The organism is Nonomuraea sp. 10N515B, assembly GCF_052245915.1.
Taxonomy (GTDB): Bacteria; Actinomycetota; Actinomycetes; order Streptosporangiales; family Streptosporangiaceae; genus Nonomuraea.
Window position 1 is genome coordinate 1 of the sequence record NZ_JBQQBQ010000070.1, and the last position, 44,974, is coordinate 44,974.

General features: G+C 68.9%; 32 protein-coding genes and 1 pseudogene. 10 read left to right on the forward strand and 23 right to left on the reverse strand.

Translation table 11 applies throughout. The features are described 5' to 3' along the window. Positions 1 to 276: 276 nt before the first annotated feature. Entirely contained in the window at positions 277 to 3,198 is a 2,922-nt protein-coding gene (locus tag ACTWQA_RS50110) for a Tn3 family transposase (RefSeq protein ID WP_443165900.1), read from the forward strand. A gap of 549 nt (positions 3,199 to 3,747) precedes the next feature. Here ACTWQA_RS50110 and ACTWQA_RS50115 read toward each other — a convergent pair. After that, a complete protein-coding gene (locus tag ACTWQA_RS50115) occupies positions 3,748 to 10,035 on the reverse strand; it encodes a DNRLRE domain-containing protein (RefSeq protein ID WP_443165901.1) in 6,288 nt (2,095 codons plus the stop codon). Positions 10,036 to 10,611: 576 nt separating this feature from the next. On the opposite strand from ACTWQA_RS50115, the gene ACTWQA_RS50120 reads away from it, so the two are divergent. Next, on the forward strand, positions 10,612 to 11,247 hold the full coding sequence (locus ACTWQA_RS50120; RefSeq protein WP_443165902.1) for a recombinase family protein: 636 nt from the start codon (positions 10,612 to 10,614) through the stop codon (positions 11,245 to 11,247). A gap of 340 nt (positions 11,248 to 11,587) precedes the next feature. Here ACTWQA_RS50120 and ACTWQA_RS50125 read toward each other — a convergent pair whose 3' ends face one another. Both ACTWQA_RS50125 and ACTWQA_RS50130 read right to left on the reverse strand, forming a co-directional pair. Further along, positions 11,588 to 11,734, reverse strand: a complete 147-nt coding sequence (locus tag ACTWQA_RS50125) for a hypothetical protein (protein ID WP_443165903.1) — start codon at positions 11,732 to 11,734, stop codon at positions 11,588 to 11,590. Between the two features lie 30 nt (positions 11,735 to 11,764). Continuing rightward, entirely contained in the window at positions 11,765 to 12,580 is an 816-nt protein-coding gene (locus ACTWQA_RS50130; protein WP_443165904.1) for a transposase, read from the reverse strand. Between the two features lie 797 nt (positions 12,581 to 13,377). On the opposite strand from ACTWQA_RS50130, the gene ACTWQA_RS50135 reads away from it, so the two are divergent. From ACTWQA_RS50135 to ACTWQA_RS50145, 3 genes are read left to right on the forward strand one after another with little or no spacing between them, the layout of a single operon-like run. Then, a complete protein-coding gene (locus tag ACTWQA_RS50135; protein ID WP_443165905.1) occupies positions 13,378 to 14,079 on the forward strand; it encodes an SDR family oxidoreductase in 702 nt (233 codons plus the stop codon). 30 nt (positions 14,080 to 14,109) lie between these two features. After that, complete coding sequence (locus tag ACTWQA_RS50140) at positions 14,110 to 15,144, forward strand: alpha/beta fold hydrolase (protein ID WP_443165906.1); 1,035 nt, start codon at positions 14,110 to 14,112, stop codon at positions 15,142 to 15,144. A 49-nt stretch (positions 15,145 to 15,193) separates the two neighbouring features. After that, positions 15,194 to 16,168 carry an NmrA family NAD(P)-binding protein gene (locus ACTWQA_RS50145; RefSeq protein ID WP_443165907.1) on the forward strand — a complete coding sequence of 325 codons (975 nt, stop codon included), beginning with the start codon at positions 15,194 to 15,196 and terminating at the stop codon, positions 16,166 to 16,168. Between the two features lie 85 nt (positions 16,169 to 16,253). On the opposite strand, the gene ACTWQA_RS50150 is transcribed toward ACTWQA_RS50145, so the two are convergent. Next, a complete protein-coding gene (locus tag ACTWQA_RS50150) occupies positions 16,254 to 17,525 on the reverse strand; it encodes an aldehyde dehydrogenase family protein (protein ID WP_443165908.1) in 1,272 nt (423 codons plus the stop codon). Between the two features lie 207 nt (positions 17,526 to 17,732). On the opposite strand from ACTWQA_RS50150, the gene ACTWQA_RS50155 reads away from it, so the two are divergent. Next, positions 17,733 to 18,449, forward strand: a complete 717-nt coding sequence (locus ACTWQA_RS50155; RefSeq protein ID WP_443165909.1) for an NADPH-dependent F420 reductase — start codon at positions 17,733 to 17,735, stop codon at positions 18,447 to 18,449. A 65-nt stretch (positions 18,450 to 18,514) separates the two neighbouring features. On the opposite strand, the gene ACTWQA_RS50160 is transcribed toward ACTWQA_RS50155, so the two are convergent. Genes ACTWQA_RS50160 through ACTWQA_RS50175 form a run of 4 tightly spaced genes read right to left on the reverse strand, consistent with a single transcriptional unit; the run spans position 18,515 to position 23,092 of the window. Continuing rightward, entirely contained in the window at positions 18,515 to 19,846 is a 1,332-nt protein-coding gene (locus ACTWQA_RS50160; protein WP_443165910.1) for a serine hydrolase domain-containing protein, read from the reverse strand. A 42-nt stretch (positions 19,847 to 19,888) separates the two neighbouring features. Next, complete coding sequence (locus ACTWQA_RS50165; protein WP_443165911.1) at positions 19,889 to 21,448, reverse strand: hypothetical protein; 1,560 nt, start codon at positions 21,446 to 21,448, stop codon at positions 19,889 to 19,891. A gap of 22 nt (positions 21,449 to 21,470) precedes the next feature. Beyond that, on the reverse strand, positions 21,471 to 22,481 hold the full coding sequence (locus ACTWQA_RS50170) for an alpha/beta hydrolase family esterase (RefSeq protein ID WP_443165912.1): 1,011 nt from the start codon (positions 22,479 to 22,481) through the stop codon (positions 21,471 to 21,473). Between the two features lie 41 nt (positions 22,482 to 22,522). Further along, a complete protein-coding gene (locus ACTWQA_RS50175; RefSeq protein WP_443165913.1) occupies positions 22,523 to 23,092 on the reverse strand; it encodes a dihydrofolate reductase family protein in 570 nt (189 codons plus the stop codon). Between the two features lie 156 nt (positions 23,093 to 23,248). On the opposite strand from ACTWQA_RS50175, the gene ACTWQA_RS50180 reads away from it, so the two are divergent. Continuing rightward, on the forward strand, positions 23,249 to 23,599 hold the full coding sequence (locus ACTWQA_RS50180; RefSeq protein WP_443165914.1) for a VOC family protein: 351 nt from the start codon (positions 23,249 to 23,251) through the stop codon (positions 23,597 to 23,599). A gap of 82 nt (positions 23,600 to 23,681) precedes the next feature. Here ACTWQA_RS50180 and ACTWQA_RS50185 read toward each other — a convergent pair whose 3' ends face one another. Then, complete coding sequence (locus ACTWQA_RS50185; protein ID WP_443165915.1) at positions 23,682 to 24,119, reverse strand: winged helix-turn-helix transcriptional regulator; 438 nt, start codon at positions 24,117 to 24,119, stop codon at positions 23,682 to 23,684. Positions 24,120 to 24,250: 131 nt separating this feature from the next. On the opposite strand from ACTWQA_RS50185, the gene ACTWQA_RS50190 reads away from it, so the two are divergent. Then, entirely contained in the window at positions 24,251 to 25,123 is an 873-nt protein-coding gene (locus ACTWQA_RS50190; RefSeq protein ID WP_443165916.1) for an aldo/keto reductase family oxidoreductase, read from the forward strand. An 84-nt stretch (positions 25,124 to 25,207) separates the two neighbouring features. On the opposite strand, the gene ACTWQA_RS50195 is transcribed toward ACTWQA_RS50190, so the two are convergent. Beyond that, positions 25,208 to 25,933 (reverse strand): carbonic anhydrase, encoded by a 726-nt coding sequence (locus tag ACTWQA_RS50195; RefSeq protein WP_443165917.1) that lies wholly within the window; start codon positions 25,931 to 25,933, stop codon positions 25,208 to 25,210. Positions 25,934 to 27,170: 1,237 nt separating this feature from the next. Here ACTWQA_RS50195 and ACTWQA_RS50200 point away from each other — a divergent pair. Next, complete coding sequence (locus ACTWQA_RS50200) at positions 27,171 to 27,986, forward strand: hypothetical protein (RefSeq protein ID WP_443165918.1); 816 nt, start codon at positions 27,171 to 27,173, stop codon at positions 27,984 to 27,986. A 496-nt stretch (positions 27,987 to 28,482) separates the two neighbouring features. Here ACTWQA_RS50200 and ACTWQA_RS50205 read toward each other — a convergent pair whose 3' ends face one another. From ACTWQA_RS50205 to ACTWQA_RS50250, 10 genes are all read right to left on the reverse strand, one after another. Continuing rightward, positions 28,483 to 28,692: a tyrosine-type recombinase/integrase gene (locus ACTWQA_RS50205; protein ID WP_443165919.1), complete on the reverse strand. Its 210-nt coding sequence runs from the start codon at positions 28,690 to 28,692 to the stop codon at positions 28,483 to 28,485. A gap of 374 nt (positions 28,693 to 29,066) precedes the next feature. After that, positions 29,067 to 29,270: a hypothetical protein gene (locus ACTWQA_RS50210; RefSeq protein WP_443165920.1), complete on the reverse strand. Its 204-nt coding sequence runs from the start codon at positions 29,268 to 29,270 to the stop codon at positions 29,067 to 29,069. Positions 29,271 to 29,500: 230 nt separating this feature from the next. Continuing rightward, the gene (locus ACTWQA_RS50215) at positions 29,501 to 31,696 is read right to left on the reverse strand and encodes a xanthine dehydrogenase family protein molybdopterin-binding subunit (RefSeq protein WP_443165921.1); all 2,196 of its coding nucleotides are present in this window, start codon (positions 31,694 to 31,696) and stop codon (positions 29,501 to 29,503) included. Further along, complete coding sequence (locus ACTWQA_RS50220; RefSeq protein WP_443165922.1) at positions 31,693 to 32,673, reverse strand: FAD binding domain-containing protein; 981 nt, start codon at positions 32,671 to 32,673, stop codon at positions 31,693 to 31,695. Before ACTWQA_RS50220 ends, ACTWQA_RS50215 begins: the two co-directional genes overlap by 4 nt. A 12-nt stretch (positions 32,674 to 32,685) precedes the next feature. Continuing rightward, on the reverse strand, positions 32,686 to 33,291 hold the full coding sequence (locus ACTWQA_RS50225) for a (2Fe-2S)-binding protein (protein WP_443165923.1): 606 nt from the start codon (positions 33,289 to 33,291) through the stop codon (positions 32,686 to 32,688). Positions 33,292 to 33,655: 364 nt separating this feature from the next. Beyond that, the gene (locus ACTWQA_RS50230) at positions 33,656 to 34,366 is read right to left on the reverse strand and encodes an alpha/beta hydrolase (RefSeq protein WP_443165924.1); all 711 of its coding nucleotides are present in this window, start codon (positions 34,364 to 34,366) and stop codon (positions 33,656 to 33,658) included. Between the two features lie 309 nt (positions 34,367 to 34,675). After that, positions 34,676 to 35,536 carry an alpha/beta fold hydrolase gene (locus tag ACTWQA_RS50235; protein WP_443165925.1) on the reverse strand — a complete coding sequence of 287 codons (861 nt, stop codon included), beginning with the start codon at positions 35,534 to 35,536 and terminating at the stop codon, positions 34,676 to 34,678. Between the two features lie 172 nt (positions 35,537 to 35,708). Continuing rightward, the gene (locus ACTWQA_RS50240; RefSeq protein ID WP_443165931.1) at positions 35,709 to 36,164 is read right to left on the reverse strand and encodes a class I SAM-dependent methyltransferase; all 456 of its coding nucleotides are present in this window, start codon (positions 36,162 to 36,164) and stop codon (positions 35,709 to 35,711) included. 147 nt (positions 36,165 to 36,311) lie between these two features. Next, positions 36,312 to 37,685, reverse strand: a complete 1,374-nt coding sequence (locus ACTWQA_RS50245) for an MFS transporter (RefSeq protein ID WP_443165926.1) — start codon at positions 37,683 to 37,685, stop codon at positions 36,312 to 36,314. Between the two features lie 795 nt (positions 37,686 to 38,480). Further along, the gene (locus ACTWQA_RS50250; RefSeq protein WP_443165927.1) at positions 38,481 to 38,849 is read right to left on the reverse strand and encodes a YciI family protein; all 369 of its coding nucleotides are present in this window, start codon (positions 38,847 to 38,849) and stop codon (positions 38,481 to 38,483) included. A gap of 181 nt (positions 38,850 to 39,030) precedes the next feature. On the opposite strand from ACTWQA_RS50250, the pseudogene ACTWQA_RS50255 reads away from it, so the two are divergent. Further along, positions 39,031 to 40,439: pseudogene (locus tag ACTWQA_RS50255) on the forward strand (ISNCY family transposase). A gap of 40 nt (positions 40,440 to 40,479) precedes the next feature. Here the strand turns inward: ACTWQA_RS50255 and ACTWQA_RS50260 are convergent. The 3 genes from ACTWQA_RS50260 to ACTWQA_RS50270 form a co-directional block, all read right to left on the reverse strand. Further along, the gene (locus ACTWQA_RS50260; protein ID WP_443165928.1) at positions 40,480 to 43,227 is read right to left on the reverse strand and encodes a helix-turn-helix transcriptional regulator; all 2,748 of its coding nucleotides are present in this window, start codon (positions 43,225 to 43,227) and stop codon (positions 40,480 to 40,482) included. A 282-nt stretch (positions 43,228 to 43,509) separates the two neighbouring features. After that, positions 43,510 to 44,073 (reverse strand): hypothetical protein, encoded by a 564-nt coding sequence (locus ACTWQA_RS50265; protein WP_443165929.1) that lies wholly within the window; start codon positions 44,071 to 44,073, stop codon positions 43,510 to 43,512. Positions 44,074 to 44,481: 408 nt separating this feature from the next. Then, a complete protein-coding gene (locus ACTWQA_RS50270) occupies positions 44,482 to 44,868 on the reverse strand; it encodes a helix-turn-helix domain-containing protein (protein ID WP_443165930.1) in 387 nt (128 codons plus the stop codon). Between the last annotated feature and the right edge of the window lie 106 nt (positions 44,869 to 44,974).

A 44,974-nucleotide genomic window follows, 5' to 3' on the forward strand; every position in this document is an offset into this window, starting at 1 on the left:
CCCTTCAGCTAACCAGACCGGCACCAACGGTGGGGAGATAAATGGCCGCCGTTGGGGAGACCTTCGTGGCCGCCAGCGGGGAGAACTCCAGGCCGCCTACGGGGAGAACTCAGTGACCGTTGACACTCCCGAAGCTGTCCCTAGCCCCAAAGTAGCTAAGTGAGTGATAACGATTACGGTTCGTGGTCGTTGCGGGTGGGTGAACGGGGCTGGTTGGTCGGGGTTTCTACTTGATCGTGTTCGTGTCGGAGACGGTCGGGTGGAGGGCGGGTTCGGGTGCGTCGGGAGTGGGAGCCGGAAGAGCTGATCGCGGCGTGGACGCTGCTGGACGGGGACTGGGAGCTGGTGGGGAACAAGACGGGCGCGACGCGGCTGGGCTTCGGTCTGTTGCTGAAGTTCTTCGAGCAGGAGGGCCGGTTCCCGCGGCATTCGGGTGAGGTCCCGAAGGCCGCTGTCGACTACGTGGCGGGGCAGGTGAAGGTCGACCCGGTCCTGTTCGCGGAGTACCGGTGGTCGGGGTCGACGATCGAGTATCACCGCAAGCAGGTGCGGGATGCGCTGGGGTTCCGGGAGTCGACGCGGGCGGATGAGGATGTGCTGGCCGAGTGGCTGGCGGACAAGATCTGCCCGATGGTGTTCACGGACGAGGGACTGCGGGCGGCGCTGCTGAGGCGTTGCCGGACGTTGAAGATCGAGCCACCGGGGCGGGTGGATCGGATCGTGGGCGCGGGCCGGGCGCGGTTCGAGCGGGAGTTCTGTCTGCATGTGCTGAACGGGTTGTCGGCGGATTCGGCGCGGTCGCTGTGGGAGCTGGCTACGGGTCAGGACGGGTTCCTGCTGGAACTGAAGTCCGACCCTGGCCGGCTGGGGTTGGAGACGCTGCTGGAAGAGATCGTCAAGCTTCGGCGGGCGAAGGCGCTGGGCCTGCCGGCGGATCTGTTCGGCGGGTACTCCGACCGGCTGGTGGCCTCCTGGCGGGCGCGGGCGATGGCCTCGCACCCGTCGGACTTCGCGGCGAACCAGCCGCCAGTCCGTCTGACGCTGGTGGCAGCGCTGGCGTGGTCGCGGACGACGGAGATCACAGACGCGCTGGTCGATCTGTTCATCGGCCTGGTGTCGAAGATCAACACGCGGGCGGAGCGGAAGGTCGAGAAGGCGATCGAGGCCGAGGCCAAGAAGGTGCACCGCAAGACCGAGAAGCTGTTCTCGATCGCCGAGGCCTCGCTGGCGTCCCCAGAAGGCACGGTCCGGCAGGTGGTGTTCCCTGCGATCCCGGGCGGGGAGAGCACGCTGCAGGCGCTGGTCGCGGAGGCGAAGGCGGATGCCAAGGCCTACAAGGCTCGGGTGCGGACGGTGCTGACCAGCTCGTATTCGAACTACTACCGGCGGATGCTGCCCAAGCTCCTCGCGGCGATCGAGTTCAAGTGCAACAACACCGCCTACCGGCCGGTGATGGACGCCCTGGACCTGCTGCAGCGATACGCCGACATCCCCAACACCACCCGCCACTACGACGCCTCGGAGAACGTCCCGATCCAGGGAGTGGTCCCGGACGGCTGGCTGGAAGCGGTCGTCGACGAGAACGGGATCATCGAGCGCGCCTCGTACGAGTTGTGCGTGATCGTGTCGTTGAAGGACGCGCTGCGTCGCCGCGAGATCTACGTCGCCGGCGCCCGCCGATGGCGGAACCCCGAGGAGGATCTGCCGGCCGACTTCGAGGACAACCGGGACGTCCACTACGAGACCCTGCGCCAGCCGTTGGACGCCAGCGTGTTCATCGAGTCGTTGAAGGAGGCGATGCGGGCGGCGATGGCCGCCTGTGGGGAGGCGGTCAGCAGGAACAAGTCCGGTGGGACGAAGGTGAAGACGCTCCGCGGCGAGCCGCGCTGGCACATCCCTGACCTGGGCAAGCTGAAGGTTCCGGAGAACCTGCGGGCGCTGCATACCGAGGTCGCCGCCCGCTGGGGGATCATCGATCTGCTGGACTTCCTGAAGGAGTCGGACTTCGTCACTGACTTCACCGACGCGTTCACCACGGTCGCGACCCGGGAGGCGACCCCGCGGGAAGTGATTCGCAAACGCCTGCTGCTGGTCCTGTACGCGCTCGGCACGAACGTGGGGATCAAGCGGGTCGCCGACGGCGGCCGGCATGGCGAGACCGAGGCCGCCTTGCGCGCGACCCGGCACCTGTTCGTCAACCGCGACAACCTGCGAGCGGCGATCGCGACCCTGGTCAACGCCACCCTGAGGATGCGGGACCCGCTGTGGTGGGGCAACGGGACGGCGTGCGCGTCGGATTCGAAGAAGTTCGGGTCGTGGTCGTCGAACCTGATGACGGAGTATCACGCCCGGTACGGCGGCCCCGGCGTCATGATCTACTGGCACATCGACCGGAAATCAGTGTGCGTCTACTCCCAGCTTCGGTCTTGTAACGCCTCCGAGGTCGCCGCGATGATGGAGGGCGTGCTGCGGCACTGTACCGACGCCACCATCGACCGCCAGTACACAGATAGTCATGGCCAATCCCTGGTGGGGTTCGCGTTCTCGCATCTGCTGGGGTTCAAGCTGCTGCCGCGGATCAAGCGGATCGCGCATCAGAAGCTCGTGAAGGCCGAGCCCGGCGATACCGTCCCGTCCTGTCTGACCGGCATGGTGGCCGACAAGCCGATCGACTGGGAGATCATCGCCCAGCAGTACGACCAGATGGTCAAGTACGCCACCGCCCTGCGGCTGGGCACGGCCGAGGCCGAGCAGGTGCTGCGACGCTTCACCCGCGGTGGCCCCAAGCACCCCACCTACAAGGCCATCGAGGAACTCGGCAAGGCCGTCAAGAGCATCTTCGTTGCCGAGTACGTCGCCTCCGAGCAGCTGCGCCGCGAGATCCATGAGGGCTTGCAGGTGGTGGAGAACTGGAACTCCGCCAACACCGACCTATTCTATGGCAGCGCAGGCACCATCCCCGGCAGTGACAAGGAGCATCAGGAGGTTTCCATGCTCAGCCTCCACCTGCTCCAGTCCGCGCTGGTGTTCATCAACACCCTGCTCGTCCAGTCCGTCCTCAAGGACCCCGCCTGGCAGAAGCGACTGACCGACGCCGACAAGCGAGGTCTTTCGCCCCTGTTCTGGTCCAACGCCAACCTGTACGGCACGATCGACATCGACATGGGCCGCCGCCTCGACCTCGGCCTCGCTGCCTGACGGGGCATGAACTGGCCGCAGTGGCTGGTTCCAGCCAGTCGGGCCAGATCAGGTCGAGGGCTTGAGAGAGGCTACGAATGGCACACAGCGGCAGGTCGTCGAGGTCGGAAACTTGCTTGAGCTGCTGGAGGCTGTGGTAGGGCAGGTCGGACAGTTCGTGGCCGGTGAGGCCGTGGTCGCGGCTTGTTGGAGGAGCCACGAGCCGAGCGGGAGCTGGTCGGGGGGTGGTCATGTCCACCTCGGCAGGGACACATCGAGGCCGGTGGAGGGCCGGATGAGGTGCCGGGGACGCGTCAGCTTCGCGTCGCCTCGAGCACGATCGCCGCCACCACCAGGATGACGATGCCGACGGCGGCGGCGATGACCGTGGCCTTCCTCAAGGCCCGGTTCACGTGTCGCTTGTGTCGGCGTGCGCGCTGCACCGCCCGGCGCGCTCTCAACCGCGCGATCTCCCTACGATCCATGACTCATGCCTCACTCCATCAGAAGGCCGGCGCGGACAGCGCTCCCGTAGGTGGAGCGCTGTCCCATGACCGTCGCCCAGCTCTTTTAATACGGGCCGGCAGGGAGGACCCAGGCCGAGTAGGAGAAGGAGACCTTCCGCCCGGTCTGCCGCCAGCCCGTGTCGATGACCCGGGTCGCGATGATCTTACCGCCGGACCGCCAGCGGTGAATGGAAACCTTCTTGTGATAGCTGGTCACAATGGTCTCGGTACGCCTCCTGGTTTCGGTGATCTGCTTGGCGACCGGCCGGGTCAGCGGACCTCCGCAACTCGCCCCCGCGCCGGTTATCTTGCCCCGGCATACCCATATGGTGACCTGCCGGCTCTCCCGATATTGGTTCACCTGGGTGTGCGTGCGGTAGTAGTCGTGCACTTCGAGTTCGAAGTCGACGATGATGCACGCGGCCGTGGCCTTGACCACTGCGCAGGTGATTCCGGCGCCGGCTTCGATGATGTTCTCCTCGGTCGTTCCCCTCTCATGGGTGATGTCCGACCAGCCGCCGCGGCCACCGAGGAATTCGTCGGTCCCGTTCAGGTCCAGTTTGTTGACGGGATCGGCGCTGCAGTAGTCGTAGGCGTTGGCGCTGCCGCCCATGACGGGGTCGATCTGCAGGAAACGGCCGGTGGCGGGGTTGTACTGGCGCACGCCCATCTGCACCAGGCCGCCGATGGAGTCGGAGGCCCGCTGGCTCGTGCCCAGCCAGCCGTAGCGGCGGGAGTCGCCGGTGCTCTGCGTGCGGGGTGCCCCGTACTCGGTGTGCTCGGTGTAGCCGGTCACGCCGGTGGTGTCGCCGGTCCTGCTCGTGGCGACGATGTCGCCGTGCATGTTGGCCAGTTGCAGGACGATGGTTCCGTCCTGCTGCTGGACGGCCGCCAGGCCCGCCAAGCCGACGATGTTGCGGGTCCAGGATCCGTCGGCCTCGCTGGTCCAGGCGGGATTGTCCTCCGCTCCGCTGTAGTGGTGCGTGACGGTCCCCGGCTTGGGGCCGCCGGTGCTGGTCATGCTCTTGACCCGGCCGAGCGGGTCCCGGGCGAAGCTCGTGGATTGCGCGCCCTGTTGCAGCGAGGCGACGAGGTCGTTGGCGAAGTAGCCGAGGGAGAGGTCTCCCGTACCGGTCACGTGGGCGGCCGGTACGCGCGTGGTGCGCCCGAAGTCGTCGTAGACGTAGCCGGTGCCTACCAGGCGGTCAGCCTCGTCGTAGTCGTAGGTGTGCTCCTGCGGTGTCGTGGATGTGCTGCACTGGCCGCCCGTGCCGCCTGGGTGGACCGACAGGCCGGTGCGGTTGGTGTTGTCGTCGAAGGCGTAGACCCGGGTGTCGCAGGCGCCCGCGTACCTGTCGGTGACCCGGATCAGCCGGCCGGCCTCGTCGTAGTCGTAGTCCTGGGCGCTGCCGCCCGGGCCCTGCCGGGCGGCCACGCGGCCCTGGTTGTCGGGCAGCGCGGAGAAGTCCAGCCAGGTGGCGTCGTCCTTGGTGTAGGTCAGCGCGACCTGGGTCCCGGTGTTGTCGTAGCGTGCCGTGCCGGTGAGCCCGCCGGGATAGACCTGCCGGCTGAGGCGGCCGTCCTGGTCGTAGGAGCCGGTGAAGGCGCCTGCGCCGCCGGTGTCCACTTTGGTCGGCAGGCCGCGACGTTCCGCCCTGCCGGCGGCGTCCACGCCGTTGTAGGTGAAGGTGATCAGTCCTTTCCCGTCGTGGGTGGTGGCGATCTGGCCGTCGGCGTTGTAGGTGACGGTGGAGACGTTCCCGGTGGCGTCGGTCATGGACATGGCTCGGCCGAAAGCGTCGTACGCGATGCTCACCTTGTCGCCTCCCGTGCTGGAGGTCTCGGCGGGCAGTCCGGTGGCCGGGTCGAAGCCGTAGGTGGTCTCCGGGACCGCCGTGCCGCCCGGGCCTTCGGGAGTGACCCGCACCTGCGACTTGATCACGCGGCCGGCGGCGTCGTGGGTGAAGGTGAGGGTTCGGGTGGTCTGCCCGGAGACGTCCGTACGCACCGCGGTGTCGCCGTAGAAGGAGTACGTGGTCCTCCGGACGGGGAGCGGAGCGCCGGCGGGCTGCACCGCGGGGCCTACCTGGCAGGCCCAGCCCGCCCACTCCGGTCTGCTGCCGCAGGCTTCGATCGCCGGATGTGCTCCGGCCGTGAAGTAGTGGGAGACCGTCGCCCCGGCGTCGCCGCCGCTCGACTTCGGCATGCGGCGCTCGATCTCGCGGCCGGCCGCGTCGAAGCGGACGCGGTTGATGATCGGGTTCCGGTCTCGCATGAGCGTCGTCGTGCTGGTCGCCTTGCGCAGGGTCCAGCCCGAGGCGTCTCCCGACTGGAGGGGGTTGTAGTCCGTCGTGACGCTTTGGACGTCGGCGTCGGCGGGGACGGCCGTTCCGTCGACCACCACCGGGTCGATCGTGGTGGTGGTGACGAGGTGGTAGTCCACCGACGACGACGGCTTGCCTTCGTCGTAGGTGTGACGGGTCCGCTGGCGGGCCGAGACCTGCTTGCCGTTCTCCAGCCGGACCGTTCTCGCCGGTCCTTCGGCGGCGATCAGGTCCTTGTCGGCGGAGTAGGTCGACGTGCTGGCGAGCAGGTTCGCCCGCTCGGCGCTGTCGGCGCGCAGGGCGACGTACAGGTCGGTGTCCTGCGTCGGGCTCAGCGCCTGCGCCCGGTTGCCCGGCGTCAGATCCCAGACGACGTCACCCTTGTCGTCGTACCTGGTCGCGCTGACCTGCCAGGCCCCCGCACCGTACTTGGCGGTGTTGACGGCCCGGCCGTTCACGTCGCTGTAGACGAGTGAGGCGTACTCCCAGTCCTCGGCCATCGGGCCGTAGGTGCCTCCGTCACCACGCGGGGGCACCTTCGACGCGGGGAAGAGCGCCGTTCCCGTGACTGGCAGGTCGACGCTCTGGCCCCACGTGGCCGTCCGCGCGAGCGTGAGGTCGATGGGCGCGCCGACCCCGCCGATCGGGACGCCGTAGGCCACGGCCCACGTGGGATCGGCGTCCCCCTCCTCGCGCTGGACATGCGCCAGCCGGCCCGAGTCGTCGTACTCCATCCGCCACGGCGCCAGCCCGGGCGGCGTCATCTGGGAGACCCGGCCCTGGCCGGTGTAGTAGTAGACCGTGGTGAGGTTTGTCCGCGGGTCGGTGACCTGGCGCAGGTGCCCGGTGGAGTCGTAGGCGTAGGTCGCCAGGGCGGCGGTCTTCATGGCGCCGCCCTCCGGATCGAATGCTGTCACCGACACGCTCTTGATCTGGTCCTTGAAGTCGCCCCAGCCGGAGGCCACGCCTGTGGCGGTCGTCGCCGGGGCGTACGACAGCTCGAGCGCGCGGCAGCCTGGCGTCAGCGTCGTGCCGCACTGGACGCCGGCCGCCGTGGGCGTCAGGATCCGGGTAATCCTGGCCTGGGTGTCGCGGAAGTACGTCACCGCGGATTCTGCCGCCGGTCCCTCTGTGCGGGCTACCACCCACTCTCCGTTGACCTTCACGTAGGTGGTCTTCGCGCCCGCGCGGTCGGTGACGATCAGCTCCTGGTCGGTGACCGAGATGGACGTGCCGTCGGCGGCTTCGCCGACTCCGGTGTAGACCGTGCCGTTCTTGGTGTAGGTGTAGGTGGACCCGTCAGGCCCGATGAGCTGGATCCAGCCCTTCTCGCTGGCGTCCGAGGGCACGTACGACGTCACCCACGAGGGCGCCGCGGGGAAGCCCGCCTGCCAGCCCGGGCCGAAGACCTTGAACTCGTCCGGCACCGACGACTCGAAGCCGGGGCTGAGCGAGCGGTGCGTGCGTGACACCTGCACACCGAACGCGGAGGCGTCGGTGCTCTTCAGGGAGAAGTCCCCGTTGAGATGCGCCACGGTGCCAGGGCCGATCTCGCTGATGGCGTGTTTGTCGCTGACGGCCGACCGGCTGAGCGAGACGGAGATCGGCTCGCTGCACTCCTCCGCCTGCGTGCCGCCGGAGAAGCAGGCACGCAGGCGTACCATCCCTTCGGCCTCCTGGCTCCTGCGCAGGGTCGCGGCGAGGTCCCAGGCCAGGCCGCCGAAGTTCTGCGAGGTGTCGGTGCGGGCCTGGGGCCAGGAGGCAATCGGGGTCGCGCTGCCGAACGGGAAGACGTCCTGAGGCGGGACCTCGCTCCATTCCGCCCATGGCATGGTGCTGGTCGTGTACTCGTAGCTCACTTTGTCCCGCGTGGCCGGAGCGGCGGCGTCGAGCGTGATCGTGCGGTGCGTCTGGGTCTGCTTCTGCGCCGTCACGAGACCACCAGGACCGATGCCCAGCCGGTAGCTCACGACGTCCGACAGGTTGTGCGCCTTGTCCCGGGTGCGCACGTACAGCGTGTGCCAGCCGTCGGTAAGATTCTGCTTGAGCGTCCTGGACTCGCCCAGGGACTCTTCCCAGATGCCCGCTTCTTCGATCTTGGTGGGGATGGGGTTGTCGAAGTCCCAGAGGTATTCCGTGACGTCCTTGGAAGAGGATTCGAGGAAGCACGAGGTTTCCCCGCGAGGGCCCCAGGTGCCTTCACCGGCCGCGTTGGCGCACGACACCGTAGGCGCGGCGGGCCTGGTCGCGTCTATGCTCACCGGCTGCCACGGCGACCAGGCCGATTCGAGATCGCCGTCCACCGCCCGGCTGCGCCAGCGGATCCGCCACCCGTCGTGCAGCGTTCCTTCGGGTACGACGACCTTCGCCACTCCCCCGGCGGCCACGTCGCCAGCGCTGCCGGACCAAATGAGACCGCTGCCCTGGCCGGTGGCAGCGGGGTCGTGCTCGATCTCGAAGTCCGCCCGGAGCGCCGCCCCGGTGCCGCGCACGCCACTGTGCAGCGTGGGCCGCGTGGTGGTGGTGTAGAGGCGTCCGCTGATCTGCGGTTCCTCACCCACGGGCGGCTGCAGCGGGCGGGTGGGGCTGGCCACCGGCACGGTCCGCAGGTGCTCAACCCATGGGGTGGAGCCGTAGGTGACGACCAGCTTGGGCAGGTTGGCCGTGTCGTCGTGGAAGCTGTAGGAGAACGTGGACCTCTGCTTGTCCTCGATGGTCGCCTGGAGCATCAGGCCGCGGCCCGGCGCTCCGCCCGCCCACGCCTGGGCGATGTCGGTGATGTCGAGGCTCCACGGCACGTCGGCGGCCGGCGCCGAGGCCGGGGTGCAGATCGCCGGAGCGGACGAGGTGACCGCGCCCTCGGCCGTCACCGCGGGCTGGTCACCCCAGAAGACGCCGTCGGCGGACCACGCGCCCGTGATGCGCTGGGCCTTCAGCCGCTGGTCGGTCGGGCAGTTCCAAAGGTCGCCGACCAGGTCGAGGCGCGCGTTGACGACCTCCTGATTGGCGAGCGAGCTCGTGTCGAAGTCGAGCAGCGACCGGTAGAAGACCTTGGCCGACCAGTCCGAGGAGCAGACCCAGCTGGTCAGGCTGACCTCGACCCCGATGCTCATCGAGGTGCTGCCGTCGGGGCAGGGGGAATGGATCGAACGCCCCGCCTCCATGGGCAGGGTGATGGCGGGGTCGACCGTGACGGGGTAGGTCGTCGCCGGATCCAGGAGGAAGTCCGGATCGGGACGGAGCACAAGTTCCTGCCGGTCGCCGGTGCCGATGATCCGCACGTCGATGTCGCCGGTCTCGGCCGGTCGCGCGGAGGCGGGATCCTTGCTGCTTCCGGCGGCCTCGGCGCCGAACATGAAGGGCCGCGGCGCTGAGGCGAGCACCTTGTCCTTGCCCGCCGTCAGCCGGAGCGCGCCTTCCTCGGTCTCGGACAGAGACAGGCCCTTGCTTCGTACGGGGAAGCGGAACTCCACGGCACCGCTCGGCCGCTGGCGCAGCACGACATCGTGCTGGACCCCGGCGGGCAGCGCCGTGACGACGAGATCGGCGCCCGGACCGGCGGCGTCGGGGTAGACCGCCTTGTCGCCCTGGAGCACCGGTGTGGGAAGCGCCGCCGGTGCAGAGAGCGCGAACTCCTTGCCCTCGCCGGGCACGAGCTTCACCAGCGGCTTCTGGTCTCCGCCGGCGGACAGTTCCAGCCCGCCGAGCGCCGCGCGCGGCCTGAGCACTCCATCGGCCGCCACCAGGGTGGTGTCGAGCGCCGTCCACGTGTCACCCTGCTTGATCCTGGACGGGCCGCTGGTCGCCTCAAGGGTGATGGTCCCGTCGGGATTGACGTAGGTGCTGGTGCTCTCGGTGAGTTCGTCCGTGACCAGGACGCGGCTGCCCTGGAGCCGCGCGGAGAGCGCGGCCGACACCCGGTCGGGCCGTTCGGCGACGGGCTGGGGCGCGCTCGCCTGAGTGGCCGGGGCGGGCGGTGCCGTGGCGGCTTCGGCCGGGTAAGCGGTGCTGAGGATCAGCGCGATCACGGATCCCGCGGCCACCGCGGCCCGTGGGATCCGCGCCCGGCGGTGCCGAGCCGCGGGGCGGTTCGCCGGTAAGATGCCCGCCGCCGCAGCTACTCGTCCAAAACCTGCCCATGCCAAATACCGGCGCATACGCCATCACGCTCCGAACCACAACGAGGGACGCCCGTGGGCGTCAGACGTCGCTCCACCCCACCCGGCAGGGATTCTGACTCGTGCGGCCCTGGAGCATTGACCAAACGGGCAAAGCGTAACTTTGTCATGATCAGGCAACAAGATCTATTTCTGCTACCAAGTGTGTACGGATTGTCGCCTAACGGACAAATAGCCCAACGGTGGAGCCTGGGATGCCGTTCTCCAGAACGTAGGTGAAGACCCGTCAGGCGTGATGGGGGTCGGATGCCGCCCGTATGGCGTCGTCTGTTGCTGAGTGCAGTCCACTGACGGCTTCATTTAACGATCGTTTTCTGAAGATCTCGAAAACGAGCCGCCGAAGGCCTCCCAAGCCTTCAAAAACTCCTTCAACAACCCTGGCGGCTCAACAACCTCTCAGCACCGTTTATTGAGAGAATGGCGGGCGTGACCGACGCCTTGCGGCTACCAGCCGACCCGCTGGCCGCCTTCCCCGCCCACCGCAGCGAGATCCGCATCGGCTACGCCCGCGTCTCCACAGCCGGCCAGAACCTGGAACGCCAACTCGACGCCCTCCAAGCCGCGGGCTGCCGTCGCGTGTTCGCCGACAAGAAATCCGGCAAAACCGCCGAACGGCCCGAGCTCGCCGCCTGCCATGCCTTCCTGACCGAGGGCGACACGCTAGTCGTCCCGAGCCTGGACCGCTACGGCCGCTCGCTGGCCGACCTCATCACCATGGTCGGCGACCTGCGCAAGCGCGAGATCGGCTTTACCAGCCTGCAGGAGAATCTCGACACCACCACTCCCGGCGGCCGACTCATCTTCCACGTCTTCGCCGCGCTCGCCGAGTTCATCCGCGAACTCATCGTCGCGGGCACCCGCGACGGCCTGGCCGCCGCCAAGGCGCGTGGCCGCACCGGCGGCCGCCCCACCGTCATCACCCCGGAACTCCTGCGGGCCGCCCGCGACATGCTGCCCAACCCGGACAACTCGATCACCTCGATCGCCAAGCTGCTCGGCGTCAGCCCGGGCACGCTGTACAACCACATCCCCGACCTGCAGCAGCTCCGCGCCAGGCCTTAGGGAGCCTGGCGCGGCCCGCTCCGCCGTCCACGTTGCCCTGGCCGACGCCTGCGCGGAGATCGTCCGCAGATACCGCGAGCGGGGCCGCCTGGTCGGTGAGGCACAGCCGAAAGCCAGAACCGACACGATCACGAACCGCAATCGTGCTCTCTCACTCCGGCTACCTGGCGGCTGGGGACGCGTTCGGGAGCGGAGAGCCCGAGCGGAGGGCCGACCAGGACCTACTTTGGGGCTGGGGACAGCTTCGGGAGCGGAGGGCCGATGAGGAAATCGGCGGTCTCGAACGCGTCACCATCCCTGGTCTGCCAGCTGGTGTCCGCCGAGACGGGGCCCAGGAGTTCTATCCCGAACCGGTCACGATGTGCTCGGCGCTGACATAGGCGCTGTCCACGGCGTGGGTATCGGGCAGCACCCCGCGTCGGTCCAGGCTTTCGTGGACCAGCGCGGTGATCTCGTGGTCGTCCACGGGGGCGGGCGTGGTCTGCACGTGCGGGCGGTCCTTGCTCGCACGTCTCGGTCAGGTGCACCTTGTAGCCGGTCCAGCCGCTACCCCGCTTGACCCTGTAGCGGGCGTCGGTGTCGTACGGGTCGGCCAGCCGGTCCCGCCCGGAGGCAGATCCTTCTGCTCGCGCAGCCGTATCCCGGCATGATCGCGGCAGTACTGCTGGATCCAGCACAGCCGCAGAACCTGGACGGCTTCGACCCCGCGCAACCAGCCGGGCGCGTCGGCTCGGTGGACGGCCTCCAGCAGCGCGTATCCATCCCGGCCCACCTCCATCGTGTACTGCTCGCGGGCCTGCTCGCCCTTGGGCAGCCGGTAGGAGTCGGCACGCTGGTCATAGCGCTCACACCATTCGTCGCTGATCAACGGAGCCAGCCAGGACGACGCGGCGACCGCCAGCGCGTTGAGTGTCGCCCGCATCGCCTCAACCACCAACTCCAGCCGGTTCAAGGTCCGGGCGGCCGACAGCACGTGCGTGGAGTCGGTACGCGCCCGCCCACCCGCGCGCAGCAGACGGGCCTGCCAAAGCCGCTCCAGCAGCAGCTCCAAAATCCGTTCCTCGGCTGAGCCGTCGATCACCCGGTCACGGAACTCGCTCAGCACCGAGAAATTGAACCCGGGGTCTTCCAGCTCCAGGGCCAGGGCGTACTTCCAATCGAGCCGCCCGCGAATCGCGTCGGCGGCCTGCCGATCCGATAACCCCTCGGCATACTGCAACACCGCTAGCAGCGCCAGCCGCCCCGGGGATTGAGCCGGCTGCCCATCAGCGGGAAACAGATCGACGAACTCCTCATCGGTGAAGACCGTGCCCAGCGCATCCCGGACGCGCATGCACATGCTCCCCTTAGGGAAGGCCGCCGTGGCTACCCGCCGGGTCGCCTCCGGAATCGCCATGAACGACTCCGGCCGCATCGACACTCCGCCCGACCTCTCCCGCTCCATCCGATCTTGTGGAGACCCTAACCGGAGCGCCACGAAGTGATCAACGAGGAGATTCCAAGTTCGCCAACAGAGTCCTGAAGGCCGAGGCTTTCTGCGGACCTTTGGTAAACGGGTGAGCGGCAATACGAACCCGATCTCGGTCAAACTCGTCGCACGGGCCGCCTTCGTCTTCCGCAACGCCGGCAGCCAACGCGTTCGGCTCGGGACACCTCACCCTGAGGCGGGGCCCCGCGCCCCATGGCTCCCTTCCCGTCCGAGCGGAGGCCCACCACACTGCCCGTGACCGAGCCCCGTCACCGTCGTACCAGGCCAGGCCCGGCCTTTCGCGACGAGGCCCAGCGACATCGCACAGCACTTCGCCGACGTCGCGGGGACGCCCCTGACCCGCGCACCACCCCTGAGAACCAGGACGGGCGTCAGGCATGTTCTGGGATCGTGCTGTCAAGCATCAGATGGGCCTGGACAAGCGCCACGACGCCGCGCCGGCCAGCGCCTCGGCCGGATGACACCAGGTCGGCGCGGGCGTGGATGGGTGCGGCCGCGATAGCGCGAGGGCACCGCGCCTCCTCGCTCGGCTGACCTCCTTGGTTCTGTTCTGTGATGGTTTGGCCCAACTGAATTTGCATGATGAAACCGATCGGTTTACGGTGGAGGAAACCGATCGGTTTCTCGTTGTGGAGGCAGTCATGACAGCAATCAAGGGCGCCAACGTCGTCGTCACCGGAGGCGGCCGGGGCATCGGCAAGGTGCTGGTCGAGGAGCTCTACGCGCGCGGCGCCGCCAAGGTCTACGCCACGGCCCGTGACCCACGCACGGTGACGAACCCCGATGCCGTCCCGCTGGCGCTCGAGGTCACCGACCCGGCATCCGTGGTGACCGCCGCCGAGCAGGCCCAGGACGTCACCATCCTCATCAACAACGCGGGCGCCTCCGTCCGCGCTTCGTACCTCGGCTCCCCGATGGAAGAAGTGCGCCGGGACCTGGACACAAACTTCTACGGGCCGCTGCTGCTCACCCGGGCTTTCGCGCCGATCATCGAGCGCAACGGCGGGGGCCACATCCTCAACGTCCACTCCGCCCTGTCCTGGCTGGCCGACGGCACGCCCTACAGCGCCTCCAAGGCCGCCCTGTGGTCGCAGACCAATTCCCTGCGCCTGGAGTTGCAGCCGCGCGGCATCGCGGTGACCGGGCTCCACGTGGCCTACGTGGACACCGATATGACGTCGGGTATCGACGCGCCCAAGGCCGACCCCCGCGACGTCGCCGTGGCCGCGCTCGACGGCATCGAGGCAGGGGCACACGAGGTGCTGGCCGACGACACCACCCGCTGGATCAAGTCGCAGCTGTCCGCTGACCTGGAAGCCCTGTACGCCCAGCTGAAGAAGTAGCACGTACTCACCGACCTCAAGGAGGTCCTTGTGGAAAGTTCGCTCACCCACCGCTTCGTCGATGTGAACGGGGTCCGGCTGCACATCGCCGAGCAGGGGCAGGGGCCGCTGGTGCTGCTGCTGCACGGCTGGCCGGAGAGCTGGTACTCCTGGCGTCACCAGTTCGGGGCGCTGGCGGCGGCCGGGTACCGCGTCGTCGCCCCTGACCAGCGCGGCTACGCCCGCAGCGAGCAGCCGCCGGACGTGACGTCCTACACCTTGCTCCACCTTGTCGGCGACGTGATCGCCTTGATCGAGGAGCTGGGGGAGGAGCAGGCGGTCGTCGTGGGTCACGACTGGGGCGCGCCGGTGGCCTGGACCGCGGCGATGCTGCGCCCGGACAAGGTCCGCGCGGTGGCCGGGCTCAGCATTCCGCCGATCCTGCCCGGCGGGATGGTCCCGCCCTCGATCACCCGCACCCAGTACGGCGAGGGCTTCTACCAGGTTTACTTCCAGGAGCCGGGAGTCGCTGACGCGGAGTTCGCCAAGGACATCCCGGACGCCTTCCGCCGCCTCCTGGTCGGCGCCTCAGGCGACAACCCGCTCGGCAGGGAGCCCCGCCCGCTGGTCATACCCGACGGTCTGGGCCTGCTGGACATCATGCCGCAGGCGCCCGCTCTCCCGGCCTGGCTGACGGAGGAGGACATCCAGGCCTACGCCGAGGACTTCGCCCTGCACGGCGAGCAGGCCTTCACCGGAGCCTTCAACTGGTATCGCAACATCGAACGCAACAACGAGCTGCTCGCGCCTTTCCGGGGGCGCGGGATCGACGTTCCCGCGCTGTATGTGGTGGGAGACCGTGACATGGTCACCTCGTTGCGTGGCCCGGACGGGGGCAGCTCGCTGAGCGAGCTTTTGCGCGGCCAGGGCGGGCCGGGCAACCCGCTGAGCGCTGTCGCGCCTCACCTGGACAGCCCGGTGGTGCTGCCGGGTTGCGGGCATTGGACGCAGCAGGAGCGTCCCGCCGAGGCCAACGCCGCACTCCTCGACTTCCTCGCCCGCATCGACGGCCAGGCGCCCCGATGACACCACGCAGAACCCGCTGACCCACCCCAACCAGACAGAGGACACATCGATGCCAGAGCGCCATCCCATCCTGATCACCGGAGCCGCCGGCGAAATCGGCGGTGTGAGCAGAACAATGGTCGAGATGCTGCTTGACCAAGGCCACCCGGTGCGCGCGTTCGTGCGACGGGACGACGAACGCGCGCACGCGCTCCGCCAGGCCGGGGCCGAGGTCTTCGTCGGTGACCTGCTCAACATCGCCGACGTGACCGCCGCGCTGAAGGGCTGCCGACGCATCTACTTCAGCATGAGTCTGTCGCCGTACTACACCGACGCCGTCAGCCTGATGGCCGCGGCGGCGCGGGCCCAGGGCGACATCGAGGTCTTCGTCAACATCTCCGAGTACGAGCAGTCGTTCATGACGTTCGAGAACATGATCGCACCGGACGAAGACCGGCGTTCGCGACTCGGCGGACTCGTCGCGGACTGGTCACCGCAGCAGCGGGCCCACTGGGTCGCCGAGCAGGTGCTGGACTGGTCCGGCCTCCCGACCGTCAACGTCCGGGCGGCCTTCTTCGTCGAGAACCCGATCCTGACCTGGCTCGCACTGGGCTCGCTGGCCGACGATGAACTGCGCCTGCCCTTCGGCCACCATCGGCTCGCGCCCATCGCGGCTTACGACGTGGCGGAGTTGTGCGCGACGATCCTGGTCGACCCGGCGCCGCACCTGTCGAAGTCCTACGCGCTCACCGGCCCAGAGCTGAAGGACATGCACGAGATCGCGGAGGACTTCGGAGCCGTGCTGGGACGCAAGATCACATACGTTCCCGAGGACGTCGAAACCTGGAATGAGACCTATGTGGACCCCGCTATGGGCCAGTTCCCGCATATCGCGGAGCATCTGAAGACCCTGACCCGGCTGATTGGCGGCGGAGGATACGGCGGCATCACCGACGAGCTGGAAACCCTGCTCGGGCGCCCGCCGAAGACCGTGCGGTGGGCGCTGGAGAACCATCCGCGTATCCGGAAACTAGCGACTGCCTGAGCTGGTGAGCGCTCCAGAGCACGCAGATGCCTCTGTGTCTGTCTCCAAAACTCTTGCTCTGCTCGGTGGGGCAACGACGGTCCGGTCAGGACGTGAGACGTTCGCTCGGCACGACCACGTACTGCCGCAGATACAGGTCGCGGAAGCTCACCGGACCGCGTGGGCCGGGCACCCGGTCGATGTTGATGCCGGTTTCCGGCAGCCGCAGCAGCTTGAAGCCGTCGAGGAGCCGTGTGGTGGAGTTCCAGAAGACCCCGGAGCCGACGTAGGCGTCGATGAACTGCGCGGCGGCGGCCGGGTCCTCGGTCGCGATGGCGGCGGCCAGCCCGGATGTCTCTTCATTGGCGATCCGAGCCGCGTGCAGCGGGCCGTCGGCGGCGTCGACCGTCACGGTGGCCGCACGCTTCGGCTCGAGCGACCACTCATACCCGCGCGGGTGGGTGTGCGGGGGCAGGGAGACGGTGATGCCGAGGCGGTCCAGGACCTGGAGAATGCCGGGGAGCCGCTCGTCGTACACGGATCGGTCGATGAGCAGCAGATTGAGCCGGTTGCACACGCCCAGCCGGTCCAGGCTGTCGGCGATCAGCTGGTGCACGGCCTTGTCGTCGGCGGCCGAGTCCACGTACAGGACCCCGCCGCCGTCGGCATGGGCAAGGGTGCGCACGCCGTGGCGGGCGGCCTCGCGGCCGAGGTCGCGGGTGCTGTCTCCGCTGCCGCGCAGGATGACCAGCGGAATGAGCTCGGGCAGGGACACCAGCGCGTACGCCGCCGAGCGGTCTTCGCTGGGCACCAGCTGGATGGCGTCCGGATCGAGGCCGGCTTCGCCGAGGGCCGGTGCGATCACCTCGTCCACGATGGCCCGGGACGAGCGGAGTGCGGCCGAACCGGTGCGGAGCACGCCTGCGTTGCGTGATTTGAGGAACTGGGAGGCGATGTCGAGGGTGACGTTCGGACGTGCCTCGAAGTTCGCGCCGATGACGCCGACCGGCCTGCGGCGTTCCAGCAGGGTGAGGCCGTCCGAGCGCTCTTCGAGGGCCTTGTCGCGAGGCTCGTGCGCCACGTCCGCCAGCGTGCGCAGCTCTGCGGCCATGCTCTCCAGTCGTGGGCCGGTCAACCGCAGCCGGTCCTGGAGAGCGGGTGACATGCCGGCGGACACGGCTGCGGCGAGGTCTTCTTCGTTGGCGGACGTGAGAGTGTCGCGCGCTGCCCGCAACCGTTCCGCCATGGCGCGCAGCGCGGTGTCGATGGCCGTGTCCGTCGCGTTGTGGAGGGTCGCGCAGCTCTGCTTGGCCCGGATCGCGCAGGCACGCACCGCCTCTTCGGCGGAGCGGGTCTGGCGGTTGTCGTCGCTGGTCAAGGGGCGTCCTTCGGCGGGCCGAGCGTATTGGCAACTTCAAGAGGATTGTAGCATCGTTCAACAATCCTATGGAATGGCGCCTCCCGAGGCGGGGCCCTCTGGTCACAGCTCGGGCCCCACTGATGTGAGGTCTTAACGTGGCCAGGGTGGCCCATACGTTCACGGGTATTGGCTCGGGGCGGCCACAACATAGAAGGAGGAATCGCAATGTCGACTCTGGGAATCATCGGAAGCGGAAACATCGGGTCGGCGGTGGCGCGGCTGGCGGTGGCGGCGGACATCGACGTGGTGATCGCCAACTCGCGCGGCCCGCAGAGCCTGGCCGGTCTGGTCGAGGAGCTGGGGCCGCGAGCCGTGGCAGGCACCGTGGAGCAGGCTGCCCGCGCCGGCGAGGCGACCCTGCTCAGCATCCCGCTGAGCGCCTACAGCTCCGTGCCTGCTGAGCTGTTGCGGGGCCGGACCGTGCTGGACACCGGCAACTACTACCCCTCCCGCGACGGCCGCATCGCCGAACTCGACTCCGAAAAGATGACCACGACCGAGCTGGCCCAGCAGCTCTTGCCCGGCGCGCTGCTGGTCAAGGCCTTCAACAACATCCTGGCGCACCACATCCCCCAGCTCGCCCGGCCCGCCGGGGCCCCGGACCGCAGCGCCCTTCCCATCGCCGGCGACGACCCCGGCGCGAAGACTCGGGCAGCGGAGCTGATCGACCGGCTCGGCTTCGACACCGTCGACGCCGGAACCCTCCCCGAGAGCTGGCGCTTCGAGCCCGAGTCCGGCGCCTACACCCAGATCTACCTCGCCGACCCCGACGTGCCGGTCCAGCGCATGCTCCAAGCCCCCGCCGCGCCGCTGCCGGCCGACACATTGCGCGCCGCGTTGGAGACCGGCCAGCGAGTGAAGGTCGCTGAGCGCACCTTCTAAAGACAGCTCACACCGAGGCCTCCACCGGAAAGACGGCGGAGGTGCCTGGTCTGTCTGGCGGGCGGTCAGGCGTGCCAGCCGGTCACCCCGCCCGGCACCGGCGCCGCCGGGTCGTACGGCTCGCGGGTGAAGATGAACGTGTTGAGGTCGAGATGGTCGGCCGCCACCCGCAGCGTCTCCCCGGCGTAGTAGCCGTCCAGCCCGCGCCAGGTCCCGTCCGGCTGGGGGACGAACCGCGAGGCCCGACCGGCCCCGCCGACCGGCTCCAGTGACAGGCCCCGCTCGGGCAGCAGCCGCAGCGTGTACGGCTTGGGCCCCCAATGCCACAGCCCCGTCAGCGCGAGCAGCTCCGGGTCGGCCGGCACGGGCCGCCATTCGTCGGGCAGCCGCGGCTCGTACTCCTCCAGGATGTCGAGCAGGTCGGTGAGCAGCCGGCCGCTGAGCCCCGAGGTGGTGTTGGCCATGAACAGCACCCCGACCCCTTCGGCCGCGTCCGCCCACACAGTGGCCAGGAACCCTGGCATGGATCCGCCGTGCCCGGCCAGGCGCCGGCCGCCGTCCCTGGACAGTTGCAGGCCGAGCCCGAACCCGCCGGTCCAGGTGTCGCCGTCGTCGACGCCGACCGGTTCGCGCATCTCGGCCAGCGTGTCGCCGCACAGCACGCCGCCGGTGTCGCCGCACAGGAACGCCGCCCAGCGGGCCAGGTCGTGCGGGGTGGACCACAGCTGCCCTGCCGGGCTCATGGCGTCGGCGTCGTGCTCCGGCTCGGCGAGCACGACGTCGGCCCACGGGTGCACGGCGTAGCCGGTGGCGTGCGGGGCGCGGGGGCGGGCGGTGGTGTCGTTCATGCCGAGCGGGGCGAGCACCTCGCCGTGGACGGCCTGCAGCCAGGTGGTGCCGCGCAGGCGGGCGACGAGCTCGCCGAGCAGGGCGAAGCCGACGTTGGAGTAGTGGAAGCGGCGTCCCGGCCGGTGTTTGAGCTCGCCGGGGCCCAGGCGTTTGAGCAGGTCGGCGGCGGGAATGCCGGGGGTGCGTTCCCACCAGGCGGTGGGGGGTTCGGCGGTCAGCCCGCCGGTGTGCGACAGCAGCTGGGCGATGGTCAGGTGGCCGTGCGGGGCGCCGGGCAGGTGCGCGTCCAGGGGGTCGGTCAGGGCCAGCGCTCCTTCGTCGCGCAGCCGCATGACGACCACGGCGACCATGGATTTGGTGATGGAGCCGAGCCGGTATTGGGTGGCGGCGGTCGGGGGTGCGTCGCCGACGCGTCCCCGGCCGCCGAACCACGCCGTCCGCCCGTCGCGCACGATCGCGGCCGTCAGCGACGGCACCCTGCATTCGGCCTGTTCGACGGCCAGTCTGCGCAGCAGGGCGCGGGCCGTCGCGTGTCCCACCTGACTCATGAGCGACAAGAGTAGCCGCTGGATCGGCGCCTGCCGCTCCCGTCAGATCAGCACCAGCCGCGGCCCGATCAGCTCGCCCTGGTGGGGCTGGGGGTGGGCCTGGTCGTGGTAGTAGTGGCCGGCGTACCAGACGACGACGTTGGCGCCGTTGATGCTCTCGCCGTTGAGCCAGCGGTTGATCGCGGCGCGGTCGCGGGGGCCGGGGTTGCCGTCGTCGAGCTCGCGCGGGTGGTGGCGCAGGAACCACAGGTCGGACACGCCGTAGGCGTCGGCGGTGCCGTCGAGCTCGCCCGGATGGATCTGGAAGCCGCGGCCGGACGCCTTGTCGCGGACCTGCCAGTAGCGGGCCCGGGCATCGGCAGGGCGGCGCCGGCGGGAGGTCTCGCGGATGATCGGGACGGGTTCGGGGATGATCGAGCCGGTGTCGTCGATCTGCTCGACGACGTCGTTGCCAGCGCCTTCGATGTCGAAGTCGAGCCGCCAGTAGGCGTGGTGGCGGTGCACCAGGCACGTCATGGGGTTGCGGGTGGCGGCGAATCCGAAGCGCGGGCTGATGTCGCCGTTGTCGCCGAGCCGCCAGTCGCTGGCGTAGCGGTACCAGCCGGCGGCGATCTCACTGACGATGCGCAGCTCTTCGCCGTCGTGGTGGAAGGCCACGCCCTGGAAGTTGCCGGCGTCGGTGTCGGGGCGCTCCAGGATGGTACGGGGGCTGCTGGTGCACAGTCGCCACCCCCACCCGACCGGGTCGGAGCCGGTGGCCGAGAAGCGGGTTTCGAAGGCGACGTCGTCGCGGAAGGTCGTGCCCTCCTCGTATTCGACGTTGAGGATGGGCAGGTGGGCCTGGCGCAGCAGGAGCCGGCCGCGGTAGCGGACCTCGCGCAGCTCGACGCCGCCGCCCAGGCCGGGGTTCTGCGGCGCCGAGGCGCGCGGCCGCACCACCAGCAGGTTCCACAACTCGGTGGCGCCGCGGTGGACGCGCACGCGTACCTGGTCGGGGCCGCCGCGGTCGACCAGGGAGTCGACGCCTTCGGGGACGCTGTTGTCGCAGTCGTGGTGCATGCGCACGTTGACCCCGGCCGGGGTCCAGTCGACCATGTGGTTGACCAGGTCGACGGCGACGATGCGGTGGCGCAGCCCGGTCGGCTCGGCCGGCGTGTACACCCCGAGCGTGGGGCGGCGCACGGTGGTGCCGTCGGGGTTTTCGGCGTCGGCCAGCGGCGGCATGGGCCGGTAGACCACGACGTCGTCGCCGGCGGGGAAGCGGGGGTCGGCGCGCAGGATCGCGGCGGCGGCGACGAGTTCGGCGCGGCTCGGCTGGGGCCGCCAGGCGCTGGGCCGAAGGTCGGCGCGTTCGGGCCGGTCCAGGGTGCCGCGCAGCTCGACGGCGCGGTTGCCGACCGGGTCGAACACGCTCGCCTGGAACGGCGCGTTCTCGCCGGGGTCGTGGCCGAGGCCGGGGGCGAAGGCGACGGTGAGCCTGTCCGGGTCGGCCACCTCCAGCGCCGATAACGCCTCGGGATGCTCGGCGATCGCCTGGCGCAGCCGCTGCTCGGTCAGCCCGGCGCGGGGCACGGCTTCGATTGTGACGCGTACGTCGTCCATGGACTCTCCATTGTCGGGCGGGTCACCGGGAAGGGGTGCGGTCGAAGGTGTCGAGGATGAGCGCGGTGGCGTCCAGGTCGCGGGCGGTGGCTCCGAGCCTGGGCACCTCGATGGGGCCGGGCCAGGTGTGGCCGCCCCCGTCGACCGTGTACAGGCGCAGTGTGGCCCCGCCGGGGCAGGATTTCCAGCCGCGCAGCCGTACGTGCTCGCTCAGGCTGCTGCTGGTGCGGCCGGCGCAGCTGTGCGCCTTGGCCCAGCCGTCCATGACCTGCTCGACCGGCGCCAGCATCACGAGCTGGGCCAGGGCGCGCAGGTCGCCGGTGGCGTCGCGGAACGGGTGGCCGCCGCGGTAGGGGACGATGCGGTCGGCGGTGCCGTGGAAGGCGATGATCGTCGTGGGGCGGGGCCGGTCGCAGGGGGGCACGATGTTGAGCCCGGCCACGGCGGCGATCCCGGCCAGGCGGCCGTCCAGGGCGCACACCAGGCCCGCGGCCATGCCGGCGCCGTACGACATGCCGGCGGCGAACTCGCGCCGGGAGTCGACGCACAGCCGCTGCTCGAGCCGGTCCAGCAGCGCGGTCATGAAGCCGGTGTCGTCGGGGCCGCCGGTGTGGGGCAGCGTCCAGCCCATGCGGCCCTCGGCGGCCTGCGGGGTGGCCACGATGTAGCCGCGCAGCGAGCCTTCGGCGGCCAGCCGGCTGTAGGTGCTCTGCTGGCGGGCCGAGGAGCCGAGGCCGTGCAGGTCGAGCAGGACCGGGTGGGGGCCGGCGCCGTCGGGCACCGACAGCAGGAAGCGGCGCTGCTGCCCGCCGTGGGTGAGGGTGTGGCCGCCAGGCTGCAGCGGCTGGGCGGCCTGGCAGCCACTGGTGGGAGACGGCGTTGGGGAGGGGACCGCGGCCTGCGCGGGCGGGCGCGGGGCGGGCGGGCCGCCGCAGCGGCTAGCCAACAGGACCGCCAGCATCACGATGATCGAGCCTTTGGCCATCGCCGCCTCCCGCCCGCCTGTCGGTCCCTTGAGGGCAGTGTGCTGCACGCCGCGCCCCCGCGCACCCCTTCGCCCGGCCCTGGCCCCACCTACCTGGCAACCCGGAACCGCAGGTGCGTGACCGCATCGGAGGCGATCACCCGCGTGCGCTCCAGTTCGATGGGGCTCAGGTCCTCCAGCAGCCGGGTGCCGCCGCCCAGCATGACCGGCACCAAGGTGATCTGCAGCTCGTCCACCAGCCCGGCGCGCAGGAACTGCCGCCCGGTCTGCGCGCCCATGACGATCACCTCCTTGTCGCCGGCTGCGTCCTGTGCGGACTCGATGCTGCTGGCGATGCCGTCGGTGATGAAGGTGAAGGTCGCGCTCTTCATGGCCAGCTCGTCACGGGCCTGGTGGGTGAGCACGAAGGTCGGCACCGGGAACGGCGTGTCCTGCCAATGCGGCAGACCGACGTCGAACGTACGCCGGCCGACCACGACCGCGCCCGCCGAGGCCGTGATCGCGGCGATGATCTCCGTGTCGCGCGGATCGGGCCGCTCGGTGAACATCCACTCGTGCAGCCGCATGCCACCCTCGCCCATCGGATGCTCGGCGCCGACGTGCGGACCGGCGACGAACCCGTCCAAGGACATGCTCTTGTACAGCACCACGGAACCCACGTGACCTCCTGGACATCGTCTTCAGGAGGTGGACCGCCCGCCCTGCCATAACTCATCGGCACACACTGGGCTCGGGCCGGCATCGGGAGGCCCTGAGCGCAGGAGAGCGTCGATCATGGCTCGCCCAGGGTGAGGTGGCCCGTTACCCTGACCGTCATGCGAGCGCACCTCAACCAGATCGTGGTTGACTGCCGGAATCCGCACGAGTTGGTTCGCTTCTGGGCGGCCCTGCTCGGCGGCGACCCCGTGGATCGTGCCCGGGGCTGGTCCCACGTCGAACCGCCCGGCAGCGCGCGGCTGGCGTTCCAGCCCGTGGCAGAAGACAAGGCCGGCAAGAACCGGCTCCATCTGGACATCGCGGTGGACGCGATCGAGCCGGCCATCGCCCACGCCCTGCGGCTGGGCGCCGCGCGGATCGGCGAGACCGTCTGTGACGACCAGGGCTCCTTCCAGGTCATGTCGGACCCCGAAGGCAACGAGTTCTGCTTGGTCACCCCTGCCGGCTGATGCCGCCCGGCCGGCTCACCGCAGGAACAGGTGCTTCTGGCGAAGCGTCGGCCGGCGTGTTCCACATCCTCGTAGTGCTCTCTCAGGTGGCGCGGGTGTCGTAGGTCTCGCGGTTGGCGAGCACATCGTCCATGTGCACCTCGGCCCAGGCCTTGAGGCCGCGCATCATTTCGTACAGTGACAGGCCGAGATCGGTCAGCTCGTAGGAGACCGTGACGGGCACGGTCGGCGTCACGGTGCGGGTCACCAGGCCGTCGCGCTCCAGGGAGCGCAGCGTCTGGGTGAGCATCTTCTGGCTGACGCCGGCCAGCAGGCGCAGCAGCTCCGAGTAGCGCATCGCCCGCGGCTCGCCGGCGCAGTCAGTGCCTGGCTGGTGCGAGCTGCCGAGCGCGGCCAGGATCAGCGTGACCCATTTGTCGGAGATCCGGTCGAGCAGTTTGCGACTGGGGCAGGCCGCCAGGAAGGCGTCGTACTCCACCTTGGCCTGTGCTCTCTGCTGGGCTGCCGTCTTCGTTGCCATCGACCACTCCTCTCACCTGCGGATGCCTTACGCACTCCGCAGTGCCTACTTCCGTTTAGGAAGCTACACACCAATGATGATGCAAGGCGCTGTCAGGCACCAATCCCTTGGCTCAACACGAAAGGCACAGTATGAGCACGCTCTCCGCTTCGCTTCCCGGCGGCACCTGGACCTTGGGCGATCTGACCGTCACCCGGTTCGGCTACGGCGCTATGCAACTCGCCGGCCCCTGGGTCATGGGCCCGCCTGCCGACCGCGACGGCGCAATCGCCGTTCTCCGCGAGGCCGTCGACCTCGGCATCACCCACATCGACACCGCCGACGCCTACGGGCCGCGCTTCACCAACCAGCTGATCCGCGAAGCGCTGCACCCGTACCCGGACTCGCTGCACATCGTGACCAAGGTCGGCGCGACCCGGGACCAGGAGGGAGGCTGGCCCCCGGCCCGGCGGCCCGAAGACCTGCGCCGGGCCGTCCAGGAGAACCTGGAGAACCTCGGCCTCGAGATGCTGGAGGTGGTCAACCTCCGGCTCGGCGATGCCCAGGGTCCCCAGCCCGGCTCGCTCGCCGAGGCGTTCGACACCCTCGTCGAACTCCAGCGGCAGGGCCTGATCCGGCACCTCGGCGTGAGCAACGCGACGGCGGAACAGGTCGCCGAGGCACAGGCGATTGCGCCGATCGTGTGTGTGCAGAACATGTACAACCTCGCCCGCCGCCAGGACGACGAGCTGATCGACGAACTCGCCGGGCAGGGCATCGCCTACGTGCCCTTCTTCCCGCTCGGCGGCTTCAGCCCGCTGCAGTCCTCGGCGCTCACGGCCGTGGCCTTCCGGCTGGACGCGACGCCGATGTCGGTCGCCCTGGCCTGGCTGCTGCAGCGGTCGCCGAACATCTTGCTGATCCCCGGCACCTCGTCGGTGGCGCACCTACGCGAGAACGTTGCGGGCGCGGGATTCTCGCTCTCCGAGGAGGATCTCGCCGAGCTGGACAAGATCGGCCGCTGACGGCAGAGCGACCGTCATGCTCATGGCCGGTGAACATCCTTGAGGGTCGGCGACCCGGCGCGAGTGCTGCCCGCTGCGCCGGGGTCAGGCGAGGCGGCTGACCTCGCCGGTGTCGATCGAGTAGTAGGCGCCGATCACCTTGAGCTGCCCCTTGGCGATGCGCGGGGTGAACAGCCTGTCCTTCTTGAGCTGGTTCACCACGTCGATGGTGTGGATGCGGATCATCTTGTCGACGTCGCCGCCCGAGCGTTTGTAGGACGAGCGCAGCGATGAGGCGATGGTGCTCAGCTCTCCCGGCAGCTTCTTGTGGTCGTGGAGCGACTCGGCGGCGGCCGTGACGGCGCCGCAGCGCTGGTGGCCGAGCACGACGACGAGCGGGGTGCCCAGTTCGGCGGGGCCGTACTCCGCCGAGCCCGTGACGAGCGGGTCGATGGTCTGCCCGGCGGTGCGCAGCACGAACAGGTCACCCAATCCGGTGTCGAAGACGAGCTCGGGCGCCACCCGCGAGTCGATGCACGAGAAGACGACCGCGAACGGGTCCTGCTTCTGTGCCACCTCCGCCCGCCGCGCCGCGTCCTGGTGCGGGTGTGTGGAGGTGCCGGCCACCCAGCGGCGGTTGCCTTCACGCAATCTCGCCCAGGCCTGATCGGGTGTGGCGGGACGCTTGTCCGGCGTGGTGGTCCCGCTCGAGGACGGAACGCTCTGAGCATGGACGGCGGTGCCCGCAGCGGCCGTCCCGGCGAACAGGCCTCCCACGACAAGACCGGCGCGCAGCAGCCCTCGCCGGCCGATCGGTTGATCATTTGGCATGGCCTTGAGTATGCGCCGCCTGCGCGTTTACGCGCTAGAAAATGTAACGCTCATCACAGGGAACATCGCACACCGTCATGGCCGGCACAATCCGGCCGGTCACGCCGGGGCCGTCCACGACGCACTCTCCCCGGACGACGACCGCCCTGGTGGCCGCTTCGCGGCGAGCACTGGCAGGTCAGACGTGGCCGACTCGTCGTAGGCCGCCGGCGGCGTGGTCCCGCAGCAGGCGTTCGCCTTGCCGTCAGGCCGCGAGGGATGCGTCGGTCTCATAGAGGAGTTGCTGAGGGCCGCAGGGCCACATTGCCGGGTGATGTACTCAACTTCAGGCGGATTGCGGCGACTTCGCGGAGCGCAGCCACCAACGGGTGAGAAACCACACGCGCGGCGGAGACCGTCGCAACCCGCGGCTCATTGGACTTGGTTCACTCACCAATCCCAGTCATGTCCCCAGGGGCCCCACCACCAGCGCCGACGGCGGCGGCAGCGACGGCGACGCCACCAGCGGCGGCGTCTGCAGCCCCCTCCTTCCTCGAAGCCAGGCATTCCGGCCATCATTCCCCCCGTCGATTGGTACCAGAATCCTCAATGCCGACGTTAACACCCAAATCATGACAAACTATGACATATTCTTCTTTTTTCGCCGAGATTTGACGGCGAATTCAATACGTAAAAGCCACTCATGACCGTGCTCACCAGGACATGGGCATCGTGGCCCTCATGCGATCTTGGCGGACTCGCCTTTCGTCACGCCACGGGAGAGACATCCCGCTGGAGTCTCTGCGCCGAGGCCTGCGCCGGCAGGAACAAGCTGTTCGCCGCCCAGGAGCAACGGTGACCGCCGGACCTTCCCAGCCTGGTCCGCCGGCGAAATGGCTTGCGTCATCCTGGATCACCGACGCAGAAGGGCAACCAGCGCGAACAAGGGCCAGCTCATCAAGGGTGCCTGAACCGCATGCCTTGGCGCTGACGACGCGGCGGCCCAGCGATCGGCCGGCACCGCAGTGGAGGGTACAGACGACTCAGGAACTCCAAGCTCATGGGGAATCCAGTGCCGGGCCCCTTGAGGTCTATGGGGAGCTTATGCGCAGTGTGGCACAGCACATAACCTGTGTGCCGTTTGACGTATTGAGGAACGCTTGAGTGCCCTTTGAATGGTCGCGAACAGCCGGTGGAGCTTTTCGTCCCGTAACGGAGATCCATCGGCAATTTCCACCACTATCAAAGGATAGGCACCATGCGTATCACCAAGCACCTGGCTCGACTGGCGCTGCCGACCCTCGCCGCCGCCGCGCTGGCCGGCGCCCTGGCCACCCCCAGCCACGCCGCCACTCCCACGGCCTACGTCACCAGCATCAACGACCTCTACTACGAGGGCAGCGACTTCGCGAACAAGATCAAGCTGGTCAGCTTAAGCGCCGGGAGGATCGTCACCCTGGAAGACACCACCGGCACGGGGATTGAACCCGGCACTGGATGCCGCCGGAACGGAGCTTCCAACAAGGTCGTCTGCGAGGTCAGTACGTCGATCAAGGTCATCAAGTTGATGACCGGCGGCGGCCCCGACGAGGTTCGGGTGGACACGTCGCTCACTACCCGGATCGAGGGCGGGGCGGGCCGCGACACCTACTTCGGCGCCTCCACCTCCACCGGTACCAACGTCACCTTCAACGGCGGTGACGACGTCGACACGGCCGACTTCAGATTCAGCACCTCCGGTGTGCTGGTCGACATGGACGACCAGGCTGACGACGGCCGCCTGAACAAGGACCACGACAACATCGACACGACCGTGGAGAACCTGCTCGGCAGCGACTTCGACGACTCACTGCGAGGCAACTCCAACAAGAACTGGATCGTCGGCCGCGAGGGCGCCGACGCGCTGCGCGGCGGCAACAACGACGACGAGATCTGGGCCACGGAGGCCGCGGGAGCCGACGGCTCCAAGGCCGACAAGCCGGACCTGAGCTGCGGCACGGGCAACGACATCATCAAGGTGGACCTGACGGATCCGCAGGTTTCCGGCGACTGCGAGACCGTCGATCGTCGCTGATCATGCCTGCCTGGTGGGGAACCCTGCCTCAGTCCTCCGTGACCGAGGTCTCCACCAGTCAGCCACGTGTGGCATCGCTTTAGGCCCCGGCATCCTCGCTCCGAGGATGCCGGGGCCTTTCGTCTGCGGCGTGTCACGCCGCGCGATCAGATCGTCGATCCGGTCGGCGAGGCGCCGTTCAACGTCGAGGAGTGCGGCGGCGAACCGGGCAAGATCGGCGTCGAGTTGCGAACTCATCGCGCCATGCAGGCTTGCTCAGCTCCGAGGGGGACGCCCCGGCCTGCCGGGCTTTCAGCAGCTTTGTCCGGGTCGATGAAGTGGCCGATGGGCTTGGCGGCGAAGTGGGGGAGTGGCGCATGTGTTCCATGGAGGTCCAGCTGTCGCCGTACTTGTCGACGTGGAGCTCGACTCTGTTGCCGTCGGGGTCGGTGTAGTAGGGGGCAGACCAAGTATGGAAGAAAGGGACAGTGCCCCTTCTCTCCAGGAAAAGAGCTGGTCAGTGGGTACGGCGGGGCGGCGCGAGGTGGGTGGTGACGGCCGCGATGGCCTCGGCGCCGGGTTTGACGTAGCGCATGGCGGTGCGCGGGTTCTTGTGCTGGGTCTTGCTCATGATGAGCTGGAGTGGGACTTCGGCGTCGCCGAGATGGGTGGCGGCGCTGTGCCGGAGTTGGTGGAGGTCGAGTCCGACGTACTTGTCGAGCAGCACGCGGGCACGGTCGTAGCCGAGCCGAGCCGAGCCGAGCCGGGCCCGTGCGCGGGCAGATGTCTTTCGCGGCGGGGGGTGGCGTGCAGGGACTGGGCGACGCGCGGACAAGAACAGCGGACCACGGGTGGGGGCGGTGCCGTCCGGCAGGCGCAACATTCGGGGCAGCAAGTGGGCGGTCCCGCTGTCCAGTACACCCACTCGATCGCGCCCCACTTGGAAGTAACGCGGGCACGCCGGTTGTCCAGATCGAGGTCTTCGACGTTGAGCGCGAGAATCTCCGTTGCTCTGGCGGCCGTTTCGTAAAGCATCCGCCACAGGGTCTTCTCCCGTAGCGGGATGTCGCGGCGTACAGTAGCCGGTGCAAGGTCGTCTTGCTACGGCCCCGTCTCGTCCGGGGCTTCCTTGCGGCGTTCGGACTCGGCCGGCACCGATGGTGCGGCCCAGCGTTTGATAGTGCGGCACCAGGTGAGCCAGGAGTTGATCGCGGCGCGGTTGCGGTTCCAGGTGGCCGGCGCACAGGCGCCCCACAGCCACCCCGACGAGTGGCAGAACGTCGTGCCGCAGGAGAAGTACCGCAAAACGTGCCCGTGTCAGGGAGGACTCGCGACGCTGTGCCGGCATTTCCCGACAAGGGAGTCGAGCGAAGACGGCGTGGTACGGCTGGCCAACCCGCCGCGAGCCCGGTGCCGTCGAACAGTCCGGAGCCGCCGCCCGTGTCGTCGAGGGTGGGCGACACGGCGATGGCCCTGGTGTCCGGCGGCGGGCCGCGCGGCCCGTCCCCTGAACGGTCAGAGGGGCGCCCTTGTGCTCAGAGCAGGGCCTCGGCGGTGATGGGCAGTTCGCGGACGCGGCGGCCGGTGGCGTGGAAGACTGCGTTGGCGATGGCGGGCGCCACGCCGATCTGCACGAGCTCTCCCAGGCCCTTGACGCCGATGGGGTCGGCCTTGCGGTCGTCGCCGTCGAGGTAGATCGCCCGCAGGCTGGGGATGTCGGCGTTGACGGGGACGAGGTAGTCGGCGAGGCTGGCGTTGACGATGCGGCCGTCGCGGTGGTCGGTGACCGTGTGCTCCAGCAGGGCCTGGCCGATACCGCCGACCATGCCGCCCAGGGCTTGGCTGTCGGCGAGTTTGGGGTTGACGATGCGGCCCGCGTCGTAGACGCCAAGCATCCGCCGCACCCGCACCAGACCCAGTCGGGCGTCGACAGCGACCTCGGCGAACGTCGCGCCGTAGGCGTATAGGGAGAACCGTTCCGGCCCTGTGGGCCGGGTGAAGGATCCGAGTGTTTGGAGATGGGTGCGTTTGTTGCGGGTCAGGAGTTGCTGGTAGGTCTCGCCGCGTGCGGGGTTGTCGTTGACATGCAGCCGGCCTGCGCAGACCACGACCATGCCGGGATCGACGCCGTGCAGCGGCGATTTTTCATCCTTGACGGCGAGTTCGATGGCTTGCTGCCGCAGCTTGTCGCAGCCGTCCTGGACGGCCGATCCGACGCTGGCCATGGTCCAGGAGCCGCCGTGCGGCGGGGCAGGTGGCATGAGGGAGTCGCCGAGGCGGAACGTCACGTCGCGCATCGTCAGGCCGAGGGCGTCGGCGGCGAGTTGGGTCTGGGAGGTGTAGGTGCCCGGGCCCATGTCGCTGGCCGCGGACTGGACCAGTGCGGTGCCGTCGGCGTCCAGCCTGACCGACGCCTGGGCGTCCTTGCGGACGGTGTCGTAGACGCCGGCGGCCATGCCGGTGCCGATCAGCCAGTCGCCGTCACGGGTGGCACGCGCCTTGGGATTGCGCCGGTGCCAGCCGAACTCACGGGCGCCGACGGCGTAGCATTCGCGTAGCTTGCGGGTGGAGAACGGCAGCCCGCTGGACTCGTCGGCATCGGGTTCGTTGCGCAGCCGCAACTCGATCGGGTCGATGCCCAGTTTGTGGGCGAGTTCGTCCATCGCCGACTCGATGACGTAGGAGGCGGTGGTGTATCCGGGGCCGCGCATGTACAGCGGGGTGTTCACGTCCAGTGGCACCGTCCGGTATGCCTGGCGGACGTTGGGCATGCTGTACAGCATCTTCCCGGGGCTGAGGACGGACTCCATGAATGTCTCGTATCTCGACGTTTCGGCGCGCACGTCGTGAACCATCGCGGTCAGGCGCCCGCGCCGGTCGCTGCCCAGGCGCACCGAGTACTCATAGGTGGGCCTGAAGCCCGTCCCGAAGTACAACTGCCTGCGCGTCAGAGCGAGTTTGACCGGGCGGCTGGTCTCGCGAGCGGCCAGGGCCGCGATGATGACGTGCGGCCAGGTCCGCAGCCCGCTGCCGAACCCGCCGCCGACGAACGGCGAGATGACGCGCACGGACTCCACCGCCATACCGAACACCGTGGCGAGTTCCATCTGCGTGCCGTACACCCACTGGGTCTTGTCCCAGACGGTCAGCTTGTCGCCGTCCCAGCGGGCGGTGGTGGCGTGCGGCTCCATCGCGTTGTGGTGGTTGCGGGCGGCCCGATAGGTCATCTCCATGTGTACGGCGGCGGAGTCCAGCGCTTTGTCCGCGTCGCCCCGTGCGTAGGTCTGGGGCTCGCCGGCCGGCGCGTCGGCCATGTCGGTCGAGGGCTGCTGGGCGTCATACGTCACCGTCACCAGGCCGGCGGCGTACTGGGCGGCCTCCAGTGTGGTGGCCACTACGACGGCGACCGGCTGCCCGTGGAAGAGGACCTTGTCGTCCTGGAAGACATGCAGTCGCTCGCCCGGCGGGTTGAGCGGGAGCGGGTTGCGCTGGTAGGGCAGCGTGGGAGCGTTGAGGTGGCTGATCACCTTCAGTACGCCGGGCTGGGCGAGCGCCGCGCGGGTGTCGATGCCGGTCATGCGGCCTCGGCCGATGCTGCTGTCGACGACGACCGCGTGCACGGCTGCGTCGATGTCGTGGTCGACGGCGTACAGCGCCTTGCCAGTGACCTTCAGACGGCCGTCCACCCGGGAGAGCGGCGCCCCGACGGCTTCCTGCGGCTGCGGACTCACGGGGTACCTCCTACGATGCGCAGTTGGCGTTCGACGGTGCGTTTGAGGAGCTCGATCTTGAAGCGGTTGTGCTCCAGGGGGCGGGCTGCGTGCGCCGCTCGTTCCGCGGCCTGTGTCCACAGCGCTTGCGAGGGGCGTTCGCCGATGAGGTGCCGCTCTACCGCGGGCAGCTTCCACGGCACGGTGCCGACTCCGCCGGCGGCGACCTTCGCCTCGTGGATCACACCGCCGCGGAGGTGCAGGGCGACGGCCGCGGAGGTGAGAGCGAACTCATACGACTGCCGGTCGCGTACCTTGAGGTAGCCCGACTTCAGCGGACGCGGATGGGCGGGGATCTCCACCGAAGTGATCAACTCGCCCTGCCGCAGGGCCTGTTCACGGTTCGGGGTGCCGCCCGGCCGCAGCAGAAAGTCCGCGAAGGCGACGCTGCGTGCCCCGTCCGGGCCTAGCAGGTGCACCCTCGCCTCCAGTACCGCGAAGGCCACGGCGACGTCGGAGGGGTGCGTGGCCACACACTGGTCGGAGGTGCCCAGGATCGCGTGGGTGCGGTTGAAGCCTTGCAACGCGGCGCACCCGGAGCCAGGCTCTCGCTTGTTGCAGGCCGCGGTCACGTCGCGGAAGTACGTGCACCGGGTGCGCTGCATGATGTTGCCGCCGATGGTGGCCATGTTGCGCAACTGGGCGGACGCGCTCAGTTCCAGCGCCTGGGAGATGACCGGGTAGAGGGCGCGCACCTTGGGGTGGGCGGCGGCCTCGGCCATCCGCACCAGCGCACCGATGCGCAGGCCCCCGCGCTCGGTGACGGTGACCTCGCGCAGCGGCAGCGCGCTGATATCGACCAGTGTCTCGGGGCGTTCGACGGTTTCGCGCATCAGGTCGACCAGAGTGGTGCCGCCGGCGATGTAACGCCCGCCGCGCCGGCCGGCCGCGAGCGCGCTTCGGGTGTCGGAGGCCCGGGTGTAGGAGAAGGGATACACGGTGGCCGCGTCTCATGTCCCGTGGGCGGTCTGCTCGACCGCGCGCACGATATTCACGTAGCAGCCGCAGCGGCAGATGTTGCCGCTCATCCACTCGCGGATCTCCTCGGCGGAGCCTGCGTGCCCTTCACGGATGCAACCGATGCCGGACATGATCTGCCCAGGTGTGCAGTAGCCACACTGGAATGCGTCGTGGTCGATGAACGCCTGCTGCAGCGGATGGAGATCATCGTCGGCCGTGGCCAAGCCCTCCACGGTCGTGATCTCGGCGTCCTGCAGTCGAACCGCCAGGGTGAGGCAGGCGTTGACGCGGTCGCCGTTGACCAGCACCGTGCAGGCACCACAGGCGCCCGCGTCGCACCCCTTCTTGGTGCCGGTGAGGTCGAGCCGCTCGCGCAGCAGGTCCAGCAGCGAGGTGCGATGGTCGACCTCGATGTTCTCGAGTACGCCGTTGACCTTCAGCGCGACTCTGCTGGTGGGCCCTGCGTGGGTGCAGCCGAGTCTGCCGGGCTCGCCGACCCGAACGCGAGAATACCCGCTGTCACGGTCCCCGTCGCCGCCGTGAACGTTGTGTCGAGACAACGGCCCATCAAGGTGGTGTGTGTCGTCAGTGGACATGTGGGTCTTCCTTCTTGGCATAGGCCGGCGCCCCGGATGCTGTTCGCTCGGTCGAGGCGTTCACGGCGTTGGACGGCCGTGCTTGTCAGGGATCTGCTCCTCGTTTGCGGCTGGGTACTCGGTCGCTAGCGGCGGTGATCGTGCAGGTGCGGCCCGCGTGAGTGCAACTGTCTGCGCCAAGTGGCGGCGTTGTGTCGGCCCTTCGTGGCGAGGCTGGGTGACCGGTTGCGGGGGTTGCGGATTCCTCAGCATGGCCGGCTCAGGCCTGTTCGAGACTCGTTCGGATGTTCCGAGGGCGAACCGGTGTCAGTCCCCTGGGTGTGATGCAGCACGCTCGCCGGGTTCGTGGTCCGAGCAGACATGGTCAGCCGATGCCGGACGCTTCGTTGCGGGCTGGTGTGAACGTGTTGAGCATTGCTGCGAGCTCTGTGGGGTGGCTGAGGGCAGGGCAGTGGCCGCTCGCGATCTCGTCGGGGGTGATTCCGAGTCGCTCACGTACAAGTTGGCGCTGGAATGCTGCGGGGAACAGCCGGTCCTCGGTGCAGAGGATGTATCGCGTTGGCGTGGTCGGATAGGTGTCGAGGGGCCAGGGCTCGTAGTAGGCGGAGTTGGAGGGCGGGGGCGGTTCCCTACTCGACACCTGGTCGGCCAGATGCTGGGGCACGTCGTGGAAGTAGCCGACGTATGGGTCGGAGGAGCCGGTGAGGCCACCGTCTTTGGCGGCCTGGATTCGAACAGCCTCCGGGTGTCCGGTGTTGCTCCACCAGTCGGCCGGCGGTTCGCCGGGCCGGGGGATCATGGCGGTGACGTAGATGAGTCCGGCGGTGGGGAGACGTTCGGCGACCAGGGGTGCGGTGAACCCGCCGAACGAATGTGCAACAACGAAGAGCTCATCCTGTGTGTCGATGGTGTTGACGACGGTGTCGGCGTAGTCGTCTAAGGTCGCCGTATCGTCGCCGGTCCACAGTGTGGGGGCGACAGTGGTGTGTCCGAGGGATCGGAGTTCGGCTTCTACGAGGTGCCAAAACCAGCCTCCGCCGACGCCGGCGCCGTGGATGAGCGCGAATGTACTCATGGCTCGTTGCCTTTCTTGCTGCGGTGAGGGTGATAGACGCTATTCCCGGTCATGCATCACCTGTGGCGATGCCAGGTCGGCGACGCCGCTGTCTTGTGGCTCGCTGGACTGGGTCAGGTAGGGGTTGTTCAGTGCAGGGCGGAGGGCTCCGGACCTCGTCACGTCGCCTGCTATCAGGGGTCGGGCCGCCGCCGCGTCGAGGTGGGGTGATACGCCGTCGTAGGCACGGGCTGGTCGAGCACTGAAGTGACCTGCCGAACAACCCGGGCGAATGGATCCGCCCGGGTTGTTCGGCGAGGAACATGGGCTTCAGCCTTCTTCGGTGTGCTTGACGATTGCCGCGATGGCTAGGTCCCAGAGTTCTCGTGGCGGTTGTTGATGCCCGACGCCGGGGAGGGGGACCAGCTGCGCGCCGGGGATCTCGGCGGCGAGGGCTTGGCCATGCTCGAGGGGGAGCATCGGGTCGGTGGTGCCGTGCAGGACCAGGGTGGGGGCGGTGATCTGGTCGAGCCGGGAGCCGGTCGGGGTGTCGTCGTCGAGGATGAAGTGGTTGGTCATCGAGGCGGCCATGTCCCGGGTTCGATCGACCTCCTGGGCGGCGAGCTGTCGGAAGAGCGGCTCGTCGAACCCGAGGCTTCCCGCGTACGGCCGTTCAGCCTCGACCCGATAGGCCACCACTGCGTCCCGGTCGGTCCAGTCGGGCTCGGGTCCGGGATCGGTGAACGTGGCCATCACCTGTGGACTCGGCGGCGGGAGCTTACGATCGTGCTCGGCCGGGACGGCAGGGCTGGTTGAGGCCAGGCACAAGGTGATCACCCGTTCGGGGTGTTCGAGGGCGATGCGCTGGGCGATGGCGCCTCCAATCGACAGCCCGACCAGGTGTGCGCGACTCACTCTCAGGGTGTCCAGGATTCGCAGCGAGTCGGTGGCCAGATCGTGGCCGGTGTACGACGGGCGCCCGGGCGGTGAGCTGGTCGACTGGCCGGTGTCGCGGTGGTCGTAACGCACGACGTGGCGACCCGCCTCGGCGAGCCGGGTACAGAACCCCTCTTCCCACCAGATCATCGACTGTGCTCCGCCGGCGATCAACAACACGGTGGCATCGGCCGGGTCGCCGAACGCCTCGTAGCACAGGTCTATCCCGTCGATGGTGACTGTTTGCTTGGTCATGGTGCGTTCCTATTGGTCGTGGCGGGTCGGGTGCTGGTGGGTTGGCCGCTGTCGGTGCGGTGAGCGGTGATGAGCCATGCGCGTGAGTCGAAGACGACCCCCGCCCCGCTGGTGTGGTGGGTCTGGAGGGTGTACCGCAGTCGTGCCCGGGCCTGGGCGGCATCGGGCGGACTCATGCTTGCAAGGGCGTTCTGGATGTTCTGGAAGGCGTGCACGTGTTCGAAAGCGGTGGCGGTGTCGGGCCGAAGACCATGGGTTCGTGGACGTCGCCGAAGGTGATGTTGTGAAAGCCGGAGCGGCCGAGGATGACCGAGGTGGCCGACTTGTCGGCGAGGGTGAATGGGGCGAGCGTTGCAGGGAGCCTGGATTCTTGTGCGGAGGTTCCGAGGGCCGCGTAAAGGGCCGATGCCCACTCATTGCGCTCCCGGCTCTGCCAGACGAGCATCACCAGGCGTGCGTCAGTGCGCAGCGCCCGTGCGATGTTGGTGAACGCGGTGACGGGATCTGCGGATGCAGTGAGTGCGCGGGCACGCCGCAGCATTGCGGCGGAGAGGTCGACGCCAAGCACGGCCCCGGGCGCGGCGGTCCGGGCGGCGTCGCGGGTCGTTTGTCCGGTGCCGCAGCCGATGTCGAGTCCGGGTCGCCGGCGTGGACACCTGTGGCGGTGCGCAGCCGTGCGTTGTGCGCGCGTAGTTCGGCGTCGTAGGCGTCCGCAGGGTCTGGCGGATCCACCTGATCCGGCCCGCCTCTACGCTGCGCTGCTGGGGCGTTGCGTTCAGGTTCGGTCATGGTCCGTTCCTTTCAGTCCAGGTGCGATCTGGTCTGCGCCTGGATGGGACAGAACGCCCAGGGTCTGGAGAGACCGCGCGGCTGCGCGGCGCAGCGGGAGATGCGGTGTTCTCGAGATCAAACCCTCCGGCGTCGCAAGTGGTGCCTTTTGGGGTTGGATCCGGTGCGCAGCCAGCGGGATCCCGGTCGACATCACCGCGGCCAGGGCGAGCAGGCCATTGAAGCCCCAGAGCGCCATGAGCGGCCCCGCGGCTACGGCTGCGGCCGCGGCCATGAGTGTCATGGCGGTGTCGGTGGCGCCTTGCATGCGGGTGTCGCCCATCGAGCATGCGGCGATGTGCGATGAGGCCGCCACGGTGCACACCGACCAGCCGAGGCCAACCAGGAAGAGGCCGAGTCCATGCGTGAACGGGCTCTGCCCGAACCAGCCGACCAGCACCACGAGTGAGACCAGCAGCACGGCCCCTCCCGTAACCAATGCCGTTGGCACTCCGGCTCTGTCGGACAGGATGCCGGACAGGGGGGCGAACGCGTACATTCCGAGGAAGTGGGCTGAGAGGGCAGCGCCGATGGCGGTATGGGCTGCGCCTTGGTGGTGCATTTCCAGCGGCGTCATGACCATGACGGCCACCATGGTGGCGTTGGCGAGCATCAGTGCTGCGATACCCGGGCCGAGTGGGGAGGCGTGACGCTGAGGTCGCACACGGTGGCGTTCGGCTTGGTGGCCAGCCGGCCGTCCCAAGGTTCGGGCGACGATCAGTGGGTCGGGTCGAAGCAGGCTGAAGATCACCAGTGCCGCGATGAGTGCGCCGGTCATGTCGACCAGCAGCGGCCCCGCCAGCGGGTGCAGGCCGAGCCGTGTGGACACGGCCTGGGCCGGGCCGACCATCAGGGGCCCCAGCACCGCACCCACCGTGGCGACCCACACCACCATCGACAGCGTGGTGGCGCGGCGGTCCTCCGGGGCGAGGTCGGTGACCGCGTATCGGCAAATGTTCGTTGACGCCGATGATGCACCGAGCGCGCCCATGCCGGCGATCAGGAGAATGAAGCTCTCGGTGGTCGCGGCCACGACACACGTACCTGCGCCGATGGCGCCGATCAGGTAGCCGGCAGCCAGTCCGCCGCGCCTGCCCTTCCTGTTCATCAATGGTGCCAGCAGGTAGGAGGCCGCCCCAGCACCCAGGATCAGGGTCGCCTGAGCCAGGCCGGCAGCGCCGGAGGAGCCGGCCAACTCGGCCGCCAGTATCCCGCTCACGGCGAAGGTGAGCGCGACCGCGATGCTGCCGACGACCTGGCTCACCATGAGGAGGATCAGGGTTCTCCTCTGCACCCTTCGGAGGTCGAACGGGAGTGCCATAGCGTTGACCTTTCGGGTAGGTGGAGCGGGGGTTGGTGTGGGTGCTCGAGTGGGCGCCGACGCGGAGTAGGTGGCTCGGTGGCCGCGGCGGGCACGACCGGGCCGCCATGGGGTGACCAGGGGCTGTGCTGACCCCAATACCTGGGTGTCATTGGCTTGCGTGACGCGGTGCGGCCGGCGTGGCCGTTGAAGAACGAGGCGGGCTATCCGCTACGGGTCGCAAGCGTGATCCGACCGGCGAAAGCGCGCGGTACAGCAGTGACCTTGTCTGGCATCGCTTCCGAGCCGACTCCCTCGCGGCGCTGTCGTCGTTCCCGGCGTGGAGTGCGAACCAGCGCACGTTGTCTGGGGAGACCGGCCGGGTCGCTATTAGCCTCGATCCGTGGATCAGCCTGCGTGGTGAGTCTCGCTCGCTGAGTTGATCTTGTCCTGCTGGTCGGGTGTGGCTGGGCGTCTGGGGTCCGCTGGCCGGCGGTGCGCAGCAGGTTGGGTGACGGCACGCGAACGCCGGTCCTGATCAGAACCCGTTCGATTTCCAGATCTTCCTCGGGAGGTGCGCCCTTCACGTCACCTCGCCGAGGACCATCCAATGGTTCTGACCGTTGCTCGTCGTGAGCGTGCACCGGACCCTACGGGTGCTGACCGGCCCGGCGTTGCGCGAGTTAACGGTCCCACCCTTCACGTAGACGATGTCGCCTTCGCGAGCAAGCACGGTTCCAGTGGCATCTACCAACCCGGTCGGATCAGAGCGAAGCCGCATGCCTTCGGGCCGTTGATGTGTCGCCGGCCGGACCGTCAGGCAGCGGGTTCCTCCTGGAGGGCACGTACCTCGATCCTGCTTCGCAGCGCCCGCGAGACCTGCTTGGTCCATTCGATCGCGACGTCGTCGTTTTCGGCCTCGATGATCCAGAAGCCGCCGAGGTACTCCTCGGCCTCGACGAAGGGGCCTGGTGTGAGTACGGGGCTATCACCGGAGTAGTCCACCGTGGTCGCGTTCGACGGCGGGTGCAGGCCTCCAGCGGACACGAACGCGCCCGCCTCCTGAAGGGCGGTGTTGAACGCATCGACCGCGGCCATTATCTCCAGCAGCTCCGCGGGGTCCATGCCCTCCATCGTCGGCTCCTCGGCGGAGTCGTGGGGGAGGCTCAGAAAGTACTTTGTCATTGTCGTCTCCTCGTCGTGGGCGTTGCTCTCGATGGTTGTTTCTGACGAATTCGAGCGTTGCGGCCGACGACCGCTGTCTGAACGCTGGAAACGCTAGGCGGGGGCTCCCCAGTGACGCATCGGTCATCGTTACCGGTGTCCGGGAAACCGATGACTGGCGTCGGCCACTAGCTACTTGCCCCTGAAGAAGTCCCCGGGGTGTCTCGGGGCGACAGATCGCGTTGCGGGAGCGCTGTTGCCCGAGGAGGTGACGCGACTGCCGCAGGAGTTAGCCCGGATCGACGCCTACCTCGATGATGAGCGGTTCATCGCGCCGTGGCGGAGCATGTTCCACGCCCGGTTGGGCCGCCCGTCGGTGTCCGTCACCAGCTTGGTGCGGTTGCTGTACCTCAAACACCGCTACCAGCTGGGTTATGAGTCGCTATGCCGGGAGGTCGCCGATTCCATCAGCTTGCGCCGGTTTTGCCGTGTCCCGCTGGACGGGCGGGTACCGCATCCGACCACGCTGATGAAGCTGGTCCGGCGAGCGGGGCCGGAAGTGTTCGACCAGCTCAACGTGGCACTGGTCGGCAAACTCGCCCAGGATCGGCTGCTGCGCGCCCGCAAGCTGCGCATCGACACCACGGTGGTCGAGGCCGACGTCGACCACCCACCGACGCCGATCTGCTGGAGCACGGCGTCCGCAAACTGAACGGGCTGGTGCGACGGATCAAGGCCGCTGGAGCGGCCCGTCGGACCCGTTTTCGCGACCGCCGCCGCGTGGCTGGGCGGCGGATCAAGCAGATCAGTCGTACGCTGCGGCGCCGCACCGGCCAGGCACTGGGAGAGATCGACCGGCTCACGGGTGAGATCGCCACCATCGCCATCCACACGCTCACCGACGTGGCCGAGGTGATCCGCAATGCCCGCCGTGCCGCATCCTGGCGGCCGTCGGGTCGGCTCAACCGTCTGGTCAATGACCTGGCGCAGACGGTCGCTGGGGTGGAGCGACTGCTGAGTCAGACCGCGCAGCGCCTGACAGGTAACCGCACCATCCCCGGCTGGATGGTGTCGCCGGCCGATCCCGATGCCCGCCCCATCCGCAAAGGCAAGCCTCAGCACCCCACCCAGTTCGGCTACACCGCTCTGCTTGCCGAAGACGATCGTGGCTTCATCGCCTTCCATCAGGTCAACAAGGGCAACCCGGCAGACGCTGGCCAGCTCCTGCCCGCCGTCGAGCACGTCGTCAAGGCCACCGGCCGCATCCCGGCAACGGTGGCCGGCGATCGAGGCTTCGGCACCGCCGCCAACGACAAAGCCCTCGCCGACCTCGGCGTCAGACACATAGGCCGGCAACGCGGGGGCACGCTGAGCAAGACCCGCCGACAACACGAGCAGAGTCGAGCCTTCCGCCCCCTGCGCAACTGGCGCGTGGGCATCGAGGCCCGCATCAGCCACCTCAAGCGGGGGTTCGGACTGCGCCGCACCCGCCTACGCCATCACGCAGGCGCACGGACCTGGGTCGGACTCGGGATCTTCGCCTGCAACCTCCAGCGGATGACGGTCTCAGCGGGTGACCACAGGACCTGGGGCCGTTGGGGCCAGGTCTGACCCACTGCATCCACGCTCCCCGACATGCGCATCCGGTCGATCAGGGCTCGCCAACGGCGGGCCAGACGAGGTCGGTCAGCTCGGCGCGACCGGTGACGCCGAGTTTCGGATACGCCTTGTAGAGGTGGTGGCCGACGGTCCGTGGGCTGAGGAATAGCTGTGCGGCGATCTCCTTGTTCGTGTGACCGGTGGCGGCCAGCCGTACGACCTGCAGTTCCTGCGGGGTCAACAGGGTGAGCGGGCCGCTGCGCTGAGGCTCATCGCCCCGCTCGCCGAAGGCGGCTAGCTCGCCGCGCGCACGCTCGGCCCAGAGCCCCGCGCCGAGGCGCTCGAACGCGGACACCGCCGCCGCGAGATGGGCGCGGGCCTCGGTACGGCGGCGCCGGCGGCGCAGCCACTCGCCGTAGACCAGCTGGGTACGGGCGCGCTCATAGGGGCCGCCGTGCCGCTCGTGGAGCCGCAGCGCCTCGGCGTACAGCGCATCGGCGTCGCCGTCGTCGGCCAGCAAGGCCCGGCAGCGTAGTACGAGCCCGGTGGCGACCGGGCGGTCGACGTACTCAGCCCAGTGGCGGAACGCTGCCAGTGGTCCGTGGGCGCGATCCGGCATGCCGCTGCGCACGGCTGCTTCCACCAGATCCGGCACCGCCCGGACCAGGAGGTCGCGGCTTGCAGGTCCCCGGGACACTCGCTCGAGCCGGTCGAGTGCTTCCCCGAACCGCCGGGCGGAAAGGTCGAGCATGCCGAGACCCCAGGCCGCGATCTCGGCATTAACCCGGTGCCGGGCTCGGGCGCGCGGGAGCACCTCCTCGGCAAGAGCTCGGCAGCGTGCCTCGTCACCCGACACGGCGTGTAACCACACCTCCACCGACCGGTGTGCCAGGCTCTCGGTCGTGTTCCCGAGTTCGTCGCTCACGGATGCGCCTTCCGCCACACACGCGCGGGCGTCCGCGAACTCGCCGCGGAACAGCCGCGCCACCGCGAGCACGTTCAGGGTGTACGGGACCCACCCCAACGCCCCGTAAGCCCGCACCTCGGCCAGCATGTCCTCGGTCCCGGCGATGACGCTGTCGTCGTCCGCGATCATGAGCCCGCCGAACCCGGCCGTGATGCGATGAATCAGGTCGTTCCCGCCGCCGCGTGTGGCGGTGTGGAGATCGCGCATCGGGCCAACGGCCAGCTCTGGGCGTCCGGCGAAGAGCTCCGCCCACCCGAGAAGGGCGGCGACAACGGGTGCCCAGTGCTCCGGCGGGGTGAACCCGTGCATCAGATCCGCCGCACGCTGCAGGAGGTCGTGCGCCGCTCCGTGCCGGGCGGCGTGCGCAGCCTCGTAGAGTGTGAGCGCGGCGCGCTCCGGATCGGTGTCGCACACCAACGCGGCGGCTTCGATCGTCAGCTCCGCATCGGCCCGCGGCGAGGTGCGTTCGTACTCCACGGCGCCACGGGTATAGATGGCCGCGGCCCGGATGCCGGGGTCGGTGGTGAGCGAGAGCGCTTCGGCCGCCAGCCGGGCGGCGCGGTCGGCCTTGCCGGCATCGAACGCGGCCTGGCTGGCCCGAGCGATACGCCGGGCCTTCAGCTCCCGGTCGGCACTGAGTCGACCGGCGCGGTCGTAGGCAGCGGACATCGCCATCGCGCCGCCTCGGTGCCAGGCCCGCTCCGCCGCGCCTTCCAGTTCGGCGGCCACAGCCTCGTCGGGGGCGGTGGTGGCAGCAGCGAGGTGCCAGGCCCGACGGTCGGCATCGGCGTCCGTGCGCAGCGCCTCGGCGTACGCGCGGTGTACCTCGATCCGCCGGTGCAGCGGCGCGTCCTGGTAGGCGGCTGCCCGTACCAAGGGGTGGCGGAACGTGATCTGGCTGTCGATCCAGACCAGCCGGTCGCGTTCGGCGGGAGCCAGGTCGCCAGCGGCGCCACCGAGGGATTCGATCACGTGCAGGATCGTCGTAAGAGGCGCCGCCATGTCGGCCGCCGCCACCAGAAGCGCGCGTTGGGTGGGGTCGGGAAGCCCCACGATCTGGTGGCGGAAAGCCTCCTGCACGCGGCGGGTCACCGGCAGCGGGCCGACCTGCTCGGCCGGGTCGGACTCGTCGACATCGTTTGCCGCGAGCCGCGACGACCCGAGCTCGATGATCGCCAGGGGATTGCCGCCGGACTCTGCGAGGACCCGGGTCCGCACCGGTTCGATGAGTTCCGGTGCGTGGTCGTCGAGCAGTCGGGCGGCATCGGGCGCGGCGAGGCCGGACAGATCCACGACCTCGACGCCTGCGATTTCGAACGGCACCGACGTCTCGCGCACCGCAAACAACACCGCGATCGGATCGGCCACGAAGCGGCGGGCCGCGAACAACAGCGCCTCCACGGAACCCTGGTCGAGCCATTGCAGGTCATCGACCACGCACAGCAGCGGGGCATTCTCGGCCAGATCGGCGAGCAACGACAGGGTGCCGGCCGAGATCAGGAACCGGTTGGCTTCGTCTCCCTCTGACAGGCCGAAGGCGCAACGCAGTGCCCTGGCCTGGGGAGCGGGGAGGGCGTCCAACCGATCCAAGTGAGGAAACAAGAGTTGGTGCAGGCCGCCGTACGCCAGCTCGGAGTCGGACTCGACCCCTGCTCCGCGGACCACATGCATGCTGCCCTCGGCTTCGGCGATCGACACAGCGTGGTCGAGAAGAACCGATTTCCCGATGCCCGCTGCGCCCCGCAGCGCCAGCGCGCCGCTGCGTTCGTCGCATGCATTTGTCAGCAGGCGTTGAATCCGCGCTTGCTCGACCTCCCTGCCCACCAGTGACATGCGTAGCTCCTATGTCAAGCCGCTGCCGGGAGTGCAGTCGGCTGGACGGTTTTGTCGGGTTGGAGGGTGTTGTAGACGATGCGGGCGAGGCGCCGTGTCACGGGCGTAGTCCAGGAAGGTGGTCAGCTGCGTGCGCTCGTCCCAGGTGGGAGGCGTATCGGTTCGTTGCGTCATCGCGAGGAGTTTCCCGCAGCTCGGAAGGGGTGTCGAGTGATTAATGGGCGAGACCCTGTCGAGTGCTGGCGGCACCTCGCCCTGGGGACGGCTGAACGCGCCGAGGACCTATCGCAGGCGGATCGCCTCGCCCGCGCGGCGGCAGACCGGGTACACCGGGTTCCCGCCGACGTCCAACCCCTCGACGAGGCGGTCATCGGTGACCACGATGTCCCATTCGCCCGGGGCGACCATGCCCACCACCAGCCCTGTCAGCCACGGCCACGACGGCCTCATCCGTGTCGTCGGCCGTGAGCGGGTGGCGGACCCGCACCGGCGACGCGTCCGGGACAGGATGACCGTGTTGCTCGCCGCGAACGCCTCCACCGCCGCCACGTACTGGTCGACCTTCGCGGCCTCGGCCGCGTTCAGGTCCTGGGCCTGCCAGCGCTCGCCGGTCTCCACCCACAGCCACAAGTCATCGCGCTGCACCCCGAACACCTGTTTGATCCGCTCAACGGTGTGGTCGTCCAGCAGATGCGGGGCTCGCCGCGCCGGTTCCAGGCTTTGCAGCTGCTCGCGGTTGGCGCCCAGCTGCTCCAGGACGACCACGGTCATCATGTCCACGTCGGCCACCGGCCGCCACTCAGGCTCGCCTCTGCCGTCCCTGCCGCCACCATCACCACGCGCCATGCTTCAGAATCGTCCCAGACCACCAGCAGCCGTCCGCCCTGTCCTCACCACATCGAGGACCCGGCCCCAGCACGTTCGTCAACGGCACCAACGCCCCGGTGATCAAGCAGCCAGTTCGACGTCGGTGAAGTCGACCTCACTGACGGGCATGACCGCGGCCGTCACCGGCTCCGGCCTCGACTACACCAGGACTTCTCGCCAAGAAATTCGACCTCCTGCTCGCCATCCGCGACCACGAGTACGTCACCTGGTCCGGCCGCCACCGCCCCGCCCTGAACCACCTGCCCGTCCCGCCCCCAGCAGGCACGGCTACCGTTGCGGCTCCGCGTCGGCGGCACCCATGCGACGAGGGCGAAGGCCGCCCCGCCGAACAGGCCCAGGGTCAGGCCGCCGGCCCAGGTCCTGGGCTCAGACCAGCAGCAGGAGCAGGTGGCGCGCAGCCGTGTGCTGGGCGTGCATGAGCCGGTATTGGCCGGGTGGCATGCCGTAGGCGTGTTTGAAGAGGCGGTTGAAGTGGGTGGCGCTAGCAAAGCCCCAGCGGGCGGCGATCGCGGCGACCGGGCGGGCAGCCAGCGTGGGGTCGGCCAGGTCGTGGCGGCAGCGCTGCAGCCGCCGCGTCCTGATCCACTCGGCCACCGGTTGGTGTTCCTCGGCGAACAGCTTGTACAGCTGCCGCGGTGAGATGTGGTGCGCGACGGCGATCGACTGGGGTGACAGGCGCGCATCGCCGAGATGCCGCTCGATGTAGCTTTGACGTGCTCCTCTCCATGAATGACCCCGTTGCGGATCTCTCATTCGGGGTGGGCTTTGAGAAGGCGGCATAGGTGTGAGACGCGAGTGGGCTCGGGCCGGTGACCTTGCTGCCAGGCGTCGATGCGGGTGAGGTTGATAGCGGTGGCGG

Coding starts and splice junctions, on each gene's coding strand:
- ACTWQA_RS50130 (WP_443165904.1), bottom strand. CDS start 12,580: ATGCGCGTCCGGGATGCGCTGGGCACGGTCTTCACCGATGAGGAGTTC.
- ACTWQA_RS50135 (WP_443165905.1), top strand. CDS start 13,378: ATGACAGCAATCAAGGGCGCCAACGTCGTCGTCACCGGAGGCGGCCGG.
- ACTWQA_RS50145 (WP_443165907.1), top strand. CDS start 15,194: ATGCCAGAGCGCCATCCCATCCTGATCACCGGAGCCGCCGGCGAAATC.
- ACTWQA_RS50155 (WP_443165909.1), top strand. CDS start 17,733: ATGTCGACTCTGGGAATCATCGGAAGCGGAAACATCGGGTCGGCGGTG.
- ACTWQA_RS50160 (WP_443165910.1), bottom strand. CDS start 19,846: ATGAGTCAGGTGGGACACGCGACGGCCCGCGCCCTGCTGCGCAGACTG.
- ACTWQA_RS50165 (WP_443165911.1), bottom strand. CDS start 21,448: ATGGACGACGTACGCGTCACAATCGAAGCCGTGCCCCGCGCCGGGCTG.
- ACTWQA_RS50180 (WP_443165914.1), top strand. CDS start 23,249: ATGCGAGCGCACCTCAACCAGATCGTGGTTGACTGCCGGAATCCGCAC.
- ACTWQA_RS50185 (WP_443165915.1), bottom strand. CDS start 24,119: ATGGCAACGAAGACGGCAGCCCAGCAGAGAGCACAGGCCAAGGTGGAG.
- ACTWQA_RS50190 (WP_443165916.1), top strand. CDS start 24,251: ATGAGCACGCTCTCCGCTTCGCTTCCCGGCGGCACCTGGACCTTGGGC.
- ACTWQA_RS50195 (WP_443165917.1), bottom strand. CDS start 25,933: ATGCCAAATGATCAACCGATCGGCCGGCGAGGGCTGCTGCGCGCCGGT.
- ACTWQA_RS50200 (WP_443165918.1), top strand. CDS start 27,171: ATGCGTATCACCAAGCACCTGGCTCGACTGGCGCTGCCGACCCTCGCC.
- ACTWQA_RS50225 (WP_443165923.1), bottom strand. CDS start 33,291: ATGTCCACTGACGACACACACCACCTTGATGGGCCGTTGTCTCGACAC.
- ACTWQA_RS50230 (WP_443165924.1), bottom strand. CDS start 34,366: ATGAGTACATTCGCGCTCATCCACGGCGCCGGCGTCGGCGGAGGCTGG.
- ACTWQA_RS50235 (WP_443165925.1), bottom strand. CDS start 35,536: ATGACCAAGCAAACAGTCACCATCGACGGGATAGACCTGTGCTACGAG.
- ACTWQA_RS50245 (WP_443165926.1), bottom strand. CDS start 37,685: ATGGCACTCCCGTTCGACCTCCGAAGGGTGCAGAGGAGAACCCTGATC.
- ACTWQA_RS50250 (WP_443165927.1), bottom strand. CDS start 38,849: ATGACAAAGTACTTTCTGAGCCTCCCCCACGACTCCGCCGAGGAGCCG.
- ACTWQA_RS50260 (WP_443165928.1), bottom strand. CDS start 43,227: ATGTCACTGGTGGGCAGGGAGGTCGAGCAAGCGCGGATTCAACGCCTG.
- ACTWQA_RS50265 (WP_443165929.1), bottom strand. CDS start 44,073: ATGGCGCGTGGTGATGGTGGCGGCAGGGACGGCAGAGGCGAGCCTGAG.
- ACTWQA_RS50270 (WP_443165930.1), bottom strand. CDS start 44,868: ATGAGAGATCCGCAACGGGGTCATTCATGGAGAGGAGCACGTCAAAGC.